Origin of the sequence: Methanobrevibacter sp. TMH8 (genome assembly GCF_020148105.1) — an archaeon.
Taxonomy (GTDB): domain Archaea; phylum Methanobacteriota; class Methanobacteria; order Methanobacteriales; family Methanobacteriaceae; genus Methanobinarius.
The window spans coordinates 1-57,671 of sequence record NZ_JAHLZE010000032.1; the positions used below are offsets into that span (position 1 = coordinate 1).

The 57,671-nt window shown below is 26.0% G+C and carries 47 protein-coding genes and 1 pseudogene; 22 read left to right on the forward strand and 26 right to left on the reverse strand.

From position 1 onward, the window contains the following. From KQY27_RS06400 to KQY27_RS06445, 10 genes and pseudogenes are all read right to left on the reverse strand, one after another. A pseudogene (locus KQY27_RS06400) lies at positions 1 to 2,220 on the reverse strand (hypothetical protein); the annotation flags it as partial. A gap of 1,277 nt (positions 2,221 to 3,497) precedes the next feature. Then, positions 3,498 to 4,166 carry a triose-phosphate isomerase gene (tpiA, locus tag KQY27_RS06405; protein WP_224425790.1) on the reverse strand — a complete coding sequence of 223 codons (669 nt, stop codon included), beginning with the start codon at positions 4,164 to 4,166 and terminating at the stop codon, positions 3,498 to 3,500. Positions 4,167 to 4,679: 513 nt separating this feature from the next. Next, positions 4,680 to 5,489: a transglutaminase domain-containing protein gene (locus KQY27_RS06410; RefSeq protein ID WP_224425744.1), complete on the reverse strand. Its 810-nt coding sequence runs from the start codon at positions 5,487 to 5,489 to the stop codon at positions 4,680 to 4,682. Positions 5,490 to 6,350: 861 nt separating this feature from the next. Then, a complete protein-coding gene (gene twy1, locus KQY27_RS06415) occupies positions 6,351 to 7,265 on the reverse strand; it encodes a 4-demethylwyosine synthase TYW1 (RefSeq protein WP_224425791.1) in 915 nt (304 codons plus the stop codon). Between the two features lie 583 nt (positions 7,266 to 7,848). After that, positions 7,849 to 8,958 (reverse strand): ADP-forming succinate--CoA ligase subunit beta, encoded by a 1,110-nt coding sequence (gene sucC, locus KQY27_RS06420; RefSeq protein WP_224425745.1) that lies wholly within the window; start codon positions 8,956 to 8,958, stop codon positions 7,849 to 7,851. A gap of 203 nt (positions 8,959 to 9,161) precedes the next feature. Continuing rightward, on the reverse strand, positions 9,162 to 9,713 hold the full coding sequence (locus tag KQY27_RS06425; RefSeq protein WP_224425746.1) for a 2-oxoacid:ferredoxin oxidoreductase subunit gamma: 552 nt from the start codon (positions 9,711 to 9,713) through the stop codon (positions 9,162 to 9,164). A gap of 66 nt (positions 9,714 to 9,779) precedes the next feature. Next, the gene (locus KQY27_RS06430) at positions 9,780 to 10,646 is read right to left on the reverse strand and encodes a 2-oxoacid:ferredoxin oxidoreductase subunit beta (protein WP_224425747.1); all 867 of its coding nucleotides are present in this window, start codon (positions 10,644 to 10,646) and stop codon (positions 9,780 to 9,782) included. Positions 10,647 to 10,661: 15 nt separating this feature from the next. After that, positions 10,662 to 11,819, reverse strand: a complete 1,158-nt coding sequence (locus tag KQY27_RS06435; RefSeq protein ID WP_224425748.1) for a 2-oxoacid:acceptor oxidoreductase subunit alpha — start codon at positions 11,817 to 11,819, stop codon at positions 10,662 to 10,664. Beyond that, positions 11,812 to 12,054 (reverse strand): ferredoxin family protein, encoded by a 243-nt coding sequence (locus KQY27_RS06440; protein WP_224425749.1) that lies wholly within the window; start codon positions 12,052 to 12,054, stop codon positions 11,812 to 11,814. The genes KQY27_RS06435 and KQY27_RS06440 overlap by 8 nt, the downstream gene beginning before the upstream one ends. Before the next feature lie 506 nt (positions 12,055 to 12,560). Beyond that, positions 12,561 to 14,636: an Ig-like domain repeat protein gene (locus KQY27_RS06445; protein WP_224425750.1), complete on the reverse strand. Its 2,076-nt coding sequence runs from the start codon at positions 14,634 to 14,636 to the stop codon at positions 12,561 to 12,563. 67 nt (positions 14,637 to 14,703) lie between these two features. Here KQY27_RS06445 and KQY27_RS06450 point away from each other — a divergent pair, with 67 nt between their 5' ends. Then, positions 14,704 to 15,009, forward strand: coding sequence for a hypothetical protein (locus KQY27_RS06450; RefSeq protein WP_224425751.1), 306 nt, complete (start codon positions 14,704 to 14,706; stop codon positions 15,007 to 15,009). A gap of 910 nt (positions 15,010 to 15,919) precedes the next feature. Here KQY27_RS06450 and KQY27_RS06455 read toward each other — a convergent pair. The 6 genes from KQY27_RS06455 to KQY27_RS06480 all read right to left on the reverse strand — a co-directional run bounded on the left by KQY27_RS06455 (position 15,920) and on the right by KQY27_RS06480 (position 23,903). Next, positions 15,920 to 16,993, reverse strand: coding sequence for a rod shape-determining protein (locus KQY27_RS06455; protein WP_224425752.1), 1,074 nt, complete (start codon positions 16,991 to 16,993; stop codon positions 15,920 to 15,922). A gap of 658 nt (positions 16,994 to 17,651) precedes the next feature. After that, on the reverse strand, positions 17,652 to 18,284 hold the full coding sequence (locus tag KQY27_RS06460) for a hypothetical protein (protein WP_224425753.1): 633 nt from the start codon (positions 18,282 to 18,284) through the stop codon (positions 17,652 to 17,654). Positions 18,285 to 18,923: 639 nt separating this feature from the next. Beyond that, positions 18,924 to 19,295 carry a dihydroneopterin aldolase family protein gene (locus KQY27_RS06465; protein ID WP_224425754.1) on the reverse strand — a complete coding sequence of 124 codons (372 nt, stop codon included), beginning with the start codon at positions 19,293 to 19,295 and terminating at the stop codon, positions 18,924 to 18,926. 55 nt (positions 19,296 to 19,350) lie between these two features. Then, positions 19,351 to 20,076 carry a sortase gene (locus KQY27_RS06470; protein WP_224425755.1) on the reverse strand — a complete coding sequence of 242 codons (726 nt, stop codon included), beginning with the start codon at positions 20,074 to 20,076 and terminating at the stop codon, positions 19,351 to 19,353. A gap of 532 nt (positions 20,077 to 20,608) precedes the next feature. After that, positions 20,609 to 22,768: a DUF515 domain-containing protein gene (locus tag KQY27_RS06475; protein ID WP_224425756.1), complete on the reverse strand. Its 2,160-nt coding sequence runs from the start codon at positions 22,766 to 22,768 to the stop codon at positions 20,609 to 20,611. A gap of 337 nt (positions 22,769 to 23,105) precedes the next feature. Next, a complete protein-coding gene (locus KQY27_RS06480) occupies positions 23,106 to 23,903 on the reverse strand; it encodes a CDP-alcohol phosphatidyltransferase family protein (RefSeq protein ID WP_224425757.1) in 798 nt (265 codons plus the stop codon). Between the two features lie 487 nt (positions 23,904 to 24,390). Here KQY27_RS06480 and rnhB point away from each other — a divergent pair, with 487 nt between their 5' ends. The 8 genes from rnhB to KQY27_RS06520 all read left to right on the forward strand — a co-directional run bounded on the left by rnhB (position 24,391) and on the right by KQY27_RS06520 (position 31,130). Further along, positions 24,391 to 25,017 carry a ribonuclease HII gene (rnhB, locus tag KQY27_RS06485; RefSeq protein ID WP_224425758.1) on the forward strand — a complete coding sequence of 209 codons (627 nt, stop codon included), beginning with the start codon at positions 24,391 to 24,393 and terminating at the stop codon, positions 25,015 to 25,017. A gap of 518 nt (positions 25,018 to 25,535) precedes the next feature. After that, positions 25,536 to 26,384: a MotA/TolQ/ExbB proton channel family protein gene (locus tag KQY27_RS06490; protein ID WP_224425759.1), complete on the forward strand. Its 849-nt coding sequence runs from the start codon at positions 25,536 to 25,538 to the stop codon at positions 26,382 to 26,384. An 18-nt stretch (positions 26,385 to 26,402) separates the two neighbouring features. Next, positions 26,403 to 26,807, forward strand: coding sequence for a biopolymer transporter ExbD (locus KQY27_RS06495; RefSeq protein WP_224425760.1), 405 nt, complete (start codon positions 26,403 to 26,405; stop codon positions 26,805 to 26,807). Between the two features lie 158 nt (positions 26,808 to 26,965). Further along, the gene (locus tag KQY27_RS06500) at positions 26,966 to 27,592 is read left to right on the forward strand and encodes an IMP cyclohydrolase (protein WP_224425761.1); all 627 of its coding nucleotides are present in this window, start codon (positions 26,966 to 26,968) and stop codon (positions 27,590 to 27,592) included. Positions 27,593 to 27,980: 388 nt separating this feature from the next. After that, positions 27,981 to 28,745: a coenzyme F420-0:L-glutamate ligase gene (locus KQY27_RS06505; RefSeq protein WP_224425762.1), complete on the forward strand. Its 765-nt coding sequence runs from the start codon at positions 27,981 to 27,983 to the stop codon at positions 28,743 to 28,745. A 44-nt stretch (positions 28,746 to 28,789) separates the two neighbouring features. Then, a complete protein-coding gene (gene glp / locus KQY27_RS06510; protein ID WP_224425763.1) occupies positions 28,790 to 30,040 on the forward strand; it encodes a gephyrin-like molybdotransferase Glp in 1,251 nt (416 codons plus the stop codon). Positions 30,041 to 30,214: 174 nt separating this feature from the next. Further along, positions 30,215 to 30,679: a GyrI-like domain-containing protein gene (locus KQY27_RS06515; RefSeq protein WP_224425764.1), complete on the forward strand. Its 465-nt coding sequence runs from the start codon at positions 30,215 to 30,217 to the stop codon at positions 30,677 to 30,679. 304 nt (positions 30,680 to 30,983) lie between these two features. Continuing rightward, positions 30,984 to 31,130, forward strand: coding sequence for a hypothetical protein (locus KQY27_RS06520; protein ID WP_224425765.1), 147 nt, complete (start codon positions 30,984 to 30,986; stop codon positions 31,128 to 31,130). A gap of 249 nt (positions 31,131 to 31,379) precedes the next feature. Here KQY27_RS06520 and KQY27_RS06525 read toward each other — a convergent pair whose 3' ends face one another. From KQY27_RS06525 to hypD, 6 genes are all read right to left on the reverse strand, one after another. Beyond that, positions 31,380 to 31,607, reverse strand: a complete 228-nt coding sequence (locus KQY27_RS06525) for a hypothetical protein (protein ID WP_224425766.1) — start codon at positions 31,605 to 31,607, stop codon at positions 31,380 to 31,382. 320 nt (positions 31,608 to 31,927) lie between these two features. Then, positions 31,928 to 32,215 carry a hypothetical protein gene (locus tag KQY27_RS06530; RefSeq protein ID WP_224425767.1) on the reverse strand — a complete coding sequence of 96 codons (288 nt, stop codon included), beginning with the start codon at positions 32,213 to 32,215 and terminating at the stop codon, positions 31,928 to 31,930. A gap of 187 nt (positions 32,216 to 32,402) precedes the next feature. Continuing rightward, positions 32,403 to 33,542: an O-phospho-L-seryl-tRNA:Cys-tRNA synthase gene (gene pscS, locus KQY27_RS06535; protein ID WP_224425768.1), complete on the reverse strand. Its 1,140-nt coding sequence runs from the start codon at positions 33,540 to 33,542 to the stop codon at positions 32,403 to 32,405. Between the two features lie 108 nt (positions 33,543 to 33,650). Next, positions 33,651 to 34,964 (reverse strand): TldD/PmbA family protein, encoded by a 1,314-nt coding sequence (locus KQY27_RS06540; protein WP_224425769.1) that lies wholly within the window; start codon positions 34,962 to 34,964, stop codon positions 33,651 to 33,653. Positions 34,965 to 34,977: 13 nt separating this feature from the next. Then, positions 34,978 to 35,715 (reverse strand): phosphoglycolate phosphatase, encoded by a 738-nt coding sequence (locus KQY27_RS06545; protein WP_224425770.1) that lies wholly within the window; start codon positions 35,713 to 35,715, stop codon positions 34,978 to 34,980. 84 nt (positions 35,716 to 35,799) lie between these two features. Further along, entirely contained in the window at positions 35,800 to 36,846 is a 1,047-nt protein-coding gene (gene hypD / locus KQY27_RS06550) for a hydrogenase formation protein HypD (RefSeq protein ID WP_224425792.1), read from the reverse strand. A gap of 357 nt (positions 36,847 to 37,203) precedes the next feature. Between hypD and KQY27_RS06555 the strand changes: the two genes are divergently transcribed. The 13 genes from KQY27_RS06555 to hemA all read left to right on the forward strand — a co-directional run bounded on the left by KQY27_RS06555 (position 37,204) and on the right by hemA (position 53,672). Then, positions 37,204 to 38,160, forward strand: a complete 957-nt coding sequence (locus KQY27_RS06555; RefSeq protein ID WP_224425771.1) for an ATP-binding cassette domain-containing protein — start codon at positions 37,204 to 37,206, stop codon at positions 38,158 to 38,160. Between the two features lie 12 nt (positions 38,161 to 38,172). Beyond that, positions 38,173 to 38,937 carry an ABC transporter permease gene (locus KQY27_RS06560; protein WP_224425772.1) on the forward strand — a complete coding sequence of 255 codons (765 nt, stop codon included), beginning with the start codon at positions 38,173 to 38,175 and terminating at the stop codon, positions 38,935 to 38,937. Between the two features lie 132 nt (positions 38,938 to 39,069). Continuing rightward, entirely contained in the window at positions 39,070 to 40,839 is a 1,770-nt protein-coding gene (locus tag KQY27_RS06565) for a glycosyltransferase (RefSeq protein ID WP_224425773.1), read from the forward strand. Between the two features lie 27 nt (positions 40,840 to 40,866). Then, the gene (locus tag KQY27_RS06570) at positions 40,867 to 41,919 is read left to right on the forward strand and encodes an N-acetylneuraminate synthase family protein (protein ID WP_224425774.1); all 1,053 of its coding nucleotides are present in this window, start codon (positions 40,867 to 40,869) and stop codon (positions 41,917 to 41,919) included. Between the two features lie 106 nt (positions 41,920 to 42,025). Beyond that, on the forward strand, positions 42,026 to 43,534 hold the full coding sequence (locus KQY27_RS06575; protein ID WP_224425775.1) for a CDP-glycerol glycerophosphotransferase family protein: 1,509 nt from the start codon (positions 42,026 to 42,028) through the stop codon (positions 43,532 to 43,534). A 228-nt stretch (positions 43,535 to 43,762) separates the two neighbouring features. Beyond that, positions 43,763 to 45,211, forward strand: a complete 1,449-nt coding sequence (locus KQY27_RS06580; RefSeq protein ID WP_224425776.1) for a polysaccharide biosynthesis C-terminal domain-containing protein — start codon at positions 43,763 to 43,765, stop codon at positions 45,209 to 45,211. A gap of 336 nt (positions 45,212 to 45,547) precedes the next feature. Then, the gene (gene cofD, locus KQY27_RS06585) at positions 45,548 to 46,447 is read left to right on the forward strand and encodes a 2-phospho-L-lactate transferase (protein ID WP_224425777.1); all 900 of its coding nucleotides are present in this window, start codon (positions 45,548 to 45,550) and stop codon (positions 46,445 to 46,447) included. A gap of 201 nt (positions 46,448 to 46,648) precedes the next feature. Further along, positions 46,649 to 47,410 carry a GTP cyclohydrolase III gene (locus tag KQY27_RS06590; RefSeq protein ID WP_224425778.1) on the forward strand — a complete coding sequence of 254 codons (762 nt, stop codon included), beginning with the start codon at positions 46,649 to 46,651 and terminating at the stop codon, positions 47,408 to 47,410. Positions 47,411 to 47,696: 286 nt separating this feature from the next. Next, positions 47,697 to 48,422, forward strand: a complete 726-nt coding sequence (locus KQY27_RS06595) for an MJ0144 family RNA dihydrouridine synthase-like protein (protein WP_224425793.1) — start codon at positions 47,697 to 47,699, stop codon at positions 48,420 to 48,422. Between the two features lie 523 nt (positions 48,423 to 48,945). After that, the gene (gene atwA / locus KQY27_RS06600) at positions 48,946 to 50,535 is read left to right on the forward strand and encodes a methyl coenzyme M reductase system, component A2 (RefSeq protein WP_224425779.1); all 1,590 of its coding nucleotides are present in this window, start codon (positions 48,946 to 48,948) and stop codon (positions 50,533 to 50,535) included. A 324-nt stretch (positions 50,536 to 50,859) separates the two neighbouring features. After that, on the forward strand, positions 50,860 to 51,342 hold the full coding sequence (locus tag KQY27_RS06605) for a methanogenesis marker 9 domain-containing protein (RefSeq protein ID WP_224425780.1): 483 nt from the start codon (positions 50,860 to 50,862) through the stop codon (positions 51,340 to 51,342). A 489-nt stretch (positions 51,343 to 51,831) separates the two neighbouring features. Further along, positions 51,832 to 52,467, forward strand: coding sequence for a bifunctional precorrin-2 dehydrogenase/sirohydrochlorin ferrochelatase (locus KQY27_RS06610; protein ID WP_224425781.1), 636 nt, complete (start codon positions 51,832 to 51,834; stop codon positions 52,465 to 52,467). Further along, positions 52,464 to 53,672: a glutamyl-tRNA reductase gene (hemA, locus tag KQY27_RS06615; RefSeq protein ID WP_224425782.1), complete on the forward strand. Its 1,209-nt coding sequence runs from the start codon at positions 52,464 to 52,466 to the stop codon at positions 53,670 to 53,672. Before KQY27_RS06610 ends, hemA begins: the two co-directional genes overlap by 4 nt. Here hemA and KQY27_RS06620 read toward each other — a convergent pair whose 3' ends face one another. From KQY27_RS06620 to KQY27_RS06635, 4 genes are all read right to left on the reverse strand, one after another. Next, entirely contained in the window at positions 53,673 to 54,383 is a 711-nt protein-coding gene (locus KQY27_RS06620) for a DUF4013 domain-containing protein (protein ID WP_224425783.1), read from the reverse strand. Between the two features lie 191 nt (positions 54,384 to 54,574). Next, positions 54,575 to 55,702, reverse strand: coding sequence for an AAA family ATPase (locus KQY27_RS06625; protein WP_224425784.1), 1,128 nt, complete (start codon positions 55,700 to 55,702; stop codon positions 54,575 to 54,577). A gap of 374 nt (positions 55,703 to 56,076) precedes the next feature. Further along, positions 56,077 to 56,295: a histone family protein gene (locus tag KQY27_RS06630; protein WP_224425785.1), complete on the reverse strand. Its 219-nt coding sequence runs from the start codon at positions 56,293 to 56,295 to the stop codon at positions 56,077 to 56,079. A gap of 473 nt (positions 56,296 to 56,768) precedes the next feature. Beyond that, a complete protein-coding gene (locus tag KQY27_RS06635) occupies positions 56,769 to 57,602 on the reverse strand; it encodes a TIM barrel protein (protein ID WP_224425786.1) in 834 nt (277 codons plus the stop codon). Positions 57,603 to 57,671 lie beyond the last annotated feature (69 nt).

The following is a 57,671-nucleotide window of genomic DNA, read 5'->3' on the forward strand; positions in this document are numbered from 1 at the left end:
TGATACTTGAATAGTAAAATTGCCTGAAGTATTTGGAGTGTAATTTAAACTCCATGTACCATTAATATTAGTATTAACAGTATAATTTACACCATTAACAACAACAGATAAGAGAACATTAGCTAAAGGATTACCATTCTCATCAATAGCCATACCAAGAAAAGTAATACAATACCCTACACTACCATAACGCCCAATGATAGTAGAATTAGTAGTTCCTTTACTCACATTAAGAACAGAACTATTAGTAAAACCATTAAAAGTAGCATTACCAACCCAAGAAACTATAACATCAAAGTTACCAGCAACATTCGGAACATAAGTCAAACTCCAAGCACCAGCACCATCAGTATTAACAACATAACTCACACCATTAACAACAACAGACAACTGAACATTACCCAAAGGATTACCATTCTCATCCCTAGCAGTACCATTAATAATAGTAGACTTACCCACAGTACCATTAACAACAACAATACTAGAATTAGTACTAATATTAGCTACATTCCAAACAGTATTATTAGTAAATCCATTATAACTACTGTTACCGGCCCAAGATACAACAACACTAAGATTACCAGAAACATTAGGAGTAATATTCAAACTCCAAGCACCAGCACCATTAGTATTAACAACATAACTCACACCATTAACAACAACAGACAACTGAACATTACACAAAGGATTACCATCCTCATCTTTTGCAACACCACTAATAGTAGATTGTTGAGAAACTTTACCGTTTGGGACATTGATTGTAGAATTACTAGAAGCATTAGCTACATTCCAAACAGTACTATTGGAAAATCCATAACAAGTACTATTACCAACCCAACTAACAACAACAACAAAATTACCAGAAACATTAGGAGTAATATTCAAACTCCAAGCACCAGAACCATTTGTCACAACATCATAAGTCTGACCAATAACAACAACTTGCAAATGCACACCACTCAAATAATTACCATTATTATCACGAACAACACCAGATAAAGAAGATCGTTGACCCACTTTACCAGCTGGAGCAACAATAGTAGAATTACTAGAAGCATTTTTGATGATTTTTAATTGACCATTAGCAATATTAAGTACATAATTATCAATACACCCATAAGTACCAGTTACTATAACAGTTCCAGTAGTTATAGGAGCAGTATAAATTAAGTCTGCATATCCTTCAATTACATTTACATTATCAACAAATGTACCGTTCACATAGAATCTTATACTTTGTCCTGTGATAGGATTATTCATATCATCAACTAAAGTAGCATATATAGTAACATTTTTACCAGAAACAACATCATATGTAGAATTATTAAGATAAGTCAAATTCAAAATGCCCATTGAACCAGCATTATAAATTACATTACCTAAATTTGTTGCAGTATTTCCAGACATATTATTACCACTTACAATCATACTACCACTATTATAAATACCTCCACCATTAATACATGCAGTATTGTTAGTGAAAGTAGAGTTAATTATGCTTTGATTACAACCATCATCATTGTTATAAACTGCTCCACCACTACCAGCTTTTGCAGTATTATTAATGAAAGTAGATCCAATTATGCATTGATTAATATTACCTCCATTATAAATTGCCCCACCATTATTGGTTGCATTATTGTTAATGAAAGTAGAGTTAATTATGCTTTGATTAGGATTACAATCATTATAGATTGCTCCACCACTACCAGTTTTTGCAGTATTATTAATGAAATTACAATTGATTATACTTTGATCAGTACCTTCATTATAGATTGCTCCACCATAACTTGCACTATTGTTTATGAATGTACAGTTAATAAATGTCATTATCGTACCATCATATTTGTTGTAGATTGCTCCACCACTATCTGTAGTATAAGCATTGGTAAAAGTTATGTTTATAAAGGTTACGTTAATATTATTACCTATAGTAAATATATTACGTTGCTTTTTTGCATCAATAATTACTTGGTTTGTTGATCCTTTTCCTTTTATTATTATATTTTTATTTATGCTTATTCCCGTGTCTTGATTAGCTTTGTTGTATGTTCCGGGGTTTAAGGTTAATGTACCCTGATTCTCAGTATTTTTGATTCCTTTATCAATTCCACCAGAGGTGGTATTACTTATTGTTTGATTAGCAGCACTTACTGTTGACAAGCTGTACAATACCAAAACAAGGAATAAGACTATGATAGCCATATGTTTGTATTTCATATTTTTGCCTAGTTTTATTTTCAGTTTTTAAAAATTTTTAACCCCCATTTTAAAGAATAATTGTAAATTATTCCATATTTTGATTAATAAAAATTAATAATCTGTAATATAATACAATAAAAGATAAAACTTATAAAATTCTCTCAAAAAATCTTCAACATAATAAAGATAAAACTTATAAAATTCTCTCAAAAAATCTTCAGTATAATAAAGATAAAACTTATAAAATTCTCTCAAAAATCTTCAGTATAATAAAGATAAAACTTATAAAATTCTCTCAAAAAATCTTCAATATGATAAAGATAGAATTTATAAAATTCTCTCAAAAAATCTTTTAGTTATATTAATTTATATTAAAAAAAGAAAAAACCTATTTTAATAGCTTTATTTCAATCTTTCTATTAATCAGACCGAAATTATCGTATTAATTCAATACAATTGTTTTCAAAACAATGCAATTTTTATAAAAGTGGATAATTTCCTTCTCATTAATAAAAATAAAAAAAGATAAGTTGTTTCACATATGGATATCAATATTATTTATTACTAATTTAAGTTAAATGAAAAATTTTTCTTATACCTCCTCCTTATACTAAGAAATTGCATCTTTATATCTTAGATAAAATAATTATGAAAAAAATGGGAATATAAAATAGAAAAAAAATAGATTAAAAAGTAGATTATGTACTAATTACACAGGTAATAAATTCTTTATTATTTGAATTTTAATCCTATTATTCCCTCTTTGAATGTAGATTTCAAAAAACCCACAATGAACCCAAATAGTAATTATATAATTAAAAATAAGTCTTATTAAAAATTTTATTTAATAATCATAGGAAATATATAGATTGTTAAAAATACATAGATTATTGTATAAAATCTAATAATATGTCATATAAAATCATATAAAATATAACGTTATTCAACATCATATATAAACCTTTCGTGGAAAAACATTCAAATTATAAAATACAATATATTTCCTTATTTTCTCTTTAAAATAAAGAAATAAACTAAAAACTAAATTAAAAGAAAAATAATGATGAAAAATAAATATTAGAAGAATTTTCTATTTAAAATAAGGAAATAAACTAAAAACTAAATTAAAAGAAAAATAATGATGAAAAATAAATATTAGAAGAAATTAAGAAGAAAAATTATAAAAAACTAGCTAAAAATTCATTTGGTGTTTTTACTATTATATTTTAAATTTTAAAAAAATATATTATACACAATGATTTTTTAGAAAATATTAAAAAATATTGTTTATTTATCTAAATTTTACTAACTAAATCTAGGAGAGCTTCTTTTGGATTATCAGCTAATATAATTCCAGAAGCAAGAAGTACCCCTGATGCACCTAATTCTAAAGCTGCGCTTACATCATCTCCAGTTGATATTCCTGCACCACATAAAACTTCAATTTTTTTGTTTATCTTTTTTACTTTAGCTACAGTGCCTTCAACAATCTCTGGTTCAGCTTGAGAAACAGGAATTCCAGATCCAATAAGTTCTGGAGGTTCAACAGCTACAAAATTAGGATTAAAAGTAGCTACAGCAACACTAGTTTCAATATTATTTGTACAAACAACTGAGAAAACATTATTACTTTTAGTTTGTTTTACAACTTCATCAATGTCAGCTAATTTCATTCTTTGTTCTGAATGATTTAAAAGAGTTCCAGTTATTCCAGCTTCAACCATACATTCTAAAAGATTAGACCCCGTATGGCCCCCAGGATTAATTGGGTCAATATGTTGAGCTAATATTGGAATATCGGTTTCTTCAGTTATTCTAAATATGTCACTAGCTTGTGGTGCAGCAGCCATAGTAATTCCAGATTCAATAGCTACAGTTTCAAGTGCTTTAGCCAAATTTAAAGCATTTTCTCCACTAGATTCCAAATAAGTCTTGAAGTTCAAAATAACAATAGGTGTTTTAATTTTAGATTTTGACAAAAGAATTCCTCACTTAAATTTATAATATACAATATTTATAATCTCATTTTATAATAATTAAAATCCTTAATATCCTTAATATTCCTAATTTTGATTAATATCCTTAATATCATTATTCTATAATATCATTATCTCATATTATTAAATATACTAAATTCACCATACAATGATAAATTCTAGATAAAAAGCGAATAATAATCAATTCTTAAACTTATTATATAATGTGATTAAATCTTCATTAAAATATCATGAAATTTCTAAATATTAGTTAGATATTAGTTTAATTATTATAATATTAGTTTATTGATTATTATATATTAATTTAATATATATTAATTTAATTATAATTTTTTAAAAATAAAATAAAAAAAGTGGTAAAAATATACTAAAAAACTAAAAATAAGAATTATAGAATAAAAATAAGAATAAAAATAAAAAATAAAAAAGCAAAGAAATAAGAGAAAATCACTTATAATTATTTTTAAATAATTTAAATAATCATAAAGTTCTAATTATCTTGCTTACTCTTGCACAAGTTTTGGAATAAGATTTACTTCCGTATTTTTTAGTAACCAATGAAGATTCGAAGTTAATCCATTTTCCGTCAATAGATACTTGAACCCATCTATGTCTTGAAGAAGCTGAAGTTGCACCTTGAACAATTCTAGTTTTATAATTGTTAGCTTGGAGTTGATGAGCTGCCCAATCAGCTAGACCCCAACAATCCCCAACTTTTGATTTAACAACACCTGCAAAAGTGGAAGGACCACCATCTCTGTGGTTAAGATGTTTATTCATGTATTTTTGTAATAAAGTCAAACCTTTTTTTCCTTGTAGTTCACCAGCTAATGGTAAACTAGCGCTTTTTTTAATATTTTTATTACTAGAATCACTAGTAACTACATATTTATAAGCATTAAATATATTTACATAGTTAGGATCTTTTTTAAACTTTTTAACAAATTCTGTATATCTATTAATTGCATCAAGATAACTTTTTTTAGTAATATTTAATCCTTGAGCTTTCCAAGAATAAGTACTTGGTTTATAACCTTTACTATCTTCATAATTATTAATAGTTTTTACCATTTGTTTATAATCTTTTTTATACATCTTAACAGAATTTACAACAACTTTTTTGGTTTTTGTTGAATTTTTTACAGTTTTTAGATTTTTAACTGTTGAATCTGTTGTATTTGTTTTATCAACAACTTTAGTTCCTGCAGATGCTTTTACTATGTCTTTACCATGAATAGATACTGAATTTTGAGTATCTAGACTTCCTCCGAAAGGAGTCGCGCAGAACATTGAAGCTATTGCAAATATTGCAACAATCCCAATTAGTGGCGCGTATTTCGAATATCTACTAATTATACCGCCTCCGAGCCATATATTCCGAGTTAAATCTAGATAGCTATCTCTTATTGTTTGTAATATGATATATTTAAATAATTAAGATATTATCTAAAAAAAATCTAAAAAAATCTTTCAAATATTATGAAAAACTTCAAAATCATCAAAAATAATAATTTTTGAATTTTTCTCAAAGAATATTGAGAATAGATTTTTTAAAAGTCTTGGATTATTCAATGATTTAACTTTAAAAATATAGAGCTACATTTCATCTCATCACCTATTTAACATCCATATAGTATATAAATGTTTTGGAAATTTTTTAGGAAAAAAGCTTAAATAAGTCTTTGTTTCACTTATAAAGAACTATTTGAAGGAATTGACCTATGATGAGTATGAGTTAAAACAATAGCTAATATGTATTTTATGAAATTATGAAAAGGTTCATAATATGGAGATTTGATATAAATAAGCTCAAATAGGTGGAATTTGCATAAATTAAGACAAGGAAATTTTTTTAATAAAATAGCGGCAAATATTTACCTAGAGCAAAAAATAAGTAAAATTAGCTAAAAAAAATAATGTAAATAATGCTTTTTTTATGAAATAAAAGAATATCATTAGAGTATCTAAAAAATATAGGATTTTAATAAGTTTTGAAATTTAATAGATTGCTTTATAAATTTTATAAATAGGTTTGAGAGGTGCAATATTAATAAAAAAAAGAATATTTCTTTTTTCCTTGATAAACAATAAGAATAAAACTAGAATTGATAAAATAATTAATATTAATAAGATAATAAATAAAAAAAAAGATTATTCCAAAAGAACAACTCTACTAATCTCTGAATCATTAGTAATTTTTCTTCCAGTCAACTCAGCTATTTTTTGAGCAAAATCAATAACTTCATTGAATGTAGGCATATTATCTAAAGTTAATCTTTCCCTAGAATAACCAACACACATGTAAGCTTTAATTTCAATATAATCTGGATTAGCTAAATCAATTAAATTTGCATATTCTTCATGGTTAAACATGTTTTTACCTTTTACACAAGTGGTTCGTATACATGTTCTGGAATCAAAACTACTTAATGTATCAAGTGAATTGTTTATCTTTTCCCAAGCATTATTTATTTGAGGGTTACAAACTTCGAAGTAAGTTTTCTTGTTAGGTGCATCTAATGAAAGATATAGTTGCGTTGGTTCATTTTCGAGATTAGCTAATTTTTCATACATTAAACCATTACTAACTAAAAATGTTGTAAAATCTTGTTTTTTAAATTCGCCTATTAATTCATCTATATCTGGATAAAGCATAGGCTCTCCAGCTAAAGAGATAGCTGCATTATTCGGTTTTTTTGATTCTTCAAGTTTTTTCTTATCTGCTTTATCATTTCCAAAGAATCCACAAAGTAATTTATTTTGAGCAGCAATGGATTCTTCAATAATAGTTTTAGGATCATCATAATCACCAATCCATTCAGTTTTAGTTAATGATAAATCCCTCCAACAAAATGAGCATTTTTGATGGCAAAAAGGAACAGCAGGAGACATTTGGAGACAACGATGAGATTCAATTCCATAAAATTTCTCTTTATAACATACTCCTTCATTAAGAAGACTTTTTTTAGTCCAATGACATATTTTAGCTGCTGCATGCCCATTTTTCCCAACAAAACGATACCCACTATATTCTAGCTTTTTTTGTTCTTCTATATTCAAAGCCATAAGTTTTTCTTCATCTTTTTGAAGATTATTTTTATCTTTTTGAAAATCAATCTTGTTAGTCTTATTTAAATAAGAAGTCATGAGTAGAAATATTGTAGTATATATATAAATAATTAGCTATCATATGATGACTTTTTAAATATTTTATAAAACATTTACAAAATATTTATATTTTTATAAAATTAGCCCTTAAAACAAATAAATTTTCATAAACTTATAAAGAAAGTACAAAAAGTACATATAACTCATAAGATTTATATTATAGAGTTATAAAACTTTTATAAATTTTATTAATATAATATATTTAAAATTTTTTAAGAATTATATTTAGAGATAAAACTTAAAGATTATATTTAAAAATTATATTTAAAGATTATATTTAAAGATTATATTTAAAATTTTACATATTTTATATAATTATAATTTTATATATTAAAATGTGATTTAGAATATTTTATAAAAAACAAAAAAGAGAGTTTATAAAAGAAAATAATTGAATTTAAAAATAAGAAAAAATTAAAAAAGTAAAAAAGTAAAAAGCCAAATCAAGTTAAAAACATACAGAAAAATTTAGCATATAAAATTATTCAACTAAAGAATTTCTAATTTCAACAGCTTTTTTAGCTGCTTTTTCCATAGAAATTTCAAATGGAATTCCTGCTTCTTCTAAAATTCTTTGGCCTTCTTCTTCATTAGTTCCTGTAAGACGAATTACTATATTAATTTTTCTTTTAGATGATTCTAAAGCCCTTATTACTCCTTTAGCTACATCATCAGCCCTTGTTATCCCACCAAGAACATTTAAAAAAACTACTTTAACAGGAGAATAATTAAGAACTAAATTCAATGCTTTTTTAATAGTATTTTCAGAAGCTCCCCCACCAATATCTAAAAAAGTAGCTGGGTTCCCTCCATTAAGCTTTATCATATCCATTCCAGTGAGAGTAAGACCTGCACCATTTCCAATTACTGCAATGTCCCCATCAAGCTTTACAAAAGCAAATTCTTTTGGTTTAAATGAATTAGCTTCAGCTAACTCTTTGTGACGGAATAAAGAATCATTTTCTATTTCAAGTTTTGCATCAGCAGCTATTAAACCTTCATCAGTAAGTACAAGAGGATTAATTTCAGCTATTTGAGCATCATATTTTTTAAACACATTATAAAGCTTCCAAATAATTGAACCAACTGAAGAAATGAGTTCTGAATCTACACCCATTTTACGAGCCATTTCTCTTGCTTCATAAGGTAAAAATTCTTCTAAAGGATCAACATGATATTTAATAATCTTTTCAGGGTTATCAATAGCTAACTGTTCAATTTCAACTCCACCTTCAATACTACCCATAATAATAGGTTTTTTAGAAGATCTGTCAATAGAAACACTTAAAAAGAATTCTTCTTTAATATTTGCTTTTTTTTCTATAAGAAGATGTTTTACTTTTTCTCCTTTAATTTCCATATCCAACAATTCATTAGCTATCTCTATAGCTTCACCAGGATCATCTGCAAATTTAATTCCTCCAGCTTTTCCTCTTCCACCAACTAAAACTTGTGATTTCAAAGCTACAGGAGACCCCATTTCAGTAGCTATCTCCATTGCTTCTTCAGGAGAGTAAGCTACATGTCCTTCTAAAATAGCAATCCCATTTTTTTTAAATAATCTTTTTGCAGAATGTTCAAAAAATTTCATTTTACCTTTTTCCTAATCCTTAAATTTTAAAATAATTTTAATTATTAAATAAATATTAAATAAATTCATCCTAAATAAATATAATCTAAAGAATCTAGTTATAATCTAAATAAATTTAATATAAATATCTAAATAAACTATAAATATAAATAAATCCAATTAGATGAATATTATTTATATAAAAAGCTATTTAGCTATTTAATTTAATTACCATCCATTGCATAACCTGCTTCAAATGCTTGAATATTTTTCTTTTCAGTTCCAGGAGGCACACTAGCTAATATAGCTTCTTTTGCAGCATCATGAGAAATAACTTCTGTAAGTTTTGCAATAGCTCCAACCATGACAATATTAGCTACTATCCTAAGGCCAATATCATTTTCAGCTGTTTTAGTTACTCTTGCCTTATATACTTTAATATTATGTTCATTTATGAAGTTTGCTATCTCAGATTCATCAATCATATCAGGATCTATTATAAGTATCCCTTCATCTTTTAAATCATCCACATAGGCGATTAGTGCTTCATGAGACATAGCTACTAAAATATCCGGACTCATGATTTTAGGATAATGAATTTCATCATCACTAATAACTACCTCTGTTTTTGAAGCCCCTCCTCTTGCTTCAGGACCATAAGATTGGGTTTGAACAGCGTTTATTCCATCAAAAAGTGAAGCAGCTTTGCCAACAATAATACCTGCTAATATAACTCCTTGACCTCCAAATCCAGCTATCCTAATTTCTGTTCGCATAACATTACCTCTTAATTAACTCTTATAAAAATTATTAGAATTTGAATTATAAACTAAATCAGCTTTTTATTCTAAATCATCTTGATATGCTGATTTTATAGCTAAATCTCGACCACATTGTTCAACAGATAAATCACAAACATTTTCTGTAAGTTCTTTTCTTGGATTGCTAACAAATTCTCCTACAATAAGTTTTCCAATTAGTTCCTCAGGATCCATTTTATCTGCCTTACGTTTGTTAATACTATTCTCTTTAAAAGCATTTATCATGTCAACAGGAGATCTAAGTTTGTTTTTTCTCCCAAAATAAGTAGGACATTGTGAAACTACTTCAACGAAAGAAAATCCTGGGTTCAATAATGCTTTTTTAATTGAATTTGAAAGTTGAAGAGGATGAGCTGTTGTCCATCTAGATACATAACTTGCACCAGCTCCAGCTACAAGTTCAGCGAGATTAAATGGTTTATCTCTTGAACCATAAGGAGCAGTCGTTCCAAAACTACCTTTTGGAGAAGTTGGACTTATTTGACCACCAGTCATTCCATAAATATTATTATTGACACAAATAACAGTAATATTTACATTTTTTCTAGCACCATGAATAAGGTGATTTCCACCAATAGAAGCAGCATCTCCATCACCTGTGAAAACTACAACATTTAAATCAGGATTACCGACTTTAAGTCCTGTTGCAAAAGTTATAGCCCTACCATGAGTAGTATGTAAAGAATCACATTTAACATAACCTGGAATACGTGAAGAACAACCAATTCCAGAAACCATAGCTATAGAATCAAAATCTATTTTTGCAGATTCCATTCCATTAAAGAAGGTGTTTAAAGCGATTCCATTTCCACAGCCAGCACAAAATATATTTGGGAGTCTGTCTTTTCTCAAATATTTCATAAATGGATTTTCATTATTTTTTACCATAATATTCCTCCCTCTTTAGCTAATTTCCTTAATTTTTGATAATATTTCATCAGGTTTATGAAGTTCTCCACCAATCTTTGGAATAAGATAGACATTAGGCCTATTTCCATTAACCATACCAGATACTCTTTCAACTTCATGAACCATTTGCCCTAAGTTCATTTCAACTACAATTAGGTTTTTAGCTGTTTCAGCAGCTTTTAATATTTGATTTTCTGGGAATGGCCATGGAGTATCTATTTTAATTGAACCTACTTTTAAACCTTCTTCTCTTGCAAGATTTACTGCAGTAACAACAGATCTAACTGGAGCTCCATAAGAAATAATTATTGTATCTGCATCATCACAGAATCTTTCATGAGTAGAAACAATTTTCTCCCTATTATTTAATATTTTATTACATAATCTAGTAATAAGCTTAGCATGAGCTTTAGGATCAGAAGAATCTGGATAACCTCTTTCATCATGAGTTAAACCAGTCACCGGAATTTTATAACCTTCACCAAATGGAGCCATAGGAGCAACATCTCCATCTTCTGCTTTAAATGGAAGGTAAGGATTATTAGCTGAAAACTCATTTGGGTTTTCTTTTGGCATAACCCTTTTTCTTATATCTACTTTATCAGGAATAATAATTTTTTCTCTCATATGACCAATTACTTCATCAGCAGCAATTAACACAGGAATTCTATATTCTTCAGCTAAATTAAATGCTTTAACAGTGAAATCAAAAAATTCTTGAACAGAAGAGGGTGAAAGTGCAATAGGTTCATAATCTCCATGAGAACCCCATCTAAGTTGCATCATATCTCCTTGAGATGCCATAGTAGGTTGACCTGTAGAAGGACCTCCTCTTTGAACATCTACAATAACAAGAGGAGTTTCTGTAATATGAGCATAACCTATATTTTCTTGCATAAGAGAAAATCCTGGTCCAGATGTAGAAGTCATAGCTTTTAGACCACTCCAACTTGCACCAATAATAGCTCCAATAGCTGCAATTTCATCTTCCATCTGAAGGAAAGAACCTCCATGTTTTGGTAGAAATCCTGCAAGATCTTCAGCTACTTCTGTAGATGGAGTAATAGGATAACCAGCAAAGAACCTACATCCTGCTTTAATAGCTCCATGAGCACAAGCTTCATTACCTTGAATAAAAAGTTCTTTAGTCATTTTGTTCCTCCATTTCGCCATTTTCATTATTATCATTATTATCTTCAACAGTTATGGCTTGATCAGGACACAATAATTCACATAAATGACATTTAGTACATTCTTCCTCATTTTCAGGACAAGGTAAGTACACTCCTTTCTTATTTTCCTTAGATGATTTTACATAAACATGTTTAGGACAAGAAGCAATACATATATCGCACCCTTTACACAGTTCAGAGTCTATTTTAATCATGAAATTCTCCTAAAAGTAATTATTACTTAATTTTATTACATTAATTTATTATTTAATTTATTATTACAATGTTATTTATTAATTCATTATAAATTTCTAATATATTTTCTAATATATGCCAAATAATTCTTATATACTATTATAATCAAATTTATATAGCTATTCAATCAACAAATAGCTACATGTCAATTAAATATAAATTTAATTCATAAATATTTTATTAATTAATAATTAATCTTATATTCTACAATATATACTATTACAATATATTTTTGTTATGATATATAGATTATTCATAATAATTAATAAAATTATTCATTATATTAATCAAGATTATACATCTAAAATAATAATTATATTAATAATTGATATATCAACTATTGATATATCAAATATATTGGTAATAAAAATGAAAGAATGAATTAGTACAATTAAAACTGAGAAATAAAAAATAGAAGAAAGGATAAAAAGAGTTAATTTATCCTTTGAATTGTTTTGGTTTTATTTTAGTGTTTTAAGCTAATTGATTTTTTATTGTTAGCTAATATTACTTCTTTGTTTTTGTTTTTAGGATCAACTTGGAAGTGAGCTATGCAGTATCTGTGGTTTGCTTTGTCTGGGAAGTAGCTGACGATTATTGATATTTTCTTTCCTGGAGCTATTGATTTAATTTTGATGTATTTGGTTTTGATTTTAACTCCGTTTCTCATATGGAAAAGAGCCAAAACAGTAGATTTAGATTTCAAACTTCCTTTATTAGCTATTGTAACTCTATATGTAGATACTTTTTTCCTGAAAGACAATTTTTTAATTGATAAAATTCCTAAGTTAGTTTTAGGGTTGACTTTTTGCACTTTTGATATTTTTGATGATTTGTAGTTGCTGTCTCCTGTGAATTTAGCTGTTAATGTGTGTTTTCCACCTTTTAATCCAGCTATATTGAAAACAGCTATTCCATTATTGTTAGTTGTTGCAATGTATGTTTTTCCCTTGATAGTTAATGATACTTTTTTATTTTTGAGGATATTTCCATTTACGTCTTTTAAGGTTGCTTTTATGTTAGTTTTTTTACCTTCATTGATAGTTGGTGCAGAAACTGTAATAACAGTACCGTTTTCTAATACTACTTTAACACTTGTAGTGTTGTTTGCTGCAAGATGAATCATAGTACTTATAAGAGTATTTTTACTATTAAATTCCGGCATAGATGCTATGATGTTTTGTAATCCTGAACTAGAAGCAGTATAAGTGAATTGGGCAATACCTTCATTATTAGTTATTGCAGATCCTACTAATTTTCCATTAACATAGAAATTAATAGTTGCACCAACAATAACATTACCCATATCATCAATAGCTTTCACTGATATATTAACTCTGTTATATAAAACAATAGTATTAATTATTGTTAGATTAGTTCTATAATCGACAGTATTTCCTAATCCAGATAAATTACCATCATTAGAAACACCAACACCATTATTATCAACAATAGTATTATCATTCAAAGTAACATTACCAGAATTAGCTATTCCATGGCCATCATTATCATTAATAGTATTGCCTTCGATAGTAGAAGTACCATTATTAGAAACGCCATGACCACTATTACCAACAATCTCATTGTAAGTTATAGTAGAGTTACTTTCACTACCAGTTGTAATTCCATTACCAGTATTATTTGAAACATTACTACCGGATATATTAAGATTTGCATCTTCATTATGAATACCATCACCAACATTTTCCAAAATATCACTATCAACAATAGTCACATAAAGATTACCATGATCATGATCTGAAATATAAATTCCATCACCTGCGTAACCAGCAGAATTACCCATAACAGTACAATTAGCAATAGTAACAGTGCCAGTTCCGCCACTATTACTATTAAGAGATATATCAATTCCCCCACCATTATTATTAGCTGTGTTATTAAGTATGAAAGAGTTAGAAATATTGACATTAACAGTATTATTAACATTAATACCAGAACAAGTTATATGAATTCCTCCACCCATATTAGCAGAATTATTATTTAAACTACAATTAATAACATTGAGATTAACAGTGGAATTGAAAATCTCTGGAGATATGACAATTCCTCCACCATTACCATTAGCAGAATTATTATTTAAACTACAATTAATAACATTAATATTGAAAATAATATTTCCAGCAGAGGATTGCCGAAAAAACATTCCTCCACCATTACCAGCAAAGTTATTTAGAATCGTACAATTGATAATATCTACATTACTATCTCCATAAGCCATTATTTGTATTGCACCACCAATTACAGTAGCAGAATTATTTATGAAAGTACAATTAATGATATTATGAATACTTTTATCAATAATTATAAATATCCCACCACCACGACCACCATTGTTGTCCATAAATATAGAATCAGAAATATTAAAATCACGAGTAATAGTATATGCATATATTCCTGGACCATACTGTACAGCAGTATTATTAATAAATGTAGAGTTTTTGATAATTAAAGTACCTATTGAAGATATTCCTCCCCCATATGTTGCATTATTATTATCAAAAATACAATTGATGAATGTCATTGTTGTTCCAGCATAATTGTTGTAGATTGCTCCACCATAACTGCTTGAATTACCATTGATAAATGTGATGTTTATAAATATTACATTTAGATTATTGTTTACTGTGAATATTCTTGATATTCCTTGTGCATCGAGAATTACTTTGTCTTTGGTTTTTCCTGTTATTGTTATGTTTTTATTAATTCCGATATTGGTATTGTTATTGCCTGTGTATGTTCCTTCATCGAGTTCTATTGTACCTCCAGCTACTGCATTAGTTAGTGCACCACTTATTCCACCAGAAGTTGTGTTGTTGATGTTTGTGGTAGCTGCAAATCCCGCTTGTGAACTAATTATAGCTAATAAAATAATACTTGCTATAATTAATGTATGAGTTATTATTTTTTTGTTTTGTAAAATTTTTTCACCTCCCCATTATAGGGCATTAAAATATATTCAAAAAATGTGATAAAAAGAAAGAATAAATGATCTCCTAAAAAAGAATTTAAGGGGGTGATATAAAAAATTCTTAACAGGAACAACATTTATCTTCTTTTATCACATTATAAATTTCTTTTTTTTGATTAATAAAACCAATATTAATGATAAATAGTAATAAACTCCCCATATAGTTATCATATATTACAATTTTACATCAAAAAAGAGCATTTACTCAAAAATCATTGCAGAAAGCTCTATTATAATCTTATTAATCATGAAAAAATTACACAAATATATCCAATATCCACTAACTTTTTCACGATTAATAAACTCATATTTAAAGAAAAATAAATTTACTTCGTTTAACCCAGGTTAAACGCACTAAAAATGAAAAAAAGTTACTAAACAATGAAAAAAGAACAATAAATCACTTAAAATAGATACAAAAATATTATAAAAATAAAAAAAAGTATTAATATTTCACATATTTTAAACATAAAACATATAAAATTCAATAAAAAAAGTTCAAAAAAGAGGTAAAAAATCCAAAAAAGTATCGTTTAACCTGGGTTAAACGAAATAAAAAAAAATACCACAAAAAACATCAAACACATTCCAAAGCTGTAATATGTTTTTTACTATACTATCTAATATAATGAATAACTTATATAAATGTATCGAATTTGGAATATATTTTTTCCAGCAATATCATAAACATATAGACCAAAAATAAGAATAAGTTTATAAAAAAATAAAGGTATAAATAAAAAATATAAAAATAAGAGAATAAAAGAATAAAAGAATAAAAGAATAAAAGAATATAAGAATAAAAGAATAAGAAATAGTTAAAATATAGCTACTACTTATTTCATAGCTTTTAAACGAACTTCAGGTTCTAAAGCTCTTGGTTCAGCAGCAACTATAGCTGCACCTTTAGCTACAACAGTCATAGGGTCATCTGAAATAGTTACTGGAATGGATAATTCATCACATATTCTTTCTTTAAGACCTCTTAACTGAGAGCTTCCACCAACAGCAACACTGTTATGGAAAACACCAGTAATTAATTCTGGTGAAAGTCTTTCTAAAACTTTGTTTAAACCATTAACAATCTCTTGGATTACAGGTTCTGCAGCATCAGCTACAAGTAAGGAATCAATTACAACTTTTTTCGGTCTGTTAGTTTCAGCTGATTTACCAATAATCTCAGTAGTTTCAACTTCTGTATCTTCACTAGAGTGGAACATACCAACTTTAATTTTAGCAGCTTCAGCATCATGAATACCAATTCCTACATTGTATTTTTCTTTTACAAGATTTACAATATTGTTATCAATATCATCTCCACCAACCCTAACAGTTTCAATATCAGAAATTCCACCAAGAGAAATAACTACTAAATCAGTAGAACCTGCACCAATATCAACGACCATAGTTCCTTCTGGTTCAGCTATAGGTAATCCTGCACCAATTGCAGCAGCTAACCCTTCACTAATTACCAATACATAATCTGCCCCAGCTTCTCGGCCGATTTTTTCTGCAGCTTCTTTCTCTACTTCGGAGGAGTCTCCAGGAATTCCAATAACAATCCTACCTACAGAATCCCCATTTTTAATACCAATTTCCATTGCTTTTACAAGTAATGCTTGTGCTTGAGCAATACTTTCAATAACACCTTTCTTTAAAGGTCTTAAAGCTACAATATCTTCAGGAGTTCTTCCAAGCATTAACTTAGCTTCTTCACCAACAGCTAAAACAGATGAAGAATCATCTTTTTTAACAGCCACTACTGAAGGTATTTGGTATAAATCAAATTTGTCTCCAGATGGCTTTGCAATTACAGTGTTTAAAGTACCTAAGTCAATTCCTAAACTATTAGTAATTCCTTGTTTAGGTTCTGTTTTTTTATCATTATTATTACTTCCAAATAATCTCATAGTCTTTCCTCTTAATCAATATTGAATTTTACTTAATTTTGTAATTTTAATCGTTCAAAAGATTGTTCCAATGCTTATTAAAGAATTTAAAATATTTATAATATTTACAATATTCAATAATAACAGCAATATAAAATATATATTTTAATAATATATTTATTTTAAACAATATAATATTTTGTAATATTAAGCTCAATTGTATATGATTTAATAATAATCCACTAATTAATATAATCCATTAATCTAATTTTATTAACTTATTAATTTATTTTATAATTATATACTTTATAATATAATTGATGATTTTATATATGATTTACATTTAATGATTTAAAATAATTTATAATAAAATCTAAATATCTAAATAAAAGATGAATAATTATCCAAATAAATATCTAAAATAAATATTAAACAATTAAATGAACTATATACTGAATAAATAACTAGATAAATACTTAGATTCCTAAATAAATATATTAAAATAAATATTTTAAATAATATCTAAAGAATACATAAATAATATCTAAAATTAAATAATATTGTTAAAAAATTCAAGCCCATATCAAATTATAATTATTATCTAGAATATTTATTATCTAGAATACTTAAAATATAATTATACATTCAAAAAATTATTAATAAACAAATATAATAAATTTTAATCATCTATTACAATGTCTTTAAAGTCTATAATAAATACATTATTTTTTGTGGCTATTTTTTTAATTTTTACTACATCTTCTATATCTTCAATTGAAATAAGAACCGTTGATAAAACAACATCACTCATATTAAACAATGGAGCTATCATATCCTGTAAAAAATTAGGAAGTTTTACACTCAATTGTAAATCAGTTTCAATGAAACCAGTAGTTTGATCTTCTAATAATATAGAAAAACTAGAACTTTTTCTTTCTGCATCTCCAACAAATTTCTTAATAGCATCATCTGGAGCTACAAGTAACATTAAATTCGGTTCATTACCAACATAAAAAGGAGCAATTTGAATATAAGCTCCGCCATTTTCTTTACTAACATAGCTAAGTTCTCTTATTTTATCAGCATCGCCATATAACATGATAAAATCAAATTTTTTATGAACATAAGATTCTTCTAAAGTGACATGCTCTCTAAAAAGTATTTTAACTCTGTCTTTAGAGGATATAGCTGCATAAGCTATATCATTTACGAGTTCTTCATTGCCTGCAGCAACACACCATAAATGATCCGAACTCTGTTCATTAGAAACTTTTGCTGCCTGCCTTAAAACTTGTATCTTGTCTTCTATCATTATGTCCACCTCCTGTGCTATGCACTATAAAAAGTATGCATAATATTACATAACTTAAATTAATTATTCAAATTATCCATAAAATTAATTTATTAAACTATAATAATTTTAATATAGCTTAAATATCTTATGAAGAATTTTATATAAATCAAAACATCTTTGAGAATTATTTAATCATTGATATCTAATTTCAGCTTCAACTATTAGAAATCAATATAGTATTTTAAATATTATATTCTCATCATGTAGCATAATAAGATTTATTCTATTAATATTTAAATTTATCCTATTATGTTTTAAAAATTTTTAATTAAGGATAAATTATCACAAAATGTTTGATTATTAATACTTTTAATATTATATTAGAATACTCTTAAATTATTAAAAAGGAAAATATATTAAAAATATGCGTAAAATACAGATAAATAATAGAAAAAAAACTAAAAAAACTAAAAAAAGGATAAAAAGACTAAAAAAGACTAAATAGTATGTTAAAAAATATTGAATAAAATTAAATAAAATTAAAAAATTAAGAAATAATAGAAAAATAATAAAAATGAAAAAAGAATATGAAAATAAAAACAAAATAATGAAAATAAAAAATGAGAATAAAAGATATGAAAAAATATATCTTAAAATTTATTCAATAATTTCCTCTATGAACATTAAAGGATAATTTAATTCTGGAATGAATTTCATTCTAACAACGGCTAAAACACTATCAATTTTAGAATGGATTTTTACATCTAACATATCCCCCGATAATGAAACATAATCAAACTCAGACATTATTTCTTTTATTTTAGCTAAATCAATTTTAACTTCAGTTTTTTCAATAGCAGGTTGAAGTGAAAGAGATTTTTCAATAGCTGTTTCTAAGCTATTTGCTGATTTTTCATTAACAGGAGTTCCAATAAATTGATGGAATAATGCACCCATACTAATAGCACCTTCAAAAATAGCCCTTTCTCTAGAGCTAATATTTGAAAAAAATTCTTTTTCTACATTCATTATACACACTTTCCAAAATTATTTTTAAATTATTTTAAAGTATATTTAATAATCTCTATGCACTAAAATCTCCATTTAACCAATTAATTTTTGATGCAATAATATCGGGATCAAATGGAACAAAGTACGCAAATATGAGTATTCCAGACATAATCAAAACTGCAGCTAATATAAATATCCTATCTTCTTTAATTGGATAAAAATAAGATAGTACCAATCCTAGTCCTAAAAAGAGAACACATATAATTAAAGCATTATGCATATTAGGATTTTCTTTAACTATTGTATCATTTAATGGACCAACTTTATCCATATCAGCAACTACAATCAATCTATTAGTTGTAAATCCTGGAGGATCACAAGTGATTAAATATATCTTTTGAACATCTTTATGAACCGGCAACTGATAGCTAGCTGGAACTATAGTTGAGCTATTAACAGTATAGTTAACTTGCCCAATATTTGGCCATTCAAGTGTCACAGTATCTCCTGATTTTAATTGGTTTAAATTAAAAAACGGCGAACTATAGCTAGTCCTATGACCAAATAATATTACTTCCCCTTTTGTAGGAAGGAAAGACACCTCCTCATGGTAGACTCCTTGTGAAATAGAAACATTATTAATTTTTTCATTTACTCCAATAGATGGAATTAGAACTACTGGGGATGTTACATCCTTTTCAATAGATACTTTTGAAGAATAATAGGACACTTCTAGTAATGCATACATACCAACAACTATAAGTGCTATAATAACCACAACTGTTGTGAGTTTTACCAAATAATCACCATATAAATTTTAGTTTTGATTTTAATAAGATAAATTCCTAATAAATAATTTGAATAAATAATTGGAATAATTAATTTGAATAATTAATTTGAATAATTTAAATAAGTTTAATATTTAATATTTAATAATAATTAATAAAATATTTTAATATTAATAATCTAATTGTTTAATAAATTAATAATCTTATTTTATAATTAATTATTAGAATATCAATAACCTAATAATATATAAAACAATCTAATATAAAAATTTATACAAAAATAAATGCACATATTGGAATAATCTATATATATTTATTTAAAAAAAATAATTAGATATAATAATATTAAGTTATATAAACTAGATATTAATAATATATAACTAATTCTATATATAGTTTTGTATATATTTTATGTATACTTTGTAATATCTAAAACAATTTTTCCATAATTCATATTAATTTATTTTTGTTTTTATATACTATTATACAGATATTGTATTAAAATAGTATTCATTACTATTTTATTATATTTTCACAAAATGATTATGTTATATTTTCTTTATTTTCTTTATTTTTTGAATAAGTATTTTTCAATTCATTTATCATCCAATCAGGAGCTTTGCTAGTTGGAATAGTTAAAATAATATTTTCCATATTATTTATAACAAAAGGAACATCATTTCGAGGAACTTCAATCAATAAAAGATATTGAACATCAATCTCAGCTAAATTAGATTGTCTCTCATAGTCAGATAACTTCAATCCATAGCTATTTAACAATGTTGATATTTGTTTTTCATCGTATCCTCCAGATATAGATCCTCTAATCATTTCTTCAACATTTGTAGAGAAAGATTTACTATTCTGAACCTGATTAGTATTATTTCCATTTATTGTAGTTTGTGATTTAATATAATCAGCACTTATCATTCCACTATCTTTTGATCTCATTATAGCCAATATTGTAGACCCACTTATATCTGGAGATATAATAACTGTTTTAGAATCTTGTTGTGAACTAGAAGTTGTTGAAATTTGTCCTGTATTTGATTGTGAATTTGATTGTGAATTTTCATTAACATTAGTGTTTTCTGAATCAGTTGATACATTTGAATTATCAGAACCTTCTGAAATAGAGCTAGATTCAGAATTAGACTGAGAACTAGATTGAGACGAATCAGAAGATTGAAGTTGATTAGAATCATACAATGTATAAATATCAACAATACTCCCTATTGATATTAATCCAGCCCCGGCTTGTAACCTATCTATTAAAACAGGAACTGCCACAGTATCTGGTTTTTTAAAAACAATATTAGCAAGAACTCTGCCGTCATTTTCATTAACTAATGATTTCGCATCTTCTGCATCCATAATAACATTTTTATTATTTATATTATTATTTGATTCAGCATAAACAAATCCTGCTTTAGAAATTTGATTGTTATCATCAATTGAGTTAAAATTTGTATTAGACTCGTTATTTCCATTAAAAATAGCAATATTGCCGGATGCTGTATTTTCAGAAGAAATAGTTTCATAAGTAACCATAACTCTATTAAAATTGTCTTTTGTTTTATTAATCTGTTTTGATTGATATTCTCTCCATGAAAACGTTGCAGGCCGTATAATATCAATAGCATTTATTTCTTCAGGAGATTTAGCTAATTCTATTTCAGAAGTTAAGGTTAAAACATTTGGATCAAGAGCCAAAGGTCCTTTAAAAAGAGAATTCAATTCATTGAATTTATTTGTTTTAGCTGTGGATAAATCATCCTGAAATGGTTGATAAACTAAAAAATAATATCCAGAAAATAATAGAACAATTAAAATTAAACTAAATATAGCTGCACCTAAGATTGTTTTTGAATCATCAGTGCCTAATGATTTTCTAAATTGTTTAAATATATTTTTATCTAGATTAAGATTATCTAGATTAAGAAAATTTTTAAAATCCAACTTTTCATTTTTTTCTTTTTCAATCTTATTAATATTTCCAAATTTATCACTTAATGGTCCAGAAATTACAGATTTTTGTTTATCTGATTTAAAATTTTGTGAATCATTAGTTAATGCTTCTGAACTTGGAATTTTTTTAGGTAAAAATTTATTAAATCTATCATCTTCCTCAGAAATCTTATTTACATTAGAATTAGAAACCTTATTAAAATCATTATGATTTCTATTTAAATCTTTTAAATCAAAATTATCAAGATTTTTTAAATAATTTTCATGTTTTATTTCTTCTTTTGAAGGTTCAATCCTCCGATAATATTCATTGTCAAAATTATCTTCAATAATATTAGGAAAATCATTAGAAATTTCATCTAAAAAATCATCTGCACATTTATCTTGAATATTTTTATTATTACTAATATTATTATTAATATTATTAATATTAAAGATATTATTATCATTATCCTCTGTAAATTTACTATTTTTAGCACATTTACTATTTTTATTTATTACATTATTTTCTACGGTATTTTCTTTATTTTCTTTATTTTTTTTATTTTTTTTATTTTCACTAACTTCAATATCTGTTAAATCATCAATTTTATTAGATATAAAATAAAATACATCTTTAATAGGTTTTAAAAAACTAAATCCCGATTTAAAACTAATTCTAGACTTTAAATTATTGAATTTGTTTAAACTAATTAATTTAGAATTAAATTTTTTTTTGAATCCCTTATCTTTCAAACTACCAACTCTTCAATAGAATATTTATTTGTAGATGAAAATGAGCTGAAAATTATCTTTATTATTTTATAACCTTTTATAATTCCTTAAATTATAATTAAAGTTATGATTAAAAATATAATGAGTTATATTATATACAAAATAAAACAAAATAAAATATATCTAGATATATTAAGATATATCAATATATATTAAGATATATCGACATATATTAGAATATACTAAAATATACTAGATTATATACAATATATCTTGAATATATAAAATATATGTGAATATAATGAAGTATAGAGAATATATTCTATGAATATATTATAATGAAATAATTCATATTAAACTATAACTCAAAATCGATAGAATCACTTTTTGAAAATAATAATCCTTTAAATAGCCCAATTAACACATAAATCAATGTTAAAACAAATACTACACTAGCTGGAATATCAATTCCCCAAAAGACTATTGGATAAGGAATAAGAATAAGTATTAAAAAGATAGCAAATATGCCCAAATATTTAGGATTATCTAATTTTGAATATTTAATATTACTTATCATTAACAATCCCATAATTACCATTAAAATCATTGCTATATACAAATTAAAGAATCCACTTAAAACAAATGAAGATAACAAAACCCCAGTTGCAGGAATTGGAACTCCAATAAATCCTTTAAAATTCAAATTATCAACAATGGCATTGTATCTAGTAAGACGTAAAACTCCACAAATAACAATAAATAATGCAACTATAGCTAACAAATAATTCAACCCAATTAAGTTAATAAATTGAGTAAACTGAGATAATCCAAAATAATAGTGATTAATTAGTGAATTTTGAATAGTACTAGTTCCAATACAATATAAAAGTATTCCTGGAGCAACACCAAAGGAAACAACGTCAGATAATGAATCTATATTCTTTCCAAACCCATATTCATCAATTCTAGATAACTTTCTAGCTACCCATCCATCTATAGAGTCAAAAACTAGTGCAATAATTATAAATATTGCTGAGATAGCTATTTGTCCATTTATTGCCATTAATATAGATAAAAATCCAAAAGATAAATTCAGCAATGAGATTACATCAGACACTGCCATAAAATATCCAATTTTAGTTTCTTTTAAATCCATGTTTTGACTCCTAATAATACTTTAATTGTAGTTATTAATTAATATTTGCTTTTAAATGAGATAAATATTTCTATTAGAGATTAATATTTGATAATAAATTAAATTTTCATAAATAAGAACAAAAAAACAATACAAAATGAATATTTTTATGTCAAAACAATTTTTATATTGAAAATTTCATTTTCTTATTCTTATAATTATTATCATTATAAACATGTATAAATATCAATATATAAAATATCAGTATTGTAAATATCATTATTGTATATTCTATTTAATAATATAATTTAATAATAATATTAATTTAATATATTTAAATTTGATTAATATATATTTATATTATTTATATTATTAATTCCAATATCATAATATAGAAATATATTATAATCATTATTAAAATCTATTATAATCATGTATATAATCAATTTATAAATCATTATAGAAAATAAAAATATTTTTATAGAGTAAAAAATCCCATGGTGAATAAATGAATGTTTTAGGAATAGATGAAGCAGGAAGAGGCCCCGTGATTGGCCCACTTATTGTAGCAGGTGTTGTGATTCCTGATGAAAAGGTCCAAATACTAGAAAGAATGGGTATAAAAGACTCTAAAAGATTAACTCCCACACGAAGAAAAGTATTATCTCGAAAATTGAGAAACATGTTTGAATATGAAACTGTAGAAATAACAGCTAGAGATATCGACAATTTGAGAGCAAAAGATGTAAATCTTAATGAAATAGAAAAAATAGCTATGCTACAAATTATTGATAAATTAGATGCTGATTGCATAATAGTAGACTCAGTCGATGTAAAACCAAAACGATTAGAAGAAGAAATAAAATCAATTTCTGGTAATGATAATGTAATTTCTGAACACAAAGCAGATGATAAATATATGCAAGTTGCTGCTGCTTCTATAATAGCTAAATATGAAAGAGACAGTATAATAGAACAGTTGAAAAAAGAATATAGGGAAATTGGAGAAATTGGATCTGGATATCCAAGTGACCCCAAAACTAAAAAATTCTTAGAAAACTTTAGCTATAATGAAATGCCCGAAATCGTTAGAAAATCTTGGAAAACTGTTGAAAACTTGAAAAACCAAGAATAATATGAATTATGTAATTAAATTACATTATTTGATAATATTATACTATAATTATAGGATAAATAGTAATAAATTATAAAAAGATGTTTAATTATATAATAATTTCAAATTATATATAATTTCAAATAACAAATTATAAAAATATATTTTAAAATAGATTTTATATATATCATTATAAAATTAAATATACAATTTTAAATAACAAATTATAAAGATACATTTTATATATATCATTATAAAATTAAATATACAATTTTAAATAACAAATTATAAAGATACATTTTATATATATCATTATAAAATTAAATATGTAATTTTAAATAACAAATTAATAAGTTAAAAAATAATAATTAAAAATAACAATTTTTAAAAAAATAATTTAAAGATCAATAAAATAATAATTGAAAAATCAATTAAAATAATAAAATAATAAAATAATAAAATAAAAATAAAATCAAGATTAAATTAATTAAAATCATGATAAATTAATATTACACATTAAATTATAATTAGAGGATATTATGATAGTAGAATTTTTCACAGGTGCATTTAATACTTTTATTGAGATATTCCAAAGCGGAGGAGTTATAACTTACATAATTGTTCTTATTGGTATCTATGGACTAATAAGTTCTATTCAAAAGATACGTTACCTTAGAAGTATAAGTAAATCAGACACTACAGAAATTATGGGAACAGTTACAGTAGCAATGAATCGTGGCGGAGCAATTGAGGCTTTAAAATCAATAAGCCATTATAAAAATCCTGTTTCTAAAATCATTTCTGAAGCATTGAAAATTGGATATAAAAATAAAACAGAAGTTGAAGAAGGAATGGAACAGGTATTCATCGTTGAATTAAGTAAAATGACCAGCGGTATTAATACTCTTAAAACCATAATAGAACTTGCTCCATTTTTAGGACTTATAGGTACTGTAATTGGTATTTGGATGACATTTAAGTCATTAGGAGTAAGTCCCAATAGTGCAGCAATGGCAGAAGGTATTTACATTGCATTAATTACAACTATAGTTGGTTTAGCCACAGCTATTATATTATTACCCCTCCATACATATATAAAAAGTTTAATTGATGTGGAAATGGATAAAATCGAGTTAGCTAATAAAATGACCAATTGGAGTTATGCTGTAGCTAAAATTAGAGTTGAAAATAATATCCCCTGTGCATTAGAAGCATTGAAAGAAGCTGATGGAATAGTTAATACAAGAGAAATAATAGAGCAAGATTATACTGGAGCTAATATTCAGGTTTCATTTAAGCCAAGTATGCTTGAAAAGAGTATTAACAATATCATATTAGAAAAATGTGATATTAAATCTGAAATAACTGAAAGTAGACTTAGACAATAAATATATGAAGGAATTAAAATGGCATTAGATATTAAAAGGCACAGACAGAAAATAAAAGAAACTGGGCCTGAATTCAACCTTGTTCCGTTTATTGACATTCTATTTACACTATTAATATTTTTAGTAGTTAGTAGTAGTTTTAGTACTGCAGGAATTAATGATGCTACAGATAGTGGAACTGGAAAACCTAATATAACTGATACAAGTGGTACTTCAGAATATTATTTATTACCTGTAGCAGGATTGGAAAAAGTAACAGTTAATGGTCAAGACATGTCTGCACTCATTAAAGATCATGCTATAGCAGTTCAAACGAAAGTAATTGATCAAGGCGAAATTATTATAAAACCTAAAGAAAGAGCCATTATTATTACAGCACCTCCAGGTATGAGTCCAGAACAGGCAGTGCGTTCTCCAGATTAGATTGAATATTATTTAATATGATATAATAAGTTAGTTGATTACTAGTTAATCACTAGTTTATTATTTATTAATTATAATTTAGTTAATTATTTTATTTGATAATTCAAAATTATATCAAAGAATATGTAATAAATCATAAATCGATAAGAGGGAAGAAAATGTATTTAGGAAGAATTGTATCAGTTGGAATGAATAGTGAAAAAAAACCATTTATAGCTTATAGAGTATCTAGTAGGTCTTTTCCAAATAGGATGGCAAAGAGCTTTGAAGATAAAGCAGCTATTATTCCAAAAGAAGGATATGAAACAGACATATTTGAAAATGCATACATAGCTTATAACTGTGTTAAAATAGTGGGAGATATAGCTATTGTATCCAATGGTTCACATACTGATGTTATAGCTGATAAAATAGCTGTTGGAATGAATATTAAAGATGCTATGGCACTTTCTTTATTAGCTATGGATTATGAAAAAGATGATTATAATACCCCAAGAATAGCTGCAGCAATTACTTCAACAACTGATGAAAATAAATATGAAGCATATATTGGAATAGTTACTGATGGAAAAGTCTTAGTTGAAAAATTAGAACATGGAAAAGCTGCATTTATTTCAACTTATGAATGTCAGTCCCCAGAAGAGGTTGAATTCACTGCAAAAAACTCTGCTTCAGCTGCAAAATTAATATTAGATGAAGGAGAATTTAAAAAATTCACAAATCCAGTAGCTTCAGTTGGATCTGTGTTTGATGGAAAATGGAAAATAGAATCTATTAATTTGTAATTATTATTCTATTAAACTACAAATTTATAATTAAAAAATTAATATTAAATTAATAAAATTAATTGGATTTAAAAATAATCATATTTTTACATTTTTAATTATATATATTAATTAATGTAATTTTAATTATTTATTTAATTATTTATTTAATTAAATTTTATTTTAATTAATTAAATTTTATTAATTAATTTCTAATTAATTTATTTCTAATTTAATTATTTTTTTAAATATTATATTAAATTTAAATATTTATATTAATTATTATTAGAATTATTTTTTTAATAATCTTTATAATAATATTTTATTTAATTATATAAAAACAAACAACATATTTAAAAGTTAAATCTTACAAAATTATAAGCTAAATAGATATTTAAACGGTTTTAAAATGAAACTAGAATTATTAGGATTAACAGAAATTCCTTTAGTAGTAAAAGGAGATAAAATTGCTGATTTAATATTATCCTCACTTGAGCAACAAAATATTGAATTAGAGGAAGGAAATATCCTTTTAATAGCTGAAACCCTAATATCAAAAGCTGAAGGTAATTATATTGATTTAAAAAAAATAAATCCTAGTCCACAAGCTAATGAATTAGCTGAAAAAACTGGAAAAGACCCACAACTTATTGAAGCAATAATCAAGGAATCTAAAGAAATTATTGCAATTGGTCCAAACTTTATAATAAGTGAAACAAAACAAGGTTTTGTTTGTGCAAATGCAGGAATCGATGAATCAAATGTAGAAGAAGGTTTAGCTACACCAATGCCAGAAAACCCTGATAAATCAGCGAAAGAAATATATAATTCCTTAAAAAAAGAAGTTGGAGAAAATTTAGCTATCATAATAACTGATACTCAAGGTAGAGCATTTAGAAATGGTGCTGTTGGTGTAGCAATTGGGTGTTGTGGAATCAATCCTCTTTGGGAAAGAGTAGGTGAAGAAGATCTTTATGGTAGAAAACTTGAAACCACAGAAATAGCTATTGCTGATGAATTAGCTGCTGCAGCATCTCTTTTAATGGGACAAGCTAATGAAGGAATTCCAGTAGTCTTAATTAAAGGATTCCTAAATTTCAATGATTTAAAAGATAAAAAATCAAGTATAAAACCATTGTTGAGAGAAAAAGAATTTGATGTTTTTAGAAAATAAATTTAAATAATTAAAATAATATCTTTAAAAAACAAGGGGAAAGTATGGGAACTGAATTTTTAAATATAAAAGAAGTAGATGAAGCTAAAAAAATTATAAAAGATTTATTCAATGAACTTTATCCTCCAAAATCAGATATTGTTTCTATTGAAGATAGTTATAATCATGTTATTTTTAAAGATATTATTAGTTCAATGGATCTCCCACCATTTAATAGATCTTTAATGGATGGTTTTGCTGTTAAAGCTGAAGATACGTTTGGAGCTAATGATGAACATCCTAAAATTTTAAAATGTATTGATAGTATTGAAGCAGGATCTTATAGTGAAAAAACTATTGAAAAAGGAGAATGTATAGAAATAAGTACAGGCGCCCCAATTCCAGATGGAGCTGATGCTGTAGCTATGGTTGAATTTACTGAAAGAGGTTCTGCTATTGATGAAGAAAATGATATTTATATACTCAAAAGTGTAGCTCCAAATCAAGATTTAGCTCTAAAAGGATCAGATATAACAAAGGAAAAAACACTTTTAAAGGAAAAAACTGTCATTGGTCCTGACAAAATAGGTGTTTTAGCTGCACAAGGAATCAAGGAAGTGGAAGTATATAAAAAGCCAAGAATTGCAGTTATATCTACAGGCAATGAGCTAGTATTAGAAAATGAGAAAAATAAAAATGGAAATATCGAATATGGAAAAATTTATGATGTAAATAGCTATGCTATAACTAGTGGAGCTATTTCAAATGGAGCTATTGCAGAAAATAAAGGAATTGTAAAAGACAACTATCAAAAGCTAAAAAAACAAATTAAAAACTCTCTTGAAGATTTCGACATAGTTATTTGTTCTGGCGGTACTTCAGCTGGTGTTGGAGATGTTTTAAGACATGTTTTAGATGAAATTGGAAAAGTTATCATGCATGGTATTTCTGTTAAACCTGGAAAACCAACACTAGTTGGAAAAGTTAATGAAAAACTTGTTATAGGCCTTCCTGGAAATCCAGTTTCAGCACTTATTATTTTTTATGTATTTATTGTTCCAAATATTAGAAGATTATCTGGAAAAGGTTCTGAAAATATAGAAAAAACTAAAGCTATTTTAGCAAAAAGAATTCATTCCCCTAAAGGTAGAATACACTATAACTTAGTTCAGCTAAAAGATGGACTTGCTTATCCGATAGTAAAAGATTCCGGAGCCATCACTTCTCTTGCACATGCAGATGGTTATATCAAAATCTCAAAAACAATAGAACTTGTTGATGAAGGAAAAGAAGTTGAAATTACTCTTTTTAGATAATATATATTGAAATATATTCAAAAACAAGGAATATTTAAATGGTTTTGAATATAATTATAAACATTATTAATATTGAGATTTAATAAAAAGAGAATAGTTAAGAAAATAATTAAAAAAGAATAAAAAAGAATAAAAAAGAATTAAAATGATTAAGAAAAGAATTAAGGTGCTAATATGAAAATAGAGGACAAAATAATAAAAGATGAAAAATTTGCTATTATAAATTATAAAGGAAATGTTGAAGATATGGGAATTCTTATTGGGAAGCTATTGGCATGGGCAGAAGTTAATAAAGTTCAACTTGCTGGAGCTCCTTTTGCAATATATTATACAAGTCCTCAAAATACAGCTCCTGAAGAAATGATTTATGATATGGGAATTCCTGTTTCAGAAGATACTGAAATTTCTGAAGAAGGAGAAATAAAAGTTGTTGAACTATTAGAACATAGAGTTTTATCTGTCATGCACAATGGATCTTACAAAAATTTGCCTGATACTTATAAAGAAATGGTTGAATATTCTATTAAGAATAATTATGATATAATAGGTTCCCCTAAAGAAATTTACTACAATAGCCCTCATGAAGTTCCTGAAGAAGAGCTTCAAACTGAGGTTCAATTCCCAGTTATAAAAATGTAGATTTCCATTCATTATTCTATTTTTTACATAATTTTCTATTTTTCTTAAAAGGAAAAATAATATAATTTTTCTTTTTAATTCTTTCTTAACTTTTTATTAGTACTTTCTTGAATTTTTATTAGTTTTTTTCAAAATACAAATTTTATTTTATTTTATTTTAAATATAATTAAATTTAAACTAATATAAGATATTTTATATAACCTAGACCAAATAATTATCTTTAAATATCTATTATTGAATTATAAAGATATTTTATATACAAAGAAAAACAAAAATATAGTAAGCTATGGAGGTAAGTATATTATGGCATATGGTGTATCATATGGTACTACCCCTACTGGTTTTGATCCAGGATTCTGGGGATGGATTATAATATATATTATAATAGCTATAGTGGTCTATTATATAATATATCGTTTGTATCTAAGAAGAAAGTATAAGAAAGAATAATTGTATATAAATTAATCTTTATTCAATTTATATTAGAAGATATAACTGCTATTATTGGTTATCCTAAATTTTATTCTAATTAATCATAATAATTAAAAATAATTAAATAAAAAATATCTAATTAAATGCATAATCTAAAAAAAAATAATTAAAAATAATTAAATAAAAAATATCTAATTAAATGCATAATCTAAAAAAAATAATTAAAAATAATTAAAAATAAAAGCAAAAATTAATTCTTAAAAAATATTATGCTTTCTTAAAGTTTAATTCAACAACTTTATTTATTGGGAGCCAAGTAACTTCATCCTCACCATATTCTATTTTAATAAGGTCATCTGTTAATTCTATTGTTTTTACAATCTTATTAGGATTAGGTTTAATTCTGACATCAGTAACAACTGTTTCCATTGGAGTTCCGACAATAAAATGTAAAGTACTGTTTCTATATACTACTTCAATTCTTTTTACAAACATATTATATACCTCATCAATTATTAATATTATTTTGTAATTTATAGCATAAATATTTTATCAAAAATATTGAAAAGATAATACAAATTATTGAAAAACAAAAGAATAAAAGAATTTAAAATTCAAATAGCTATACCTTAAAATGAAGGAATTACAATCAAAAAATAGTTGAATTTGCGGTTTAGATGCAGAATATGTTGAAAAATTCAGAAATATAAAAAAATTAAAAATAGGGATTTTTATTATAAAATAATTTGAACAATATAATAAAAGATAAAAGTTAAAAAATAAAATATAAAAATAAAATAAAAAATATAAATTAATTATAATTCATACTTTTTAATAAAATTTTCTTCTAATTGTTTCCACATCTCATGTTTATTGATTTTAGAATCGATAATTTCTACTAATTCTTCCATCATACTTGTATTTCCATAATTTACAAAATATTCATGAGCCAAAATACTCCAACTATAATATTTTTCCTTTTCATCAATAGGACTATTTAGGAGTACCATTAAATCCCTTCTTAAGTCATTAAAAAACATTCCTAAACGAATATTTTGTCTAGCTATTCTTCCAATTTCTTCCCTATCTTCTTCAGTTAACATGATTTATACCAACTTAGATTTTTACTAATCTATTTAACTACTTAAATCATTTAAAAAAATATCAATTAAATACTTTATTAACCTATTTATCTGCTTAAATCATTTAAAGAATATTTAATAAATATTTAATAATGTTTATAAATATTTATAATATTTCAATAATTTTTAAATAAATTATAAATATGAATTATTTAATAAATTTTCCAACAATTTCCTTAAAGGAGTCAGTTATATAATTTCTCTGAGATTTACTCATACCATAAGTACTACATTTAAACCATTCAGTTTGCCCTCTTTTTATACCAACAATCTTTCTTGTTTTTAGTTCTTCATATAAGAAAAATCCTTTTCTTGGATGAATTTTAGAAATTTCATGTAAAATTGGAGTATCAAATCTAACAAGATCATGATTAGTTGGTTTTATTCCAATCTGAGTTATGCCATCGATTTCTTCCAAATTAGCTACAAATTCCCTTGATAATTTTACTTCTTCATCCCATTTATTTACTCGTTCTATTACATGAGGAAGAGATGCCATTAAAGTAGCTATCGGAGCACCTCTACTAGTACATCCTAACATCTCAATTTCTTTTTTCACATGCCTAGGAGAACGTTTTAACATAGTATCAGCCCATTCATGTTTCATTCCAAGTACACCAATAGGGCCTGAAGCAGCCATACTTTTATGACCACTACCTACAACAAAATCAATATTCCACCCATTAGAATCAATTGGTAATCTTCCCATAGAATAAGCACAATTTAAAAGAGAAGGAACTCCTAATTTACTACAAATTTTACCAAATTCATTTGCATCACTAAGATTTCCATAATTTCCATCAACATGAGTGAGAACAGCTAATTTAATTTCACCATATTCATCAATAGCATTTTCAAGAGCTTTTTGATATATTTCCATATCAGTCCTAAACTCAGGATAATCAGAACTTGGTACCTCTATGATTTCAAGACCTGCTCGCTCAGCAGCTAAATGAGTAGTATAATGAGCATTTCCATCAACAACAATCACATCACCAGGATTACAAATACCATGCATAACTGCAAATTTACCTTCACGAGCCCCATGAGTAGTTCTTACATCATCGACATTTAAAAACTTAGCTAAATCCTCTAAAAATCCCCCAATAGAAGGTTTAGCTATTTCATCTAATCTTCCAGCACAGTAATCACATACACTATACCCATCTCCAAAATCATATAAAGCTTCACGTGCTTCTTTTGGGAGAATTCCTCCCCTTTGTAGTGGATTTAAATTGAGATTTTCTCTCTCAACATCCCGAGTAATATTATAATTTTGACATTCCATAAATTCACCAATTTTAGTATTTGATTATTTAATTTAATTAAGAGGTAAAATCCTTAAGCTATAAAATCCTAAAAAATAATAAATCAAGTATAACAATAACCAGAGTTATTAACCAACCACTCTTAAATCTTTACACAATATTTTAGGAATAATAAAAGGACCATATTGTTTTATCTGACTAATTACACCTTCACAATTAGATAAAGCATTGAAAATATTTCCAGAAACCATAGCTTTTTTAACTGGTTTAATTATCTCACCATTTTCAATTAAAAATCCATTGTTAGATTCTACTGAAAAATCTCCCGAAATAGGGTTAGCTGTATGAGCCCCTAAAACATCAGTAGCTAAAAAGCCCTTTTTAATTTCAGAAATGTCAATTTTTTCACTAAAATCAAAAATAACATTTGAAGGACTAGGAGAAGGAGTTCCAACATAAGAACCTCTAAAACCATTTGAAGTAGAATTTATATTTTCATCATTTGCCTTTTTAGCTGTATAACAATCATAAATAAAACCATTTAAAATACCATTTTCAACTAATTGGGTTTTTTTAGATCCAGTTCCTTCATCATCATAAAATCCAGAGTTAAGACCACCATCAAAACTACCATCATCATATATAGAGAGATTAGTATCAACTATCTGCTTTCCAATTTTATCAGCTAAAATAGACCTTCCTCTTTGAACATTATCTGCATTAAAAGCATTTATAAAAGTATTTATAAGTCCCACAGCAGCATGATAATCTAAAACAACATTCATATCAGAAGTTTCAACATTAACCCCACCAATAGAGTCTTTAGCTATTTTACATGTATCTCTAGCTAATTCCTCACCATTAAGATTAAAAAAACAAGATGAAATACCATCATAAGCAGTTGATTTTTCATCCCCATCTTCAGCGTTTAAAGCTATAAACGCAGAAAATCCAGTTGATTTATTAGATGCAGAGACACCATTTGAATTAACAATTAAATTTTCTGATTTAGAAGCTGAAAATCCTCCAGAAGTTGGTTCACATCCTTCTTCCTCACATATATGAATGATTGATTCTAAAAAATCAGTAGATTCTCCAATTTGAATATTTTCAAATTTAGAATCATAAATGTTATTTACTTTAGCTGGTGTTGATTTTTCACAAAAACAGAAGTTTTCATCTTTTTCATTAAGTTTTGCATTTGAAAAAGCTTTTTCAGCTAAATTTTCAATTTTTTCCATATCTGAAGTATAAGCAAAACCTAATTTATTATCAATAATTACTCTTATTCCAATCCCAAGACTAATCTCCTCTTTAGCAAATTCAAGATTACTTTTTTGAGCATCAAATTGTAAAATTTCCTCTTTTTCTAAATAAATTTCATAATTATCACAATACTTTGAAATTGCTTTTTCTGCATTTTCTGATATTTCAAACAACATAAAAAAATTCCACCTAAATAAATTTTTCAATAGCTTCTTTAACACCATCACCATATTTATTTTCACAAACATAGTCAGCTATTTTCTTTAAATTTTCATCAGCATTTGCTACAGCTATTTTTAATCCACATACTTTTAAAAATTCAATATCATTCTCACTATCCCCAATAGCTAAAATTTCATCTACATTAAATCCATGTTTTTTAGCTACTATTCCAAGAGAGGTTCCTTTATTGATATTTTTATCTGTGATATGAATAGCAAATTGAGTATCATAAACTTCAACATCAAAATCTTCCTTTGATTCTTTCAATAGATTTTTTAAAACTTTTTCATCAATAGTTCTATAGATTGCAATTTCAGATAAACGACTATCAGAATCATCAACCATTTGAATTTGATTTCCATTTCCATTATTATTATTATTATTATTAGTTAATACAGATTTAAGATAATCAAAAGCTTTTTGAGTCTTTTTAAAATCACCTAAAACTTTTATTTTTTCAACACCTTCTTCATCAGGTTCTGAAATTACACCGCCATTTTCAGCTACTATCCCTCCAGTAGCTCCAATTAAAATAGCTGTTGCATAAGCATAAAAGAAAATATTACCTGTAACAATAATTGTTGGGATTCCAAGTTCTTCAGCAGAACGTATAGCTTCAATCGCACTGATACATATTTTTCTATCTTTATCAGTTATTGTTCCATCTACATCTACAGCTATTGCTTTTATTTTTTGTGTTTCCATTCAATCAACCTAATATCAAAATTTCTTCTGTTTACATTTAATTAGATAAATATTAAATAAACTGATGATAAATCTGTGATTAAATTATTTGGCACTATATCTATGAGCTATATTACAAGTACCTTCTTTACTGACCATACAAGCACCTATAGGATTCATAGGATTACATTTAGTTCTAAATAATGTACAATCTTCCGGTCTAGCTACTCCTCTTAATATTGGGCCACATATACAACCTGTTGGAGCTTCTTTAACATCTTTCACTTCAATATCAAATTTTTCTCTTGCATTATATTGTGAAAATTCTTTCTTTATCTCCATTACAGAATCAGGAATTTTTGGAAAACCCCTCCATTCACGGCTTGTAACATCAAAAACATCAGCTATTGCTTTTTGAGCTAATAAATTCCCTTCATCACGAACTGCTCTATTATATTCATTATCGATTTTAGCTTCACCCTTTTTAACTTGTCTTAAAATCATATAAACTGCCATAAGAACATCCAATGGGTTAAAACCTGCCACAGCTTGTGGAATATTATATTCAGTTGAAAATTTTTCAAATGGTTTTGTTCCAATAATCGTACATACATGTCCTGGTTCAATCAGAGCATTAAGATTAGTTTGACCAGAATCAATGAGGAATTTAAGAGCAGGAGGTATCATTCTATGGGATGAAAGAACAGAGAAGTTTTCAGGAGGATTATTAAGAATTTCATTTGCAGTAGTAGGAGCAGTTGTTTCAAAACCAGCAGCTATAAAAACAACTTCATTATCAATCTTTTCAGCCATTTCTACTGCGTTAGCTATACCATAAACTATACGAACATCAGCCCCCTCAGCTTTAGCATCTGCAAGAGAACTATTAGAACCTGGAACACGAAGCATGTCCCCAAAAGTAGCTATTGTAACTCCTTTGTCAATAAGTTCTAAACTTTCATCAATCTCTCGCGCAGGAACACAACAGACTGGACATCCCGGCCCTGCAACAACTTCAACTTCTGAAGGCAAAAGTGTACGAAGTCCATTTTCCATGATTGTATGTTCATGAGAACCACAAACATGCATAATCTTGATTGGAGTAGCTAACTTTTCGATTCTTTTAATTAATTCATTAGAAATGTCTTTCATTCCAGTACTCATCATAACACCTGTAAAATCGTGAAAATATAATAATTAATATGAAACCCTCTTTGAATCTCATTTTAAAGTTTTTTTAAACTAATTTATAATCAATCTATGAATATTTTATTAACTTCATAATATATAGGTTTTGTTATATCATTCATCAAAACAAAATTATTAAAAATTACTACTAAATATACAATCATACTAACACTATAAGTCAAAAAGCTTAAGATAATTAATATGATTATATTATTAAAGGTATTTACCATATAATTATAATAGATAGTACAAACAAAGATAATTTATCATGAAAAATTATCTTTCAAAAAAAATTCTATATATTTAATTAGGAGGTGTAGAATGAACTACATTATTGAAACAGATAAGATTACTAAAGATTTTGATAATTTTAGAGCGGTTGATTCAATAAATCTTAAAGTACCAAGGAATACTGTTTATGGAGTTTTAGGACCTAATGGAGCTGGAAAAAGTACACTAATATCTATGCTTTGTACTATACTTTCACCAAGTAGTGGGACAGCTAAAGTAAATGGATATGACATTGTAAAAGAAGCTAATGATGTTAGAAGATCAATCGGGATTGTTTTCCAAACTAGAGCTCTTGATGACATATTAACCGGAAGAGAACATCTTGAAATGCATGCAGCACTATATGGAGTTCCACGAGATGTACGAGAAGAAAGAATAGAAGAGGTTCTTGAATTAATCGCACTGGGAAAAAAAGCTGATGAAGAAACTAAAAATTATTCTGGTGGAATGAAAAGACGTCTTGAAATCGGAAGAGGGTTAATTCACCATCCAAAACTTTTATTTTTAGACGAACCTACTTTAGGATTAGATATACAAACAAGAGAAAGTATATGGGATTATATCGAAGATCTTAAGAATAATATTGATATTACAATCCTCCTAACCACCCATTATCTTGAAGAAGCCGATAACTTATGTGATGAAATAGCTATTATAGATAAAGGAATAATAGTCAAATCAGATAGTCCAAAAAATCTCAAAGCTGAGCTTAAAGCAGACATAATAACTTTAACAACTTTAGATTCAAATGATTCAAAGAAATTATGTGAAATTATGGAAGACCAGGCATTTGTTCAAAATACATCAAATGTAAATGGTGAAGTAAAGCTATCAGTAGAAAAAGGGGAAAATTTAGTTCCAAATGTTGTTAATTTAGCTGAATCAAATAATATAAAGATTAATTCAATAGAATTAAAACATCCAAGCCTTGAAGAAGTATTTATTAAATACACTGGACGTAAAATTAATGATGGGGTTAAAAATTGAGGGGGTTTGAAAATGAGTGAAATTGAAGGAATATACACAATTTGGTTAAGAGAAGCTAAACGATATGTTCGTTACAAATCTAGAATAATAACAGCTATCTTCACACCTCTTTTATGGCTACTTGTATTTGGAGTTGGTCTTGGAAGTGCAATAAGATTTGGTGGAACTACTGGAGGATATCAGTCATTTATTTATCCCGGAATTATATGTCAAACAATTCTTTTTACATGTATTATGGCAGGAATAGGAATAATAATAGACAAACAATACGGATTTTTAAAGGAAATAATGGTAGCTCCTCTTTCAAGAGCTTCAATAATCTTTGGAAAAGCTATAGGAATTAGTACTGGAGCTATATTACAAGCATTAATACTTCTATTATTATCATTTGTAGTTGGAGTTCAAATGACCCCAGTAATATTTGTTTTAGCTACAATTATTAGTATAATTATTTCAATAGGTTTTTCAGGACTTGGACTCTTGATAGCTTCATTTATGGACAGTATGGAAGGATTTAACTTAGTTATGAGTTTTGTTATATTGCCTATTTTCCTTTTAAGTGGAGCATTATTCCCTGTAACAAATCTTCCAAATTGGTTGAATTTCATTGTATATCTTGACCCACTAACCTATGGAGTTGATGCCCTTAGAGGAGTGATACTTGGACAATCTGTTTTACCTGTGGAAATTAGTATTGGAGTCACATTTATATTTGCAGTTATAATGATATTATTGTCTGCATTTGTTTTTACAAAAAAAGAACAAAATTTAATGTAAATAAAAAGGAATAAAAAGAAATAATACTAAAAAATAAAGGAAAATAGAGAAAATAAAAATAATAAAAATAATATAAAAAATAAAAATAATAAAATAAGATAAAAAATAATAAGATAAAAAAGTGGATTTGAAATGTATAAAAATAATAGAATCATCGTAGTTATTCCAGCCCGCGGAGGCTCTAAAGGCATTCCAAGAAAAAATATACGTTTATTAGCTAATAAACCACTTATTGGATATTCAATTGAAACAGCTCTTAATTCCAATTATGTTGATGATGTTGTTGTAACTACTGATGATGATGAAATTAAATTTATATCTGAACAATTTGGTGCTTTTACTATAAAAAGATCAAATGAATTAGCTGAAGATGATGTTCCTTTAGACCCTGTGATTTTTAATGCAGTTAACACAACTGAAACACTGAATGGTGTGAAATACGATTTTATTATTACTATTCAACCCACTTCCCCTCTTTTAAAATCTGAAACATTGAATAAAACAATTGAAAAGCTTTATGATAAGGATAATGATACTATAATTAGTGTAGTTGATGATAGACATCTTAGCTGGGGGTTCAGTAAGGAAAAAAATAGTTATTACCCACTTTATGATAAAAGAGTCAATCGACAATATTTACCAAAAGCTTATAAAGAAACTGGAGGAATATTTGCAACTAAAAGAGAGTTTCTAAAAGAAGACTCTAGACTTGGGAATAATATCAATTTAATAGAAGTATCAAATCATGAAAGTATTGATATTGACAATTATGAAGATTGGTGGGTAGCTGAAAGACTTCTCAATAAAAAAAGAGTTCTTATAAAGACAGATGCTACTGATGAAATCGGTACAGGGCATATTTATAGAGGATTAGCTATTGCTTCAAAGTTAGCTAATCACGAAGTATTATTTCTTTTAGATGAAAGTAAAAAACTTGGAATAGATATTGTTGAAAATCATAACTATCCTTATTTGACCCATAAATCTTTTAAAAATGAAAATACAATTGATAATACTCAAAATAGTGAAAATACTGAAAATATTGAAGATAATTATAATAATAATATATATGAAGAATGTTGTGAAATCAATCAGGAATTAATAAATGAAATAGAAGATTATGATCCAGACATTATAATAAATGATATCTTAAATACAAGTGCAGAATATATATCTAAATTAAAAGAAAATAAATACTTTGTAATTAATTTTGAAGATCTTGGTGAAGGGGCAGAACTTGCAGACATTGTCTTTGATGCACTATATGAACATCAAATTCCTTCGAAAAATGTTTATTCAGGCCATAAATATTATATTTTAAAAGATGAGTTTTATTATCAAAAACAAAAAAATATTGAAAATATTGATGAGGTTAATGATATCCTTTTAACTTTTGGTGGAACTGATCCAAACAATCTAACTAAAAAGACATTAGACTCATTGCTAAAAAGTAGTTATAATGGAAAGATTACTGTTATATTAGGCCTAGGGTATAAGAATAAAAAAGGAATAAAAGAAGAATTTGCAAAATATTCTAATATTAGCATTTTTGAAAATGTTAAAAACATAAGCGAATATATGTACAATGCAGATTTGATTTTTACATCAGCCGGAAGAACTATGTATGAAATAGCTAGTATTGGAGTTCCTTGTGTTTGTTTGTGTCAAAATCAGAGAGAGTTAACCCATACATTTGGAAATGCTGAGAATGGATTTTTAAACTTAGGGCTTGGAAAAAACCTAAGTAAAAAAGAGTTAATCAAAACTATAGAAACTTTATTAAATGATAATGATTTAAGAAGAGAAATGAATAAAAGAATGTTATCTATTGACCTTAAACATGGTTTTGAAAATATGATTAAGATTGTTAAAAGTAAATATAAAGATTTTGACAAAATTTAACAATGCATAATATATTAAGTGATTTAAATGAGAATATTCCCAAATAGTCCTTTTTTAATAGCTGAAATTGGAGTAAATTATTACGATATCGCTAAAAAAGAAAATATTAGTAATATAGAAGCAGCTAAACTAATGATTAAAGAAGCGAAAAAAGTAGGAACAGATGCTGTAAAGTTTCAAAGTTATAAAGCCGAGAAAATTGCTTCTAAAAATTCTCCAGCTTATTGGGATCAAAGTGAGGAACCAACTGATTCTCAATATAAACTTTTTCAGAAATTTGATAGCTTTGGAAAAGAAGAATATAAAGAATTAGCTGATTATTGTAATGAAATTGGGATTATGTTCCTATCTACTCCTTTTGACTTTGATTCTATTGATTATTTAGATGAATTTATGGATGTTTATAAAATATCTTCTTCAGATTTAACAAATATTCCTTTTATAAAAGCGATAGCTAAAAAACAGAAGCCTATAATCTTATCAACTGGAGCTTCAACTATTGAAGAAGTAGAATTAGCTATAAAAACCATTGAAAATGAAAAAAACACACAAATTGGACTAATGCATTGTGTACTATCTTATCCAACTGAATACGAAGACGCTAATCTTTTAATGATTAAATATCTAAAAGATAATTTTCCTAAGTATGATATTGGTTTTTCAGATCATACCCGACCTGATGAAAAGATGCTTGTTCTTACAACAGCTTATTTATATGGAGCTAATATTATTGAAAAACATTATACTCTTGATAAAACTTTAAAAGGTAATGATCATTATCATGCTATGGATCCTAATGATATAAAGATATTTAAAGACAATATGAACTTTATAAAAAAGATAAACGGACAATATAACAAAGTTCCACTGAAATGTGAAGCAGAATCTCGAAAACAAGCTAGACGTTCTATTGTAGCTAAAAAAGACATGTCTATTGGAGAAAAAATTACAGAAGACAAGTTAACATTTAAACGTCCAGGAACTGGAATATATCCCAGTGAATTAGATAAAATAATTGGTAAAAAAATGAAAAAAGACATAAAAGAAGATGATTTAATAACTTATGATCATTTAGAGTAAGATATAAGACTATTAAAATATGTCATTCCATTATATTCGTCTATTTCAACAAATAAAAAAAATAGATAAAAAAATAAAAAAAATAAAATGGTATTAAAAAGATAATATGACAGAAATAAAAAATGCCCCCAATAAAATGTCTGTTAAAGAAGTTTGTGATATTATCTTTTCACTTGAAGAGAAGTATGACTTAAATAATATGAAAATTCAAGGTATTTATCCTTGGCAATTAGTTAGAGTATATGTTTACTATGAGATATCTCGAAAAATAGGAATTTTTGGTTCACCACAACAAGGAAAAGTAACGTTAAAAGATAAAATACTTTCTTTTCTACCATTTATAAAAAATAGTATCATATCCAACCCTTTGAGTGGAGATTATCATAAAGACATATTAATATTTGACCATCCACGAAAAGTTATTCATAATGGAAAATATGAAGATATTTATAGCTATTTTTTAATCGATGATATCAATAATAACCTTATTAATAGTGATAATAGTGTTAATAGTACTAATAATTCCAATAGTAATAGAAATACCTTTGAAATTATTGAAAATCCTTATTTAAATAAACACTACAAAAATAAAGAAGATTATATTAAATATAATGATAGAATTCTCCTTGGTTCATATATAAATAAGAAATTAACCAATATAAAGTTTAAAAAGTGTGAAATGGACAAAATATCTAATATCCGGAGAGAACTTATTTCTAATTTCAATATTGAAATAGATTTATATAATATAATGAAAAGCCATATTCTTGACTTTAAATACTATTACAAAAGATATGATAAACTTTTTAAAAAAAGAACTCCAAAATGTGTTTTTGTAGTTGTTGCTTATGAAAATCAGAGTATTATAGCTGCAGCTAAAGATAATGGAGTAGAAGTTATAGAATTACAGCACGGAACAATAAGTAACTACCATTTAGGATATAATTATCCAAACCCAAAAGACAAAAACTTGAAATATTTCCCTGATAAGATATTGAGTTTTGGAAAATATTGGAAAAATGTGGCTAATTATCCAATTAACAAAGAAAACATCATAAATTTTGGTTTTCCACACTTAGATGAAAATATTAAATCTTATATTAATAATGAAAAAAATAAGAATCAAATACTTTTTATTTCTCAAGGAGTTATAGGAAAATATTTGTCTGATTTTGCATCTGAATTAGCTAAACAATTAAAAAATTCCAAAGAATATGAAATTATTTACAAATTACACCCTGGAGAATACTCTAATTGGGAAAATAATTATGAAAATCTGAAAAAAGCAAATAAATTTTCTAATTTTACTGTTATTGATAATAGTAAGGATTCATTATATGAACTTTTATCAAAAAGTGAGTACCAAATAGGAGTTTTTTCAACAGCTATTTATGAAGGGCTTTTATTTAATTGTAAAACCTTTTTGGTTGATTTACCAGGTGTTGAATATATGGATAATTTAATTGATAAAAATTATGTTAAAAAGATTAAAAATATTGAAGAATTTATTAATTCTATTCAAAAATTTGAAATAAATGAATATAATAGAGATTTCTTTTTTAAAGAATATGATAAATCTATTTTAAATAAAATAATTGATAATATTAACAATTAAATGAATTAAAAATGAATTAAATGATAAGACTTATTCTATTTTTATATGAAATATTTTATATGAAATAATTAAATAAGAATAATAAAATAATAAATTAATAAATTAATAAATTAAATAAAATTTAAAAATAAGTTAATTAGTTAATAAGAAGTAGTTAATAAGATAAATAAAATAATCAAAAAGTGATAATAACATTATAAAACCACATTAATAGCTACTGGTGAATACATGAATGAATACAAAAATTTTGTCCAAAGAATTGGTCTTGTTGGAATAACAAACATATTGATCTCACTTAGTGGATTAATTTTTATTCCTATTATAACCAAAAACTTTTCAGTAGCTGATTATGGTATATGGGCACAAGTTAATACAACAATCGCACTGGTTCCGAATATAGCTAATTTAGGACTACCTTACACAATGGTTCGTTTTTTATCGGCTGAAACAGATAAATCAAAGATAAAAGAGTCTTTTTATTCTATGTTAGCCATTGTAGTTGCCTCAAGTGCAATAATATCTTTAGTATTCATAGTTTTCCAAAACCCAATAGCTAACTCCCTATTTGGAGGAAATTTGAATGTTCTTTATATTGTAGCTATTATTTCATTCTTTGCATGTATGAATTTAATGCTTATAAGTTTTTTTAGAACATTCCAACAGATAAAAAGATACTCCATATTTTTGATACTTCAAAGTTATATTGGAGTCCTAATAAGTTCTTATTTTGCATTAACAGGATACAATATTGAAACCGTTATCCTTGGGCTTCTTGTAGGTTATTTAGTTGTATTTATAATAATGGGATTAATGATTGGTGGATATTTAGGTTTAGCTATACCAAGGTTTAAAAATTTAAAAGAAGAATTAGACTTTGCTATTCCGACAATTCCAAGTAATGTTTCTTCATGGGTGGTTGATTCAAGTGATAAGTATGTAATTGGAATTTTCCTTGGATCTGCTGCTGTGGGATACTATTCCCCTAGTTATGCTCTTGGTAGTATATTGCTTATGTTTTTATCACCTTTTGCACTTCTTCTTCCAGCTGTTCTTCCAAAATATTTTGAAGAAGGAAATTTAAAACAAGTGAATATATTTTTAAAATATTCTATGAAATATTTTTTAATCATTACAATACCTGCAGCTATTGGATTATCCCTTCTTTCAAAGCCAATTTTAATGATAATATCTACTGCAGAAATAGCTACAAATGGATATTTAGTCACACCTTTTGTCTGTTTAGGAGCTGTTTTAATGGGAATCTATGGAATTATCAATAATATACTGATTTTAGAGAAAAAAACAAAGATACTTGGAAAAATTTGGATTTTCGTAGGAGTAGCAAATCTTGTATTCAATATAATAGCTGTGCCTTTTATTGGAATAATTGGAGCAGCACTAGTTACATTAATATGTTATCTTTTAGCATTTGTAATCACAGCATATTATAGTAAAAAATATATTAAACTCCCATTTGAGTATAAATCTCTAATAAAAACAATTTTTGCAGCAGGAATAATGGGAATATTTGTATATATTGTAAATCCTATTGGAATTATAAATGTTTTAATTACAATATTATTAGCTGTAGCTATTTACTTTGGAATCTTATTTTTAATTAAAGGAATAGAAAAAGAAGAATTTAACTTCTTAAAAAAGATGATAGGTGAAAGTTGATTTTGCCTACTGATACCATATTCTTTAATATTCATTAATAATAATAATAAAAAAAAAATAATAATAAAATTATATAAAAATTATATTAGAAATTATAGTAGAAATTATTATATAAAAATATATAAAGTTAAAAAATGTACCTTATTGTATTTATAATAATATTAAATATTTTTATTTAACATCTTATTTTAATGAAACTATTTTTAAATAACAAAAGATATAATAAAAAATAATTAAAAAATATTAGAAAATATTAAATATATTAGATAGAATAGGAATATTAAGTGATTTAAATATCATTTAGTAATTAAAAATTAGTATAAAAGGATATATAACATGATTACAATACTATCTGGAGGGACAGGAACTCCAAAACTAATTCAAGGGATTAAAGAAATTTATGATCCTTCAAATTTGAGTATTATTGTTAATACTGTTGAAAATGATTATTTTTCTGGTGTTTATGTAGCTGCAGATATTGACACTGTTCTTTATACACTTTCAGATAAAATAAATGATGAAACTTGGTATGGGATAAAAGAAGATACTTTCATTACCAATGAAAAACTTAAAGACCTAGGTTGTCCAGAACTACTTAAAATAGGAGATCAGGACAGAGCTACCAAGATTCAAAAAACTGAACTGATGAAAAATCACAGTTTAAGTGAGGCTGTTGATATTCAAAGAACAAAAATGGGAATTACATCCAAAATTCTTCCTATGAGTGATGAACACTCCAAAATAACTGTGAGTACAGATATTGGAAAGCTTGAATTTCATGATTTTTTAATTAAACACCAAACCAAACCAGAAGTATTAAGTGTTGATTATACAAAGGTAAATTCTGCTCCAAATATTGTTGAAACAATTGAAAAATCAGAAAAAGTGATTATAGGCCCCTCTAATCCAATAACTTCCATACTCCCAATAGTTAACTTAGAAGGAGTAGAAAAAGCCTTGAAAAATAGCCATGTTATAGCTATTTCCCCTATCATCGGTGATGCCCCAGTCAGCGGCCCTGCTGGAAAGTTTATGGATGCATTAGGACATGAAGTATCTTCTTTTGGTGTTGCATCAATATATAAAAGTTTTTTAGATACATTTATCATTGATATTGAAGATGAAAATAAAAAAACAAAAATAGAGACCTTAATAAATAAAGTTATTACAACAAATACAAATATGAAAACTATCAATGATAAGAAAAATCTTGCTAAAATAGTTTTAAATGAATAATAATAAAAAAAATAAAAAATACAATGGTTATTGAAAATTTAATTAAATTTAACAAGATTTGACAAAATTTAACAAGATTTAAATAAAATCCATCATATATTATATTAAAAAATTATAGCAAAGATAATAGCTAAACTTAAATAAAAAGATATTTAAGTAGTTATAATAAATATTTAGTTGTAATATTTAGGTGAGCTTAATATGATACAAATGACATTGATACAGATTGATAATTATGGTCCTTGGACAGTTACTCCAAACCCTCGTAATGAGTCAGACCTTCAGATATTGCAAGCAGAACTGTTTGCAGATGTTCAAAGACAAATAGCTATGAAAAAAGGACTTGTATTTTTTACTAGGTTCGATAATATGCTTGCAGTGACAAATGGTCTTAATGAAGAAGACCACATGAGAATCCAAAGATCTATAAGAAATAGATATCCAATTACTATAAGTATGGGTGTTGGAACTGCAAAAACACCTTATGAAGCTCAAAAAATAGCTACAGAAGTTCTTCAAGAAAAAGGAGGAGCTCAATCTGCAGAAAGAGAAGAAATATTAGCTATTGACTCTCTTGTAAAAAAAGAAGATAGTTTTGTTCAAATGGCACATATAGATATCAATGGAGTAACAGAATCTTTAACAGACATAGTTCCTGCATTTGACACAAATTTCATGGTAAATAAAGCTCAACATTACTTAATGACTAAATTAATTGAAAAAGGAGCACTCTTATTCTTTATTGGTGGAGACAACTTTATGTCCCCATGTAATGAACTAGGAATTGAAGAATTAAAAATATTACTAGAAGAAATCTATTCTGAGATAGGAATAGCTTTAAAAGCAGGTGTTGGAAGAAGTGACAATGCTGAAGATGCTGCTTACATGGCCGATTTAGGTTTAGAAGAAATAAGAGAAGGGAATAATAAAGAAATTATTCATGTATTAGAAAAATATGATTAAATGTTTTTAATACAATTAGTATATAATCACTTTTATAATTATATTTAATATTTTAATTATTACTGAATATTACTGATTATTGCCTGATTAATATAACTATTACATAAATAATATTATTTATTAGCTATTAAACCAATTACATTATTTTAATATTTATTTTTACAAACAACTGTTAAAAAAGATTTGTTTTTATTTCTTTTTTAATTATTTTTATTCTATTTAATAAAGAAAATAATAAAAATTACATTCTAAAAAGGAGATTACGCTCATTATAATGCTTGCACCTATGGCAGGAATAACCGATGGGAAATTTGCATTGAAAATGATTCCCTATGGGTTTGATACTGTAAGTATTGGAGGATATAATGTTGATAGTCCAACAATAAATGCAGGAAAAAAAATTCTTGAAAGAGGAAGGAAAGAATTTGATATTCTTGAAGAAAACTTAATCCCCACAATTCAAAAAGAAATTAATATAATAAAAGATAATTATCCTGATGTTCAAGTTTCAGCAAATCTTCGTTCAACTTCTCCAGATTCTATTATTAAAATTATAAATAATATTGAAAAATTAGATATTATAGAGATTAATTGTCACTGCAGACAAGAAGAACTTTTAAAAATTGGTTGTGGACAAGAAAAACTTCATGATTTGAAAAAATTAAATGAATTTATTGAAAAAATTGTCAAAAATCGAAAAATAGATCAAAAAGTATCAGTGAAAATTAGAGCAAATGTTGAAAATTTAGATACTGTGAAAATAGCTAAAACAATAGAAGAATCTGGTGCTGATTATATTCATGTAGATGCAATGAACCCTGGAAAGCCTCATGCTGATTTAGAAATAATAAAAAAAATAGCCAATGAAACTGAAATATTCATAATTGGTAATAACTCTATTATTGATATAGAAAGTGGGAGAAAAATGATCTCAGCAGGAGCATCTGGCATATCTATAGGAAGAGCTGCTATTGATGGGAAATTAAAATTTGATATTAATAAAATAAAGTGAAATATAATATAATAAATTTTTATAATAAATTTTATTATATAATATTTTATTATGAATATATTTTTTATAATTAAATTTATTATATAATATCTTTATGATTAAAATATTTATGATTAAAATAATATCATAAAAGTAATCTAATATTTTAATGTTCTAATAAACTAATATAATATTTTTATATAATTATATAAATTATTAGCAAAATATTTTAATTTGAAAGTTAAAAATAAGATTATATTAATATAAATCCTATAAATTACTATTAATATAAATTAATAATCTAATATCATTGATAAATAATACAACAAATCTAATAAAAGTTAATAAAGAATAATAAAAATTAATATAATTAACTATATTAGATAATATGGTGTTAAGATAAATTTAAAATATTATAGTATTGCTATTATCAATATAACAATAATTATAGAATAAAATAATATAAAACTATATAATCAAGATTAAATTAATATAATACTAATATATACTAATCTAATAATCAATTAATTCTTAAGGTGGAGATATGGCTTTTATAGTGCTTAAAAATATCACAAAAACATTCAATGGAGTTGAAGTTCTTAAAAATTTGAATGTTGAGATTGAAGAAGGAAGTGTTCTTGGAATTTTAGGTAGAAGTGGATCTGGAAAGTCCGTTTTAATAAATATGCTTAGAGGGACCAAGGAATATAAACCTGATAGCGGACAAATGATTTTTAACATAGCTGCTTGCGATAAATGTTTACGGGTTGAACCTCCATCAAAAGCAGGAACTATCTGTTGTTGTGGAGGAACATTCACAGCAAAAACCGTCGATTTTTGGAGTGCAGACAGAAAAGACTTTGCAGAGATTCGAAAAAGAATTGCAATTATGTTACAGAGAAATTTCGCACTTTATGAAAGAGAAACTGTAATAGAAAATGTTTTGAGAGCTATTAAAGGTGGAGAATATGAAGATAATCTTTATAAGGCATTAGATCTCCTTGAAATGGTTCAAATGAGTCATAGGATTACTCATGTAGCACGTGATCTTAGTGGAGGGGAAAAACAAAGAGTAGTTCTTGCAAGACAAATGGCTAAAGAACCTATGTTATTTTTAGCAGATGAACCAACAGGAACTTTAGATCCGCAAACAGCGGAATATCTTCATCAAACTTTGATTAATGGTGTTAAAAATGAAGGAGTGACTATGGTTATCACTTCTCACTGGCCAGAAGTTATGAATAAACTTGCAGACCAAGTTATATGGTTAGACAAAGGTAAAATAATCGAAAAAGGACCTTCAAATGAAGTTGTGAAGAATTTCTTAGAAACTGTTCCACTTCCTAAAAAAGTAGATGAAGTAGAATATGGAGGACCTGTAATTGAAACAAAAGATCTTAAAAAGCACTATTATTCTATTGAAAGAGGAGTAATAAAAGCTGTCGATGGAATTAGCATAGAAATAAACAAAAGTGAAATCTTTGGAATTGTAGGCCTTAGTGGGTCTGGAAAAACCACATTGTCTAGAATGTTAATTGGATTAACTGATCCTAGTGGTGGAGAAGTAGAAATTAAACTCGGTGATGAATGGATAGATATGAAACAAAAAGGTCCTCTAGGTAGAGGAAGAGTTATACCATACATAGGTTTACTTCACCAGGAATATTCCCTATATCCATATAGAACAGTTCTTGAAAATTTAACAGATTCAATAAGTTTAGAACTTCCTGCAGAATTTGCAAAAATGAAAGCTATTCATACATTAAACGCTGTAGGATTTGATAATGAATATGCTGCAACAATTCTAAATAAAGAACCTGATGAATTAAGTGGTGGAGAGCGCCATAGAGTAGCTATCGCTCAAGTACTAATAAAAGAACCTAATATTGTAATATTAGATGAACCAACTGGAACAATGGACCCTATTACAAGAGTACAAGTTACTGACTCAATACTAAAGGCTAGAGAAGAGTTAGAGCAGACATTTCTCATAATTTCTCACGATATGGATTTTGTTATAGATGTTTGTGATAGAACTGCTTTAATGAGAGGAGGAAAAATCCTCAAAATAGGAGAACCAAAAGAAATAGTTAAAGAACTAACTCCAGAAGAAGAAGAAAAGATGTTAAACTGATATTAAATAATATTGACTTCTTATTAATCATTAGTTAGCTAATTATCTATAATATATTAACAAAAATACCAATAATATAAATATTAAATATACTCAATATAATAACTTATAAAAATATAATAAATTAATAAGTTTATAAATAAATATAAAAATTTTATTGTTAATCTATTGTTAATTAAATTTATTAATTATATGATTTTTATATAAATTATTCATATTATTGAAATATTTGTGAAAAATAATTAAATAAAGAACAATTATTACAAAATATTATCAAATAAAATATAATATCAAATAAATATAACAATTATTGGAGGATTATTAATGGTATGGGATGATGCACCATCACACGTATGCAGAGGGGGAGACAGTAGAGCATTAGCATTTTGTTGTCCACCAGTAAAACCTTGTCCAATATTACATGCTCTTGACGATGTGAAATTAAGTCCTCAAGAATATATGGATATTAAAGAAGATTTTGCAAAAAATACTAGACTAGGTGAAGGAGCAGGAACTTGTTTTGGATCTTTAGTTTGGTGTTGTAAAACATCCAAACCATGTCCACTTAGAGATATGGTTTTAAAAAATATAGACATGAGTGTAGACGAATATTTAACTCTAAAAAAACAATTATCTGAAGCATTAGTTGGAAATGATGTTGGCAATGGAGAAGATAATATTAATGCACTTGCAGATGTTTTTTCAATAAGTAATGAAGAAGCAACTAAAGTACTTCATGACTGTGATAATGATTTAAGAATGGCTATGAAATTACTTAGAATGAAAGCATTAGAAAATCCAGAATAAATAAAATTTATATTATTTATAATTATATTATTTATAATCTAAAATATATTTATTAAAATCTTATTTTTATTTCATTCTAATTTTTATTATTATTTTATTACTATTTTTATTTTTTATTTTAAATTTATCCTTATTCCCATTATCAATTGTATAATAATATAATTAATATAATAATATAATATCATTCCCTTTTAATTTTATTTTAGTTATTTATTATTATCCTTATTATTATATTATTCTTATTCTGTTTATTTTATAGTTAAAAAATTTGAAATCTTTAAAAAGTTTAATTTTTTAGAATATTATTATGATTAAAAGAAGATAATATCAAAAAATAAAACAAAAATAATAATATATAGAAAGAATAATAAAGAATTATACTAAAGGACAATTAAGAATAATAAAAGATGATAAAAGATAATAATAAATAATAATATTATATAATAAAAACTAGAACATAAAAAATAAAAACTAAATATTGATGGTATTATGGGATGGACTTCACTTTTTTTAAATACAGATGGCAAAAAAGTATTTATATTGGGAACTGGAGAAGTTGCACATCGTAGAGCTAACAAATTTCTGGATAATGGGGCAGAAATCATTTTAGTAGGTAACAAAATATCAAAGGAACTAGTTGATAAAGGAGCACAGCTAGAAAAGGATATTTCTAATGAAAATATTAAAAAACTAGTTGATTGGTCTGATATTGTGGTAATAGCTAGTGGAAATCACGAATTAAATGAATATGTCTCTTCAATTAGTAGCGAAAAGCTAATTAATCGAGCAGATTATCCAAAAAAAGGAAATTTAATTGTTCCCACAAGTTTTTATGTTGATGATGTTCAAATTTCAATATTCACAAATGGAAAAAGTCCTTTAATGGCTCGTGAACTTAGAAAGAAAATTCAAAACTTAATAACCAATGAAGATTTACTTCAAATTAAATTGCAAGATTATGCTAGAAATATTTTAAAGGAAAAATTTGATAATCAAAAGGAAAGAAAAGAATATTTATATAAGATTCTTAAAAATAATGATATCAAAAATTTACTTAAAGAAGAAAAATTAGAAGATGCAAAAAAGCTTGCTGAAAATATTATAAACAAGGAGGATAGCTATTGATAATCAATATACGAGTAGATCACAAAATTGCTGATATTGGAACCATGGAAACCACTGCAAAAGATTTAAAAGAGCTATTCCATAAGTTTAAGGAAGAATTTAATATACAAGAGTATGTTGAAATAGATACATGCAATAGAAAGGAATATTATATACATACTGAACTCTGTAACCATGAGCATGAATATCTAAAATCTAAAAACGAAAATATTATTATTCATTATGACGATACTGCAATAATTCATCTTTTTAGAATGACCTCTGGGCTAGAATCAATGATAATAGGTGAAGATCAAATATTAGGTCAAATCAAAAATGCTAAAAAGAAAAGCTTAAATGAAAATCATTGTGGTAAAATTTTAGAAACTCTTTTTACAAAGTCAATACATGTCGGACAAGTTGTTAGGCAAAAAACGAAAATCAATAGAGGTTCTGTCTCCATTGGTTCAGCTGCAGTTGATTTAGCTGAGGAAAATATTGGAGATCTTGAGGGAAAACATGTTTTAGTTATTGGTGCGGGAAAAATGGGAACTTTAGTAGCTAAAGCTTTAGCAGAAAAGGATTTAAAAGCTATTTTTGTTGCGAACAGGACTTATTATAGAGCAGTTAAGTTAGCTGAAGAACTCAATGGAAAAGCTATTTTGATTGATGAATTAAGTCAATGTTTACCTAGTGCAGATGTTATTATTAGTGCTACTGGTGCACCCCATAGTATTTTAAACAGAGATAGAATCGAAAATTTTATAGATAGTGAAAATTCATCTCAAATAATCATGATTGATATAGCTAACCCAAGAGATATTGAGGAAGATGTTAGAGAAATAGGTGTTAAACTATTTAATATTGATGATCTTCGTGGAATTGCTGATAAAAATAGAAAAATGCGAGAAAATGAAGTAAAAGAAGCAGAAAATATTATTGATGAAGAATTTAAACTTCTTAAAAATTCCTTTAAATTAATGGAAATTGAAGGATTACTTGGAGATATTAGATTATCAATGGAAAATGTCCGAATGCAAGAAGCTCAGAAAGCTACTGCAAAACTAGCTGATGTCGAAGGTAGTGTTAAAATAATTGATAATATGTCAAAGTCACTTGTTAACAAAATATTCCATGATATTTCTACAAATATTAAAAAAGCTGCTGAAGAAGAAGACCATGAAATCATTGAAACATTGAAATGTATTTTTAAAGATATGAAATAGCTAATCTTCTTTAAAATGATGTCTTCCAATTAAACCTGTGAATCTAGCTATAAGAATTGTTACAAATGGTAAAAATAGAAGTTCAAAAATTGCAGCAAATATAGGATGTATTTCTTCAGAAAACTCAGTAAGAGAAGGTTCAATTATTATAGTAATTAATATAACAACTAAAAAAGATGAAATGAATTTTCCAATCCCCATTTTCCTTAATTTTTTCAATATTGTTATGATTTCAAATGCTGATTTGAATTTAGAGTGGTTATACTCATAATGAATAATTGCTCCTTGAACCATTAAAAATGATAAAAATAATGATACAATAAATAATAAGAACAGAATTAATGTTGGAAGATCAACATTAAAGAGTATCAAATCAAAGAATAGTATTATCAATAAAAATGTAGGGATTATTAGATATATAAGAACTATAATTATTTCTTTTAAACCTCTCCAAATCAAATTTTTAAAGTTTTCAAATTTAGGATAAGTATCAGAACCCCATATTGTACTTTCAACAATATTTGCAACGTATCCCCCCTCAATTAGTAAAAATAATGTCCAAGGTATAAATAAAAGAGCAGATAGGGGGAATTTACCTACAAAAAATAAAATGGCACTTAGAGAGTATAACAAAAGACCTAAAAAAAGAAATTCCCATCTTCCTTTAATAGAATATTTTATAGAATCAATAAACATTTCTTTTAAATTCATTATATCACTTTATCAATTCTATTTTTAAAATCTACTAAAATTTTTTAAAAGTTTTCTAAAAGTTTTCTAAAAGTTTTCCTAAAACTTTTTATTTCATATTTTAATAAATTCATATATAATACTTTTCTATCATTTTATTTTTTTATTTAATCCAGTTATTATTTTCATTTTAGTTAGATAAAATCAAATTATTAACCAAACATATATTTAGGAGGATTATTTTGAGATTTGTAATTATTTAATGCATATTCAAAGTGTTTTAAAGTTATTTCATCATCATCTTCATATAACGCCCTGTGAAGAGCTGATTTCAATAGCTTTTCTTTAATATCTCTTCCAGACAATCCTTTAGACATTTCAGCTAATTTATTAGTACTTAATTTAATTTCATAAGGCATTGTTTTTCTGGATTTTTCAATCATTGCAATTCTTTCCTCTCTAGTTGGAATTTTAAATTCAAATTCATCTTCAAACCGACTCCTAATTGCATAATCAAGCTGTTCAGGATTATTTGTTGCAGCGATTGTTACAACACCTTCATTTTCGTGAATTCCATCCATTTCTGTAAGAAGAGCATTAACAACTTCAGAAACATCCCCCCTTAATGATTGAAACTTCCTATGTAATCCAATTGCATCGATTTCATCGATGAAAATAACTGAAGGTGAAGTTTTTTGAGCCATTTCAAAAAGATCGTGTATTTGACGTGCACCATCACCAACATGATCACCAATCAAAGTAGTTGCTTTAATTAAGTATAAAGGAACCTTAAGTTCATTAGCTAAAGATTTAGCTAACATTGTTTTACCAGTTCCTGGAACTCCAAAAAATAAAATGTTTTTTGGTGCCCATTCCCCAAATATTTCGGGGTTTTTTAGATATTTCATTATTATTTTACATTTATTTTTTGCTTGTTCTTGACCAATAACATCTTCCAGAGTTAAATTAGTCTCAATAGACTTGATATTATTTTTTAAATTATCTTCATCTATAACCAAAACAATAGATGTATGTTCTCCTATAACTGAATTATTTGGATAAACATTCACAACTTTAAATCCAAAATCAGGGAGTATTTTTTGATCAAATAAATATGAACCTTCTTTTACTTCAAGACCCATCCATTGTTCTTTAGCATAATGTTCAAATAAGTTTTTGTCAGCTACCTCTAAATTATGAGTATCCATTAAAGGAAAGCTAAAAGGATAACCTACGCTTTGTAAAACAACAGCTTTTGCTTCTTTTTGAGATTCTTTTTTATTAGTAATCAGTTTATTGCTGATTATTTGAGATTCTTGTGATTTATTATTAGATTTCAATTATTCACCTGTTAAACAAATATATAGAATGTAAAATATCTATAAATTATCTATAAATATATAAAATAGTATATAAAATAGAATAAAATAACTAATTTAAATAATTATTATTGAAAAATATTATTGAAATTAATATATTATAATTTAAATATTAAATTTAATGTTTATACAATATAAGTATATTTTAACATTACAACTATAAGAATTTAATTATTATTAATAATTATGTTCTAAAATTTTATATTGAAAATAGAATTACAATAGAATAAAAAAATAGAATAAGAAATATTATAAAAAAATAAAAGTAAAAATAAATAAAAATATGTTAAATACTAGAATAAACTAGATAGGTAAATTCTTTAAAGTACTAATACTTAGCACTTGCAAGAGTTTACAGCTAATTTAACATCTTCAGCTTTGACAGTTTTACGACCAGCGTGTTTTGCGTAAGAAACAGCTTTTTGAGCAACTGCGGTTGCACATTCTTCTAAAGCTTCAGCTAATGCTTCTTTAGCATCTTCACTAATTCTGTCTGCGCCTGCATTTTTTACTATTCTTGCAACTGGTGCAATAGGTAATTCAGTTTTTTTCATAATTAATCACATCTCCACATTTAATTGTATATCTAATATTTTTTATAATAGACATTATGCCTATTATAGATTATTATTCTTTAATTCATCATATATAAATGTATCGCTGAAATAGGTAAAAAACAAGTGAAATTTTATACTATTTCAAGATTTTATGAGGAAATTTAATCTAATAAATAATGATATATTATATTAATTTATATTTTCAAGATTTATAAAAAAATATAATATACAATGAAAATTCAAATAATTCCAAATTGTTATTTACTAAATAATCTATAATATCAATATATTAATCAAAAATATGAACAAAAATTGAAAAAATTAGATATTAAAATAAAAAATAATTATAAAATTGAAAAATAAAAATAAAAAATTAAAAAATAGTAAGAATAATGAAAATTTGAATTTTGATGTGTAAAACTAAACAATAATTATTCAAATTTAAAATAAATGAAAAATTTTAAAAATAGTTATAATAAACTTTCATATAGTTCTTTCATTTTTAAAGCATCTTGATCAAGAAGAGGAGTTTCACAAATAATTGTAGCTTTCCAATCGTTTTCTATGAATGATTCTAATAGCCATTTCAATTCAGGACCATATTCTTTCTCTTCAAAAGTATGGTGTCTTCTTTCACCAGCATTAGTGTATTCAATTCTTGTAAAATGGCAATGTAGTCTATCAATATCAAGACCATCTTCTAGTTTAGATAAAACACAATTATAATCTTCTTTCTTCTGAATATAACCTCTTCCACGAGCATGAATATGTGCAAAATCAATAGTCGGCTCGAAACAATCAAAGCTTGAACATAATTCAATTATTTCATCAATATTGCCTAGTTGAGATCTTTTACCAGTAGTTTCAGGGGCAAATGTGTAATTTTCTACTCCATTTTCATCAAGTTTATCAATAAGAGTATTTATAGCACCTTTTGCAATATTTAATGCATCAGATGGAGTATTTTTCGAATAATAACCTGGATGAAATACTATCCTATATGCACCCATCCATTCTCCTACTTGAGCTGCTTTAGCTAATGTTTCAATAGACATTTCTAATTTTTTATATTCAACAGCTGATAAATTAATATAATAAGGAGCATGGATTGATACAAGAATATCTTCCTTAATTGAATCTTCCTTTAATATTCTAGCTGATTTTTCACCAATTCGAAGTCCTCTTCCAGCTTGATATTCATAGGCCATCAATCCTTCATCAGCTATATATCCAGCTGCTTTATAAGCGCTTCCTTTATAATCTATTGGTCTTCCTGCAGGACCAAAAATAACATTAGGTTTCATAATAATCTTATAGTTTTTAGTTAAATTTCAATATAAATAGATGAATATGAAAAATTAATATTTAATTTT

Bases quoted from the DNA above. Each gene is read 5' to 3' on its own strand.
- KQY27_RS06410 (WP_224425744.1), bottom strand. From the start codon at position 5,489: ATGTTCTGCGCGACTCCTTTCGGAGGAAGTCTAGATACTCAAAATTCA.
- twy1 (WP_224425791.1), bottom strand. From the start codon at position 7,265: ATGGCTTTGAATATAGAAGAACAAAAAAAGCTAGAATATAGTGGGTAT.
- sucC (WP_224425745.1), bottom strand. From the start codon at position 8,958: ATGAAATTTTTTGAACATTCTGCAAAAAGATTATTTAAAAAAAATGGG.
- KQY27_RS06425 (WP_224425746.1), bottom strand. From the start codon at position 9,713: ATGCGAACAGAAATTAGGATAGCTGGATTTGGAGGTCAAGGAGTTATA.
- KQY27_RS06430 (WP_224425747.1), bottom strand. From the start codon at position 10,646: ATGGTAAAAAATAATGAAAATCCATTTATGAAATATTTGAGAAAAGAC.
- KQY27_RS06435 (WP_224425748.1), bottom strand. From the start codon at position 11,819: ATGACTAAAGAACTTTTTATTCAAGGTAATGAAGCTTGTGCTCATGGA.
- KQY27_RS06440 (WP_224425749.1), bottom strand. From the start codon at position 12,054: ATGATTAAAATAGACTCTGAACTGTGTAAAGGGTGCGATATATGTATT.
- KQY27_RS06445 (WP_224425750.1), bottom strand. From the start codon at position 14,636: ATGACATTCATCAATTGTATTTTTGATAATAATAATGCAACATATGGG.
- KQY27_RS06450 (WP_224425751.1), top strand. From the start codon at position 14,704: ATGTTTATAAATATTACATTTAGATTATTGTTTACTGTGAATATTCTT.
- KQY27_RS06455 (WP_224425752.1), bottom strand. From the start codon at position 16,993: ATGAGATTATTTGGAAGTAATAATAATGATAAAAAAACAGAACCTAAA.
- KQY27_RS06460 (WP_224425753.1), bottom strand. From the start codon at position 18,284: ATGATAGAAGACAAGATACAAGTTTTAAGGCAGGCAGCAAAAGTTTCT.
- KQY27_RS06465 (WP_224425754.1), bottom strand. From the start codon at position 19,295: ATGAATGTAGAAAAAGAATTTTTTTCAAATATTAGCTCTAGAGAAAGG.
- KQY27_RS06480 (WP_224425757.1), bottom strand. From the start codon at position 23,903: ATGGATTTAAAAGAAACTAAAATTGGATATTTTATGGCAGTGTCTGAT.
- rnhB (WP_224425758.1), top strand. From the start codon at position 24,391: ATGAATGTTTTAGGAATAGATGAAGCAGGAAGAGGCCCCGTGATTGGC.
- KQY27_RS06490 (WP_224425759.1), top strand. From the start codon at position 25,536: ATGATAGTAGAATTTTTCACAGGTGCATTTAATACTTTTATTGAGATA.
- KQY27_RS06495 (WP_224425760.1), top strand. From the start codon at position 26,403: ATGGCATTAGATATTAAAAGGCACAGACAGAAAATAAAAGAAACTGGG.
- KQY27_RS06500 (WP_224425761.1), top strand. From the start codon at position 26,966: ATGTATTTAGGAAGAATTGTATCAGTTGGAATGAATAGTGAAAAAAAA.
- KQY27_RS06505 (WP_224425762.1), top strand. From the start codon at position 27,981: ATGAAACTAGAATTATTAGGATTAACAGAAATTCCTTTAGTAGTAAAA.
- glp (WP_224425763.1), top strand. From the start codon at position 28,790: ATGGGAACTGAATTTTTAAATATAAAAGAAGTAGATGAAGCTAAAAAA.
- KQY27_RS06515 (WP_224425764.1), top strand. From the start codon at position 30,215: ATGAAAATAGAGGACAAAATAATAAAAGATGAAAAATTTGCTATTATA.
- KQY27_RS06520 (WP_224425765.1), top strand. From the start codon at position 30,984: ATGGCATATGGTGTATCATATGGTACTACCCCTACTGGTTTTGATCCA.
- KQY27_RS06525 (WP_224425766.1), bottom strand. From the start codon at position 31,607: ATGTTTGTAAAAAGAATTGAAGTAGTATATAGAAACAGTACTTTACAT.
- KQY27_RS06530 (WP_224425767.1), bottom strand. From the start codon at position 32,215: ATGTTAACTGAAGAAGATAGGGAAGAAATTGGAAGAATAGCTAGACAA.
- pscS (WP_224425768.1), bottom strand. From the start codon at position 33,542: ATGGAATGTCAAAATTATAATATTACTCGGGATGTTGAGAGAGAAAAT.
- KQY27_RS06540 (WP_224425769.1), bottom strand. From the start codon at position 34,964: ATGTTGTTTGAAATATCAGAAAATGCAGAAAAAGCAATTTCAAAGTAT.
- KQY27_RS06545 (WP_224425770.1), bottom strand. From the start codon at position 35,715: ATGGAAACACAAAAAATAAAAGCAATAGCTGTAGATGTAGATGGAACA.
- hypD (WP_224425792.1), bottom strand. From the start codon at position 36,846: ATGAAAGACATTTCTAATGAATTAATTAAAAGAATCGAAAAGTTAGCT.
- KQY27_RS06555 (WP_224425771.1), top strand. From the start codon at position 37,204: ATGAACTACATTATTGAAACAGATAAGATTACTAAAGATTTTGATAAT.
- KQY27_RS06560 (WP_224425772.1), top strand. From the start codon at position 38,173: ATGAGTGAAATTGAAGGAATATACACAATTTGGTTAAGAGAAGCTAAA.
- KQY27_RS06565 (WP_224425773.1), top strand. From the start codon at position 39,070: ATGTATAAAAATAATAGAATCATCGTAGTTATTCCAGCCCGCGGAGGC.
- KQY27_RS06570 (WP_224425774.1), top strand. From the start codon at position 40,867: ATGAGAATATTCCCAAATAGTCCTTTTTTAATAGCTGAAATTGGAGTA.
- KQY27_RS06575 (WP_224425775.1), top strand. From the start codon at position 42,026: ATGACAGAAATAAAAAATGCCCCCAATAAAATGTCTGTTAAAGAAGTT.
- KQY27_RS06580 (WP_224425776.1), top strand. From the start codon at position 43,763: ATGAATGAATACAAAAATTTTGTCCAAAGAATTGGTCTTGTTGGAATA.
- cofD (WP_224425777.1), top strand. From the start codon at position 45,548: ATGATTACAATACTATCTGGAGGGACAGGAACTCCAAAACTAATTCAA.
- KQY27_RS06590 (WP_224425778.1), top strand. From the start codon at position 46,649: ATGATACAAATGACATTGATACAGATTGATAATTATGGTCCTTGGACA.
- KQY27_RS06595 (WP_224425793.1), top strand. From the start codon at position 47,697: ATGGCAGGAATAACCGATGGGAAATTTGCATTGAAAATGATTCCCTAT.
- atwA (WP_224425779.1), top strand. From the start codon at position 48,946: ATGGCTTTTATAGTGCTTAAAAATATCACAAAAACATTCAATGGAGTT.
- KQY27_RS06605 (WP_224425780.1), top strand. From the start codon at position 50,860: ATGGTATGGGATGATGCACCATCACACGTATGCAGAGGGGGAGACAGT.
- KQY27_RS06610 (WP_224425781.1), top strand. From the start codon at position 51,832: ATGGGATGGACTTCACTTTTTTTAAATACAGATGGCAAAAAAGTATTT.
- KQY27_RS06620 (WP_224425783.1), bottom strand. From the start codon at position 54,383: ATGAATTTAAAAGAAATGTTTATTGATTCTATAAAATATTCTATTAAA.
- KQY27_RS06630 (WP_224425785.1), bottom strand. From the start codon at position 56,295: ATGAAAAAAACTGAATTACCTATTGCACCAGTTGCAAGAATAGTAAAA.
- KQY27_RS06635 (WP_224425786.1), bottom strand. From the start codon at position 57,602: ATGAAACCTAATGTTATTTTTGGTCCTGCAGGAAGACCAATAGATTAT.